Raw genomic sequence first — 40,483 nt, forward strand, 5'->3', positions numbered from 1 at the left:
TTCCCGTCGACTTTCGGTCCCCGGTCGGGGTCGGGTTCCTGCACAAAGTCTCGGTGTCTCAATCTCAAGAATCTGTGGCCAGGATTCTGCACCGTGTGCCAGGTGGTCGTCACGCCTCGTTCGTTCCTCGCCAGGCGGCTCAACCGACGCACGGCCGGGCTCAACCTACGACAAGGTGGCTCAATCGACCGGACCGCGGCCGAACACCATCGCCACAGCCCTCAAAGAGAGCATGAAGCCCGCGAACGCCAGCAGCGCGCCGAGGAACGAGAACCAACTGAGGCCCGGCATCAAGCTCGGTCCACCGGGGGCAACGAACAGCAAGATGCCGCCCAGCACGGCCGACCCCGACAGCACCGCCACCACCAACTGCTGCACCAGGCCGCTCAGGTAGGACCGATCGTCGGGGTGCGCCACGGCCCGCACGTTGACGCTGAAGCTGCCCCGCTCCAACTGCTCGGTGATCTTGCCGATCTGACGGGGCAACGCATCGACCAGCGGCAACAACCCGACCGCCCGGTTGACCAGTTCGTCCTTCAAACCGCTCACCCCACCATCGGCAAGCGACGACTTTCCCATCGTCCTGGCGGCTGCCACCAGATCCAGACCCGGGTCGATGAGTTTCAGGCTGCCTTCGAGCGCCCCTAGAGAACGCATGGCCGCCGCGAGCTGGGGTGGCACCGTGAAACCATGCCGGATGACGATGGCGAACAGGTCGGTGAACAGGTCCAGGCTGCCAGACCCGGAGCCGAAGCCGGAGCGGAAGCGGGTGATCAGGACCCCGATCTCACGCTGCAACGCACGGTCCTCGAGATTGTCCGGCCTGTCCAGCAGGGCGATCATACAGTCGGTGGCGAGGACGGGGTTGTCGGCGTCGACCGCCCACAGCAGCAGCCCGAGTGTCCGACGAGTGGGGGAATCGAGTCGGCCGACCGAGCCGAAATCCAGCAGGCCGACGCTGCCGTCGCGCCAGATCAGGATGTTGCCGGCGTGCAGGTCGGCGTGGAAGATGCCCTCGCCCACCATCTGTGCCAGCACCGCGTTCAACAGCCGGGATGACGAGGCCCTGCGCAACTCACCTGGCATCTCTGCGAGCAGTTCCGAGGCCTTTCCGACGGGGGTGCCGTCGAAGCGTTCCATGACGATCACCCGCCGTCCGGAGAGGTTCTCGTGGACCTCGGGGATCCGGATGCCGTGGCGCCCAAGCGACGCGCGCAGAGCCTCCATGTTGTCGATCTCCACGCGGTAGTCGAGTTCCTCTGCAAGGGATGCCCCGAAGCCCTCGACCAGTTCCCTCAGCCCGAGGGCCTTGGCCTGCGGGGAGTTGCGGTGCCACATGTCGGCCAGCCTGCCCAGGATCTCGACGTCCATCGTCATCTGTTCCTCGGCGCCCGGTCGCTGTACCTTGACCACGACCGATGACCCATCGGTCAGCGTCGCGGAGTGCACCTGCGCCACCGAGGCCGACGCCAGCGGCTCTTCGTCGATGTGAAGGAAGAGTTCGTCAAGGGGCTTGTCGAGATCGGCTTCCAGGGCGGTGCGCATGGTGCGCCAAGGCAGCGGGGAGGCGTGGTTCTGTAGCTTGCTGAGCTCTCGGATGTAGACCGGCGGCAACAGGTCCGCGCGGGTCGAGAGCATCTGGCCGAGCTTCACGAAGGTCACGCCAGCCTCTTCGAGGGCCAGCCTCAGGTTCTCCGCCATCGAGCGGTCATTCCTGCGCTTGTGGTCGAGCAGGCCACGCAACTGTGCCCCGAGGCCGTATTTCGTGGCGATCGCGAGGATGGCGGAGTAGCGCCTACCCCGGCGGTACCGATGCCCCCAACCGAACAGAAGTTGCCGCAACGGCGGCAGGCTGCCGGTCGGTACGACCATCTCGAGACCGACGAGGATGGCTGAAGCGATCGCGAAGGACCACAGCACCACGAGCCCGAGGTAGGCCCAGGCGCCGGGGGTCGTCACCTGTTGTTGGGTGATGACACCGTCGGTGACCATGCGCTGCAGCAACGCCATGAGGCCGAAGATGGTGAACATGCCGACCAAGAAGGTGCGGGGCCAGCCGACGCGCACGCCCAGCACCCGCCGCAAGGTTCCGGCGATGAGCCAGGTCTGGAGGAACAGGAACCCGACCGAAAGCAGGAAGCTCAGCAGGCCACCCAGCACATCCAATACGAACATGGCTCGACACTACTGGCCCGCGGGTCTGCCGGAGCCGTAGCCGTCAGCCCAATGCGACGATGGCGCGCTTCCCGTCGGCCCATTCGGCCACGATCGCGGGCCCCTGGGGGTCGACCGGGCCAGTTGCGAGACGCCGGATGATGACGAGGTCGGCTGGCTTCACCAGGCTCGGCTGCTCGGCCGTGACGACGACCGGGGGAGTGCGCACTTCGACGAGTTGCTCGGCCTCGTCGAAAATGTTGAGCACCGCTTGCTCCTGTTCTCCTGAAAGGGCACGCAGGAAGCAGTCGACGGCGACGGGGTCGTGGGTCGCGTCGTAGACCCAGCGCTGCCCCAGCACCGAGTGGTGGAGCGTCGCGATCAGATGCTCCTCGGCACCTTCGAGCGGGGCATCGCGGTAGGTCACCGGAATGTGGAATGCCTCCCCGCCCCTGATCGCGATCAGCCCCTCGACACCTACCTTGCCGTCGGGATCGTCGTAGCGGTACCCGCCGATGAGGTCGATCGGGCCGCTGCCCCACCCAAGGAGGTCGAGGTAGGACGTGACCAGTTGGAGCTTCGTGGGGTCGAGAGTCGCCCGGTGCAGGATCGCCATACCGCGATCCTAGGTCCCTACCGATAGCATGAGTTGTCCGTCCCAGCCTGAGGAGCAAGCAGTGACAGAGACAGTCAAGCCGATCGTCGCCGTCGTCGGCCGACCCAACGTCGGCAAGTCGACCCTGGTCAACCGCATCCTCGGACGTCGCGAAGCCGTCGTGCGGGACACCCCTGGGGTGACGCGCGACCGTGTCAGCTACGACGCCAACTGGAACGGACGCGAGTTCGTGCTGGTCGACACGGGCGGCTGGATCTCCGATGCGAAGGGCATGGCCGCGCAGATCGCCGAACAGGCTGAGATGGCGATCGCCACCGCAGACGCTGTCCTCTTCGTGGTCGACGCCACCGTGGGCACCCTTGACGAGGACGAGGCCGTCGTCCGGGTGTTGCGCCGCTCGAAGAAGCCGGTGGTGCTGGCCGCCAACAAGGTCGACGACCAACGCCACGAGGCGATGGCGGCCACCATGTGGAACCTCGGGCTCGGCGAACCGCACCCCGTCTCCGGGATGCACGGGCGTGGCTCCGGCGACCTGCTCGACGCGCTCTTGGACGCCCTGCCCGAAGCTCCACGGGAGTCCGAGGATGAGGACGAAGGCCCGCTGCGCGTCGCGATCGTCGGCAAGCCCAACGTCGGCAAGTCGTCGCTGCTGAACAAGCTCGCGGCCCAGCAGCGCGTCGTGGTCTCCGACATCTCCGGCACCACCGTCGACCCGGTCGACGAGATCGTCGAGGTCGGCGGACAGGTTTACCGGCTGATCGATACAGCGGGAATTCGCCGTCGAGTCAAGGAGGCCAGCGGGCACGAGTATTACGCCAGCCTGCGCACCCAGGCGGCGATCGAACGCTCTGAAGTGTGCATCATGGTGGTCGACGCCTCTGAGCCGATCACCGACCAGGATCTCCGCATCCTGGGCTCGATCGAAGAGTCGGGCCGGGCCCTGGTGATCGCGTTCAACAAGTGGGACCTCACGGACGAGGAGCGGCGCCGCTACCTCGACCGCGAGATCGAGCGTGACCTCATCGCGTGGAAGTGGGCCCCCACCGTCAACATTTCGGCGTTGACCGGCCGCAACGTCGACAAGCTGAGCAAGGCCATCGAGACGGCTCGCGTCGGCTGGGAGACGCGTGTGTCGACCGGCAAACTCAACGCCTTCCTCGGTCGCCTGGCCGCGGCGCACCCGCATCCCCTTCGGGGCGGCAAACAGCCTCGCATCCTGTTCGGGACGCAGGCCCACAACTGCCCGCCGACCTTCGCGCTGTTCACCAGTGGGCAGATGGACGATCCGTACAAGCGGTTCATCGAGCGACGTCTGCGTGAGGACTTCGGCTTCGAAGGATCCCCGGTGCGGGTCGAGATCCGGCCGAGGGCGAAGCGCTCGGAGCGTTCCTGACCCTTGGGTGTGGTGGCACCAGGTCTTGGAAGGCTGGACGTGAGCCCCGCTGGCGTCCGAAGACGTCAGCCCGGGGGGCTCTGTAGCACCGTCGGCCGGTAGTCCAGGATCTGGATCCGGCCGTCAAGGGTGCGTGACTCCAACAGTTCGAGGGCGACGTCGGGGAACCCGTCGTAGATCCGGTCGCTCCCTGTCGCCCCGGTGATCACCGGGAAGATGCCGACGCGGAAGCGGCCGACGAGGCCCTCTGCCAGCAGCGACCGGCACAGAGTGAGGCTTCCCAGGGTGCGCAGGTTGACGCCCGACTCCAGGAGGTCTTGGACCGCGATCATCGGTTCCTTGTCGATCAGGAGGGTGTTGGGCCAGTCGAAGGGCTCAAGCAGGGTGCTCGACACGACGTATTTCTGCATGCCCGCCAACGCTTCGGTGCCGGGCTCTCCCGCTGCTGCCAACTCGAACATCATCCGGTAGGTGTTGGCGCCCATCAGGAGGGGCCAGTGGTGTTCCGGCTGTGATTCGAGCCAAGCGAGGTATTCGGGCCCCTCCCGCCCCCAGAGCCCGGGCCAGCCGGTGGCGGCGCCATACCCGTCGAGGGAGGTGATGAAATCGACAAGCAGAGTTCCGTCCATCCCTCGACGTTACTCTGAGTAGTTCAGACAAACCAGACCTGTGTCGCTCCCATGACATGAGGCTGAACTGGCGATAGGTTGGCGGCTGAACCGGGCGAGGGAGGGTGGCGGTGCACGGACACGAGGAGACGCAGGCCCCGAAGGAGTACTGGGAAGGCCGCTACGGGGGCGAACAGGTCTGGTCGGGGGAGGTCAACGATGTCCTGGCAGACATCGCGGCGACCCTCACACCCGGCGACGCCCTCGACCTCGGCTGCGGCGAAGGAGCCGACGTGATCTGGCTGGCGGAGCGCGGGTGGCGCTGCGTCGGCGTCGACATCTCCGAGGCGGCGCTGGCCCGGGCTAGGCAGGCGGCCGCCGGTCGGGGCATCGGGGGATACCGCGTGGGATTCGTGGCACACGACCTGGCCGACTTCGAGCCGTCGGCCACGTTCGACCTGGTCACGGCCAGTTTCCTGCATTCCAGGGTCGAGTTGCCGAGGCGCGAAATCCTGCGGCGCGCAGTCGGCTGGGTGAACCCGGCTGGCTCGCTGCTGATGACGGCGCACGCGGCACCGCCGCCGTGGGCCGACGAGGCCCGAAAGCGGGCGTTCCTGCCCGTCGATCCGGAAGGGGAGATCGCCGGCCTGGACCTGCCGCATGGTGCGTGGGAGACGAGGCTCGCGGAGATCCGCCTGCGCAAGGCGGTCGGTCCCGATGGGGTGGAAGGCGAGTTGGAGGACTCGGTGGTGCTGCTGCGTCGACTTGTTTGAGCCAGGGGAGCCCACCGGTTGGACCGCGGGGTCGATCATCGGCTAGAGTTCCTTGGCGGGTCGGAAACGACCCGGGCGGGCTGTAGCGCAGCTTGGTAGCGCACTTGACTGGGGGTCAAGGGGTCGCAGGTTCAAATCCTGTCAGCCCGACAAGTGAAACACCTTGTCACAGAGGTTTTGCATCCTTCAGGGGGGCTAATGCATCCCCCATGCATCCTAAGGTCGGCATCTACGAGGTGCCCTCGATCTGCAAGCGAGCATGGGTGTCAACCCTCGCGCCTGCGCCGCTCCTCCGGGGCGATGATGAAACGGGATGGGCCTTCCACTTCAAGGCTCGGCATTGCAAGGTGTGCAGGGCGATGCTGGTTGCTTATCACCGGCGCATGGGCCGGGAAGTCGACTGATCCCGAAATTACAAAGTAACAATTATCACAGGGGTATAGGGCAGGCCGGGTTGTTACGTCGGGCTGCCCGGCGGGGGAGTCGCGTTACCGGCTGAGCACCTGGCGCACGGTCGAGGCGTGCCACGTCTTGCCCGTGGCGGTGGGCGTGCCGTCGTCGTTGAGAGCGCGCGCGATGCCTGCCAGCGTGCCGCCACTGGCCTTCATCGAGCGGATGCGCTCGACGGTCGAGGGGTCGAGCTTGGAGGGGCGGCCCATGTGCTTGCCCGTGGTGGCCTTGATCTTGGCCATGCCCTCGCGGGTGCGCTCGCCAATGCGCTTGCGCTCCATCTCGGCGAACGTGCACGTAACCTGCGCCATCGCTGCGCCGGTAATCGTGGTGGTGTCGACGCCTAGATCGAGGCAGACAAGCGCCCAGCCCTGCCGGGTCGAGGTTTCCAGCAGCCCGGCAAAGTCGACCACGGAGCGGCTCAGGCGGTCGAGCTTGGAGACGGCGAGCACCTGGGCGCGGCCGGCCTTGAGCTCGGCGAGAGCAGCCTGCAGCACGGGGCGGCTCATGTTCTTGGCGCTTGCGGCTTCCTCGCGGTAGATCGTGAGGTTCCATCCCTTGGCGCGGGCCTCGGCATTGAGTGCAGCAATCTGCACCTCGGGGCCAATGTCCTGCTTCGACGTCGAAACTCGGACGTACCCGATCACGTTCTTGGTGCTGCTCATGATCCCATCATACACAAAGGGTTCCCATTATATAAGCACTGGGCAAGGAAACGGCCCGCCGGGTGATCCAGCGGGCCGCTCCGAGTGTTCTTCGTCCATGGGGTCAGAGCGGGGCGCTTTCGTCCATGGGGTCAGATGAGCCCTTCCTCCATGAGAGCTCGGCGCATGGCCTCCGGGAACCGCGCCTCTTGCTGCGGAGTGAGCTCCAGCAGCGTCATGGCGTGCTCGACCACCTTGGCCAACGTCTCGGCCACCTCCTTGCTTGGCCGCTCGGCCTCAAGGCGTAACGCTTCAGAGTCAAGTCCGCGTGACCACATCTTGTCGGCGATGGCTGCAACGTCTCGCATGGCTTGGACGTAGACGGATACGACGGCCTTCACTGACTCGGTGCCGAGTTGGTTGAAGCTCTCCCAGTCGGAGAGTTCGTTGAGCTTGGCGCGGGCCAACTCCTTGAAGGCGCGAGCCTCCCCGGCGAGGTCGGCGAGCAGCAGTGCAGGGTTCGTTACCGGGTCCCATCCCATCTGCTGCAGGTCGCCCTGCAGGCGTGCTCTCAGCACGCGCTCAGCAGCCTTGGCGCGGGCAGCCTTGGACGCTCCGCCATGGTTGCGGCAGCGAGTGCCTCCCCGGATCGGGGGTTTCTTGCACTCGCCGCCGTTGCGCGTCTTTGCTCCGCAGCGCACGAAGTCGAGTTCACTAGCCATTGGGAAGCTCTGGGAACTCGCCCCGCAGACCGGCGACGTAGGCCAGCAGTCGAGCGCGCAGAGGATCGTCCTGGTCCTCGGGCAGCGCCGCGAGGATGCCCTCGATCATGCCAGCCATCTCCTGGCGCTGGCTCTCGGTCATCTTGCGCGGCTTGCTCGGCTGGCTCATGCCGTCAAGGCTACGGGTCACATTGTCAGCGAGCATGTCGAGCGAGCGCTCAAACTCTGGTCCCCACATCATGCGTCCCATCCAATCTGAGTGCCGCCCAACACGAACTCGGGCTTGCGCGGCAAATTGAATGCGCGGGCCACTTCCATGCCTTCCCAGCTCACGACGTCAGGGCTTTCCAGTGCGGCGAGCTGCTGATAAGCCTCGGCCTTGTCGGGATGATCGTCGAGCCAGCTCTTGGCGGCGAGCAAGTCCTCGGGCCGGCCGGCCTGCTCGGCGACGACGAACACCGCGTGCTGCTGCAGAATGTCGCCCGTGCGCTTGGCCGTTGCCATGAGCGCTGCCAGCCTCCCCGTATCCTCCTGGGCCGCTGCCCGCTCGGCGCGGTCGAGGGCGTCGCGGTAGGTGCCGAACAGGGAGCCGTTGACGGCCGGCGGCGAGTAGATGCTGCGGCTCAGTCGCTCCATCTCGCCCTGCGATGCGGCGCGGTGCTGCTGCTCAAGGTGGCGCAGCGTGGCCTCGGCCTCGCTCCATGCCTTGTCGACGGCCTCGCGCTTGCCGTCTGCCGAGAGCAGGGAGTCGTCTCTCACCGTGGCGGCGAGTTCCTCAAGGCTCTGCCGCGTGGCGAGTGCCTGCGTGATGTAGTTGTTGGTCATGGTGGAACCTCCGTTGTTGTGGGTGTTGGTGGTCATGGTTGTTGCCTCCTAGGGCGGTTGTTGGGTCGAGGTGTTCGGTCGACGCCTCCCCAGACGCCGTGGCGCTCGTGAGCACCGGCGGCGCGGCAGGCGTCAAGGACGGGGCAGGACGGGCACCAGGCGGCCGCCGTGGCGCGGTCGTCGGGGTCCTCGGAGATCGGCAGGGTCGAGCCGTGGCAGGGCACCGGGCGCCCGTCGGCGGTCAGCTCTCGGAGCTGCTCAGCGAGCAGGCGATGGGCGGCCAGAGCGGCCGGGCTGAGGCGGCTCACCGGGTCACCCCCGCCAACCACGGGCAGGTGGGATCGTGAGCCACGGTCACGACGTAGACTCCCGTCTCTGGGTCCCGGCCGTGAATGGTTGCCTCGGCGCGGCAGTCGTTGCACCCGCCCGGCACGGTGCGGCCTTCCAGCGCGTCGAGGCCGGGGTTCTGGCGGGCCTTGCGGCGGCTCACCGTCCGGCCTCGCATCCGGGGTGGGTGTGGAGTCCGTCGGCCGTGAGGGCGGGGTCTATGGGCTCAGAGCAGGTCTGGCACTTCTCGGTAGGTTCGTCTTCCAACGTCCCGAACCTGAACCTCCCCTCTATAGAGGGAGGTTCGGTAGGTTCGGAGGGTACCGGTTCGGCAGGTTTCGGTAGGTTCGGCACCTTCGAGGGATTCAACCGGTAGAGCTTGCCACCACCTCGGCCGGAACGGGTCTCTTGGAGCACGTCCCCGGCTTCAACGAGGGCCGTTCGGGCGGCAGTGAACGCGGCATCCTTCCGGCCGGCCAGCTCGCTGAGCTCCTTCCCGCTCAACCCCTCGGTGTGTTCGGTGAGGAGGTCGAGAATCTGGCGGCGTCCTTCGTCGCGCTGGCGCTGAACCGCTGCCTGTCGGCGTCCTCCTTCGAGGTAGGTCAGGTGTCGCGTGTCGGGGTCGAACGTCAACTCCCCTTCGTCGAGGTCGACGTCTCGGCCCTCGGCGCGGAAGTACCGGCGGCGGTTGCCGTCGTCTCCCTCGGGGTCGCGTGTCATGGTCCAAATGGCGTCGGGCCAGTCCTCCAGTGCCGACGAGCCGCGGGTGCGCTCCCCGTTCCAGCCGGCGTGAGCAGTCAGCAGCAGATCCCGGGCTCCCACCTCGGAGCGCACGAACAGGTCGAGATCCGTGAGCCATCGGGACACCTCCCCGGCGTTGTTCTGCTCGGCGCCGTTGAACGCCCGGCCAAACGGGTCGACAATCACCGACTCGACACCACGGGCGCGCAGCATGGCGGCCAGTCGCGCCCGGTCGTCTTCGTGGTGAAGGGGGTTGCGTCGGCCTCGGAGGTTCACCAGGTGGCACCGGTCGCGCGGCACCCCCACGTCGTCAAACCAGCGGGCGAGCTGGGCGCCTGACACCTCGTAGTTGAGCACGGCCACATCACCGTCGAGGGGTCGAACATCGAACCGGCCTAGGAACGGCTCACCGGTCAGCAGCGCCCGCCCGTAGTTGCCGCTCATCGTCGTCTTGCCCGTCTTGCGCTGGGCTACCAACAGGATGCTGGCATCCGATGGCGCGAGCTCTTCGATCCGCATGGGCGGCTGAGCCGGGCGCGCCAGAATCTCGGCCAGGGTCCCGGCGTCGAACGGGTCCTCCGGTCCCCGGTTCTCGGCCGCGAAGATCCGCCGGGCCTCGGCCGCGATCCGCAACCGGCGCACCTCCCGGTCAATGTCGAACGCGTCGACGGGCTCGTGGTCGTTGGTGTCGAGGTACTCACTCACCGGGGATCACCCCCGATGATGGCGACGACGAGCGCGGCCAGGTCCTCCCCGATCGCGTTGGGATAGCGGCGCAGCAGCTCGGCGTGTTCGCGGCAGGCGGCGGCCTGCTCGGTGAGCCGTGCATACCGCTCTGCCAGGTCCTCGCGGGTGGCCTGCCCGTGGAAGTCCCCGGGCTTTGGGCGCGCGTTCTCGAGGTCCTCGGCGCGCTTGTCCCAGATGCAGGGCAAGGCGTCGGCAATGGCGTCCTCGAACATGCGGACGGCGAACTGAGAGACGCTATCGACGACGGCAGGCGCCAAGCGAACGGCGCCGTTGTCGCGTAGACTGTGGGTGTCGCCAGCAAACGACTTGTGAGCCGCCTCGGGTCCCCACCCGGGGCGCTCTTGCGTTATGGCGGTCACCGCCGGCGGCCCGTGCCGGTGGTGCGGGCGTTGGGCATGGCCTTGGACTCGGCCCACGCGTCGAGCTCGGTGACCTTCACGCGGAGGGCCTTGCCGAATCGGTAGCCGGTCAGCTCTCCGTTGGCCATGGCGCGGCGCAATGTGCGCTCGCATAGGCTCACCCGTTCGGCGGCTGGTGCAAGGGGTACCCAAACGGGCGTCGGGGGATGGGTTGGCTCTGTTGCGGCCACTGTGAATCCCTTCGGAAAACACAGAACCGAGCGCACGACGAACTCATCTTGGGTTCGTGTGCTGCTCGGTTTCCCATGCGGGGCTGCCGGATTGCTCCGGCAGTCAGGCCGTTAACCCTGCTCTAGTGGGCTCGCTCTTTCGTAGATGTTGGGGCTGGCGCCGTGCGGCCCCTCGTCCCAACTCGTCCCATACCCTCAGGCTAGCTGCTGGTCCTTCAATTGTGCTTCGATTGAATCACAACCATGTCATTCAAGTCAAATCCAGACCGGATAGGTCTAGTGCGCGCCGTTCGCCAGGTCCGACAGCCTGCGGGCAATCTCGGCGTCACGGTCGTCTGAGGCGTGCTGATATCGGATGGCGGCGCCCACGGTCGAGTGGCCTAGGCGGTTCATCAGCTCGGCCAGGGTGGCACCGCTGCGGGCGGCCATCGTCGCGCCGGTGTGGCGCAGATCGTGGAAACGTAGATCCGGGCGGCCGGCGATGTTGCGGGCCCGCTTGAACACCTTGTACATGCTCCCGTGATGCAGGTGGGCGCCCTCGGTGTTGGGGAACAGCAGCCCGTCGGGGCCCGGCTGGGCGTAGGTGTCGAGGTGGTGGCGCAGCATCGGCAGCAGGTGCGGCGGTATCGCCACGTCACGCACCCCGGCTTCACTCTTGGGGGTGCCGACGACGGGGGTGCTCGCGTTCGGCCAGGTCACCGCGCGCCGTACCCGGACCACGCCGGCGGCGTCGGTCAGCTCAAGATCCTTGCGGCGCAGCTCGGTCAGCTCACCGAAGCGGAGCGCGCACCATGCCGCCATCATCACAAGGGCCCGGTACCGCTCGGGCAGGGCCAGCGTCAGCGCTTCCAACTCGGCCAGCGTCGCAGGGCGGATGGCCTTCTGGCGCTTCGAGGTCGACGCGCCCCGGATGCGGCAGGGGTTCATGCCTATCAGCTCGTCGTGCGCGGCCGTGGCGAACAACGTCCGGAGCATCGAATAGAGGTGCGCCCGGGCGGAGCGCTTGGAGGGGTCGAGGGTCTGGTACCACGTCTTGATATCGGCGCTGGTGATCTCGCGGAGCTGGGCATCCCCGAAGTACTCCACCAGGGTGGCCAGCAACTTGGCGTACTCGGCGCGCGTGCGGGGCTTCAGCTCACGCTCACGTAGCCATGTCGCGGAGTACTCCCGGAAGCTCAGCGGCTCAGGCTCGGCGGGCGCGGCGGGCTTCCAGCGGTATTCGAGCAGCTCGGCGTGCCGCATGTCGAGCCAGGCGCCGGCGTCGCCCTTGTTGTCGAACGTCACCGGGGCTAGGTGCCGGGCGCCGTCCTTGCCGACGTAGCTAGCTTGGTACCGGCCAGAGCGGAGCTTCATCACCTTCCCGAATGAGCGACGCTGGCGGGTCGTCTCGGCCGGGGCGGGGGAGGGGAGCGGGGCTGGGGCCCCAAGGTGGGACACCTCGCGGAGTGGAACGACGTTGCTTGCAGCTCTGGCCATGGGTGGGCTACCCAACTCTCTGTCAGTCCGGATCTTGCATCCTTATTGCATCCTAAGGAATGTGAGCTACAGTGTATATCAGTCCGGATGAGTCAAGGATGCGAGCGCCGACAGTGACGCGACACACCTAGTCAAACGGGCATCACACCTAGATAGCGGCGTAATGGCCAGGGGTGACGCTGGAAGATTCAAATCCTGTCAGCCCGACCAATAGAAGGCCTTGTCAGACCGATAACCGGTCTGACAAGGCCTTTTCCCACGCCAAATTCATTAGAATCGCCTCGTTGCGACGACATCGAGGTGACTGGAACGCCCTCGCGACAGCCGCGAACCGCTCGTGGAAGCCTGGTGCCCCCGCATCCGCGTCCCCAACAAGCGGAACGTACCTTAAGGACTTGAGATCCCGGTGTTGGTTCACCGGTGAACCAACACCGGGTACTTAAGCGGCTCTTCGCAACTGAGCTCGATATTTCGTTTCGCCCCCTACGACCGTCCGGCACTGGCGCTGGGCGGCGCGTCGGCGATCGCTGTCCTAGTCGTGAACGCCTTGGTGTGGGTCAAGCGGGTTTGTGGGATGCCGCGCGGAGGGTTTGGGCGCCTTCGCCGGCGAGCTGGTCGAGGGCGGCGGTGCGTCCGGTGAGCAGCAGCAGGAGGGCGCCGATGGGGCCCAAGACCTCCGGGCCGTCGCCGCGGTTCCAGTCGGTGTCGGTGGCGGTGAGGTGGTAGCCGTCCAGGGGCAGCCGGCGGAACACCATGGATAGCCGACTGCGGCGGGTGTCCCAGCGGCGGGTTGCGGCGGTCGCGCTCGCGGCGGGGGACATCTCGAGTTTGAGATGGAGGGGCAGGGCGATGTCCTGGCTGTGGACCAGGATGTCGGTCAGCGTCTCCAGCGGGGTGACGAACGCGTTGTGTCGCCGCGACCCGGTCGTGGCCTTGATCCGGGCGATGATCTCCTCGGTTGGGAGCCGCGACTGGATCAGCGCCGACTCGTGGATCACCCGGTTCAGGGTCGGGTGCCGCAGCATGCTCGGGTGGTGGGCGATGAAGGCCGCCACGTCACGGATTCTCTGCTGTTGCAGCGTCAGGTGGGCGGCAACGTGCCGAACCGTCCAGCCCTGACACAGCGACGGGTGGTCCCACTGTTGTTTGGTGAGCTTCCCCAGCAGGTCAACCGTCCGCGTTCGCTGGTCGTCGATGCCGGCCCAGAGGGCATCCATCTCGGTTGATGTAATGGTGATCATCTGATCCTCCTTCAGGTGAAGATTGGTGGGTGCACGCGGGTTCGCTTGAGCTCGAAGAATTCCGGATAGCCAGCGAGTAGCCACGCCCCGTCGAAGACACGGACGGCGTCGTCCCCGCGGGGTATGGCATTCAGGACGGGGCCGAAGAACGCGGCGCCGTTCATGTGGATGACCGGGGTTCCAACTTCACCCCCGACTGGGGCGACGCCTGCCTCGTGACTCAATCGGAGGGCCTCGTCGTGCTCGTCTGACTCCATGGCGTCCTCCAGGTCCACCGCAAGGCCTGCCTTGGGAAGCGCCGCGCGGATCGCCTCGCGGTATTCGGACGCGGTGGGGTGCCGCCACCGGTCGAAGACCAGTTCCCCGAACGCGGTATAGAAGCCGTCGAGGACCTCCTCCCCGAACCTCGTCGCCGCAGCGGTCGCCACCCTGGACGGCCCTCGGGAGGCATCCACGACCCGGCGGTACGCAGCGGTGATGTCAGTGCGGTGTCTGTTGAGTAGGTAGAGGCTCATCACATGCAGGCGAACATGCAGCGGTCTGCGCGCCTCGACCTCCCGGAGCCAGCGTGACGCAGTCCACGAGTAGGGGCACACGGGGTCGAACCACAAGTCGACGACCGTCGCGTCGCAAGTCGCGGTCATGGCATCTCCTCATCTCACTAGGATGGTCCTATCATCGAACCATTATAGTTCGATGTAGGGACTTTATGAAGGGGTGGTCTGATGAGTCGGGAACTGCCGACCAGCCTGCTGATGTTCATCGCCTCGCGTGCAGCCGCTGGCCGGATCTTCACGGTGGTCCGGGAGGCTGGCTTCGATGACGTCACGATGGCCCAAAGCCGGTTGATGATGGGCATCGATGCCGACGGCACCCGACTCAGCGTTCTTGCCGAACGTGCCCAGATCGCCAAGCAGACGGCCACCGCACTGATCGACAGGCTGGAACGGGCCGGCTACGTCGAGCGCGTGCCCGACCCCACCGATGGCAGGGCACGCCTGGTCCGCATGACGGCCCGCGCCGAGGCCGCCCTCCCGATCGCACGCGACGAAGAGGAGCGCATTGAGGCCGAGTGGCGGGCCCACCTCGGCCCGGATCTGATGGACCAACTCCGCACGGCCCTTACCTCACTACGAGAAATCACTGACCCGCACGGATAGCCAAGATGCTCGGCGAACGTCGCTTCACGAGCGACGTCGGCGTTGGCCGGGTGAGTGGTCGCCGCCCGAACTCGTGCTGACTGATCAAGCGTCTGCGGACCATCCTAGGAACCGGTTGTTGGTTCACCGGTGGGCCAACAACGGGTAGTTAAGCCACTTGTCAAGCCCACATCTTGGAGCCGCAGGGCCCGCAGCGACCAGCTCGCCGCATCCGCACCGGGCGTGTTCGCCATGGCAACCTTCTACCTGCGGGTCCGGTCTTTGGATCTCGCAGGAGCGGGTTTGGTCAGAGGCTCCCCAGGTGTTTGCCTGCCTCACGGATACTCAGCGGTGCCAGCCGCTCCCGGTGTCGCCCGACGAAGGCGCGCACCCACCCGGGGGTGTTGGTAACGCTGCTGTCACCAGCCCCAATGCGACTGCGATAGTGGCTGACTATAGAGCACTTGTCGGGGGATGTGGGGCGAGTTGGTCGAGTTCTGGCTCTATCTCACGGCGTCAAAGTCAGCGGCCGTCCCGGTTGCATGCAAAACCCCTCCTCCCCCGTCAAGCGGTGGTAATGGTACCGTCAGCTGCCGCAATGAAGGTGTTGACGCTGCAAGGCCCATCCCGGTCTCACACTTGACAGGGTGCTCGGCTTCATCTTCTCCGCTACGACGACCCCGGGTGGCGGATCTGCAGCAAACGATCCTCCAAACCGTGCGGACGGACACAGCACGGCGCTCCACCCAGTCACCAAGAGCCCTGAAAGTCAGTTTGTGGACGGCGCTTGAATTCTGGTCAGTTCACGACAGGTCGACAGCAAGCCCATCGGATCGGGACGAAACTTCGCGCCGCACGTTGAGCGCTTGAAGCTTCGCGTATTGCTGCGGACCGGGGAACGGTGTGGTAGACAGAGGCCAAGGGGGTGTTGTCAACCTACAGGAGGAATGGACCGATGGATGGATATAGACCCCGACATAGTTCTCATCGAGTGCTAGCGACGCTGCTTGCTGTGGGCGTTGTTGCGGCGGTCGCCGTCACAGGCGCGCGAACAGCAACTGCCGAGGTGTTGGACTTCGACGCGCTGGCCTTGGAAATTGAGCAAATTTGGGAAGGCCAGTCGAGTTCTCGGTTTGGCACCGCTCTGCCGTCCACTGTCGCGGAGAACGTATTGGCGTCTCGTGCGAACTACGTGTCGCAAGGGTTCAAGGTCCTTGATGCAGGGATCAAGGTAGAAGACTTAACAGACGGCGTATGGGAGGTCCACACTGAACTGTCGCTATCTGACGCGGGAAACGTCTCAACGGCTGCATGGAGCGAATACTTCAGCAATGAGGCGACCAACGCGAGATCCGGACCGCGTGACGTGTCGGTGGTCTCCGATGAAGAAGCCATGGCAGTAAGTGGAAAGGTCTCGTCCGAACCGAGCTTGGCTGAGATTGGGGAAAACTGGGAGCCTGCAACTGACCCCAGCTCTGATGTCCGCCCCAATAGGATCGTCGTTGAGGATTCGGCTAAGCAAGGCTAAGCAAGAGGTCCAACCTGGGACGAAGGCACGTACTCTCCCAGCGCTGAACTACATCGCCATGAGGGACTACGCTCTGACGTGGAGCAAGACAAGCACGATGAGCGCATGGTATGGAGATGCAGGGAACAATTGCGCCAACTTTGCTTCTCAAGTTTTGAATGCTGGCGGTTGGCCAGCGCACCGGGACTACGTTTGCAGTAGCGAGTCGATGGATAACTGGACTCATAAAAACAACGCTCTTCCATGCGTCTTCTTGTCCCGCTACTCATATACGTGGTCAAAGGCGCACAATCAGCAGTCTTGGATGATCGAGCGTGGACATAAATGGAGACTGCCAAATATCTGGGAAGCCCGTTTGTCCGACTACTTATACGTCGATTGGGACCCAAACAATGTGCCAGATGGAAAAATCGACCACGTCATGGTAGTTACGGGACACGCTACAACGACTGGCGAGCCCCGAATATCTCAGCAATCATCGCCACGCAATAATATACTGCTCAGCGAATCTATTCGAATCGCCAAGAGTCAAGGAAAGAACACAATCCATTGGTTCGGGCTCATAACGTAGGAGGAGGGTGTGACGGAGTATGCGGAGACAAATTGGGCGCTAGCGACCGTAGTAATGTTCGCTGCGCCGGTCATTGTCTCGATAGTGACTATCGCTGGCTTGGTTGCGCTTCGCCGAAGCGGTCTTCGAAGCTGGTATGTCATAGTGGGAAGCATTGCCGCACTGGTGGTGGTGCTTACGATCATGGCCTGGGCACCGACCATCTCTCAGCCGTCAGGGATCGAATTGTCCTGCGATGCGGCTTTTGAAGTAGCGGCGTTTCAAGCTACGACAGGAAATGTGTTTCCCGAGTGGGCAAGGGTATGCAAAACCGCTGGATTGCGACATCTCTTGGTTGCCGTCTTGATCTCGGTGATCTGGGGAGTAGTGATTGTCTTGATCGCTCGTGGTCGTAGACTGGCGAGCCGCTGATAGCCAAATCCAGCCGGGATCACTGGAAGAGCCAAGGCTAGACGGCGAGTTATTGTATTCCCTGGAGGCTATTTCTGGCTGAGTCTTTGCCCGTCGGCACGAAGTTCGCCGGTGGGTGATATGTGGCGGTAGAGGGTTTGGCGGCTGATGCCGAGTTCGGCACACAGCTCGCCGACATTGGTTTCAGGTTTACCCATGGAGGCGGCTGCCAGACGAAGTTTAGCCGGGGTCATTTTGTGGGGGCGGCCTCCTTTGCGTCCGCGTGCTCTGGCAGAGGCCAGGCCAGCGATGGTGCGCTCGGAGATGAGGGAGCGTTCGTATTCTGAGAGTGCGGCGAAGATGGCGAAGACGAGTTGCCCGGCTGGGGTGGTGGTGTCGATGGCTGCGCCTTGGCCGGTGAGGACTTTGAGTCCGGTACCGCGGTTGGTGAGGTCATGGACGGTGGTCACGAGGTGGTGGAGGTTTCGGCCGAGGCGGTCGAGTTTCCACACCACCAGGGTGTCCCCATCCCGCAGGGCTTTCAGGCATGCTGCGAGGCCGGGGCGATCGTCCTTGCTTCCGGAGGCGTGATCTTCGTACAGCTGCTCCTCGCCGACCCCGGCGGCCAGGAGCGCATCTTGTTGGAGGTCGACGCTTTGGGTGCCGTCGGCTTTGGACACCCGCATGTACCCGACCAGCATCCGCCGTCTCCTTGTCATTCATACGTTCGATTGTGTGACAGCACTCTTCGGCATTCAATACCGCCATGATCCTGTCACTTAACCCGTGTTGCAGACTACGTCACGTGAACGGTCTTTGCGCATTGTTGTGTGACAGTGTGTCGATGGGGATGCCGCGTTCGACGAAGTTGTCGAGGGCGCGTTCCACAGCTTGCGGTGATTTACAGCCGATCATGCTCATGCATCGCTACTCGGAACTGAAGCGGACATTGGCCACGGAACACACCACGGACCGTGAGGCGTACACCGCGGGGAAGGCGAGATTCGCCCGTAGTGTCCTCGATGAGCAGCCGAGCCCAGACCAGAGGTGAGAGCCGCCCCGTAGCCGGATCCCTTTACGGGCTCGGAATGGGGCTGGCTGGTGGGTCGTTCGGCGGGGTCGTTCGGATGTTCAGTCTGGCGGTCATGTCGAGTTTCACTTCGCCGTAGGGCAGCACGTGTTGCCAGAACAGCGGGGTGAGACCGCGGCGATCCTCGGCGGTGAGTACGTCGGCCCAGTCGTCTTCGGCGAGGATGTCTTGGAGCAGGAGGGTGTTTACGTAGACGAGTGCGGCTTGCAGGATCCGCAGGCACAGCACGGTCATCTCCTGCTCTTCCTTGCGGTTGGAGGCGATCTCACCGCCCTTGCCGTAGTAGATGACCGAGTTCGCGCCGTTGAAGGCCTCGACGACGTTGAGGCCCTCGGTGATCTCGCGTTGCAGCTCACGGCTGCGGAGATAGCGGGCAACGAAGATCGTGCGCTGCGCTCGGCCGACCTCGAGCATCGCCTGGTAAGTGGGATGGGACGCGGATCGGGTGAAGCGGCGCAGGATCGCTTCGGTCGAGGCGGTCCCTTGCCGGATAGCGGTGGCGTACTTGATCATCTGGTCGTAGTTCTCCTCGACCAGGTCCCAACGGATCGGGCGAGTCAGCGCCGGGGTCAGGTGCGGGTAGGCATCAGGTCGCCCGACAACCGGCCGGTACAGCCGGACCCGGTTGATCTGCTTGATCCGTGGCAGAAGGTCGAAGCCGAGCAGCCGGGTGATCCCGAACCCGATCTCGGACTGGCCGTGGGTGTCGACGTAGTTGCCCTCGACCTTCATCGTGGTGCCGTGCCGGATCGCACCCTCGACCATCGCGTGGACCTCGGACGCGGAGGCCCGCAGGGTCTGGGAGTGCACGACCATCGACCCGCGCTCGACGTGCCAGTAAATCAGGATGCCGCGGCCGCCATAGCGGGAGTGCCACTCGGTGAAGATGTTCTGGTCGTAGGAGCGGAAGTGGGTGGAGTCCGAGGCGACCGCCGTCGAGCCCTCCCCCCACACGGCCTGTTGCCGGGCCGCGAACGTGGCGTCGGCGATGCCGATCGCGACCGCCGCAGCAGTGTCGCGGGTCAGGTAGCGGCGCCGCACGTAGCGGATCTCGTCCTCGCTGTGTTCGTGGCCGCCGCCGGCGGCCACCGACCGGATACCGGTGTTGGTGCCGTATGCGTAGATGGCCAGCATCAGCCGCTCCGCCAGTACCTCGACCGGCAACGTGCCACCGCCTGCTACAGCGCTGATCTGGTTCAAGCAGCCGGTGCGCAGGACCGTCTCCTTGAGGATGTCGATCAGCGCGACTGTTCCCCAGCGCCGGCGTACCTCGCCCTTGATCCGTCGCAGGTTGCGCGGCTCAGGTGCCGCCTCGTACCTGGTCAGCGTGATCGCCCCGGAGGCGCGGTCGGTGATGTCCAACCAGTCCAGCGCCGGGATCGCGGCGTCGAGTTCGCCCAGCGCGGCCGTCATCTCATCGCGCAGGCTGTCGATGAATTCCGCGGGGTCCAACGGTTTGCGCAGCTCCTGGTAGTTCTCGGCTCTCCGGTCCTCGAAGTCGGCGGGCAGGTCCTCGTCGGGGTTGCGCCAGGAGTCGGCGCCAAGGACCCAGATTTCTTTGCACCGCAGCTGGTCTCGCAGCGCTTGGAACGTGACGACCTCGTACACCATCCGCGCGACACGCTGCCGGCCCTTCGTATCGATTCTGTAGACCAGCTCGGACCAGTCCCCTGTGGCGCCCCGATGCGCAGGCGCGTCCACCTCGAGTGGGTAGTAGGTCAGGTTGCCGGCCTTGGCGTAACGGCCGATCAGCGTCAACGCGTCGATCACCGGCCTGTGAGCGGTGTTGTTGCTTCGGAACTCCAACACCTCCAGCAACGCGATCAGTCCGCGCCGGTAGTGGCCGGTGTAGGAGGCCTTCAACGTGGTCTGCACGGTGCGCCGATAGACCGGGCCCTTGGTCTTGAACTCGTGAACCAGCTCCCGCAGCGTCTGCTCGCCGCCAGTCACCGCCGGGAAGACGACAGCCCGCACCGCATCGTCCGGCTTCTCCAGTGCTGCCTCGGCGATCGAGAAGAGGATGTTCTCCTTACCCGAGACCCGTTTGAACGCGTTGATCAGTTCATCGGTGACCCTGCGCTCGGCACGGGCGCCGATGCGGTGGACGGTGGCGATAAGCAACTCCACCAGCGTGTCGGTGATCTCCCGTTCCCGCTGATAGACCAGCGCGGCCAGCAACGTGAGAGTCAGCGGCTCGGGGTGCCGCCGCAGATGTGACGGCGCCTCGACGGCAGCCCTGGCCCGCCACCCGTCCAGCACCTTCGGCGCGGCGTCAGCGAACAGCCCGGCAGGTAGACCGATCGCGCGGACTGCCTCCAGCTTGCTGATCTCGGTCATCATCGACTCAAGGCTCACATTTCCCGGCATCGACTTGATCAACCCCAGCGCTGTCTCCGAACCTTGAGTTCCATCCGGGTCACCGCCGTCATCGACCTCAGCTTCGGCGTCGATGAGGCACAGGAGGCGAGCACTGACCAAGGGGTTCAGGCTGGCCGAGATCCGCAGAGTCCATTCCTGCTCGGCGGTGCGCAACGCCGAACGCACCATCCGCAGGACCCGTCCAGGCGTAGGCGGCTCGAGCTGTTCCACCCGGAACTGCGCGAGCAACTCTTCACGGACCCGATCAGGCCGGCGCTCGGCGTGGGCCACGTTGGCGGCCAGCCATGCCGTCAGCTTCTCCTGGTCGCGGATTGTGGCGACCCGGAATCCCAGATGAGCACGGATTTGGCTGCGGTGGTACTCGATCGTGCTGCCGGACCACTCATAGGAGCCAAAGTCCGCTGCGGACACGCCCACTTGGCGGGCCACGAATCCGACCACGGCATCCGACACCTCTGCGGAGCTGCGCGGAAACCGGCCGTGTCGGCTGAAGTGCTTAAGCAGCAGCGCGAACCCCAAGGCTGTGGCGCCTCGCCTGCCCTCCAGCAGGACACGATCCTCATCGAGCAAGGTCCAGAACTCGACCAACTCGCCTACATCGTCCGACAGATGCTCCATGACCAACAATCATGGCCGTCCCATTGGGGCTGGTGACAGCACCGTTACCAACACCCCCACCAGGCTGAGGTTGGACCTGAAGGACGACGCGAGGGCGGATGAGGCTGCGGTGAAGGCACTGCCCGGTGTGATCGCCGTGGTGAAGGCCGGGGGCCAGTTCCAGGTGGTCATCGGCAACGACGTGCCTCTGGTGCACGCCGAGGTTGTCTCGGCGATGGAGAAGGGCGGCGTGCAGCCAACGGAGGATACCGGGGAGAAGAGGAAGCGCAGCCCGCTGGACGCCTTCATCGAACTGGTCAGCGCCATCATCCATCCGATCCTGTGGCCGCTCGCCGGGGCGGGGCTCTTCAAGGCCTTCCTTCAGATGTTCGTCACCTTCGGCTGGTTGAGCACCGAAACCACCGAGTATGTCGTCCTGAACGCGGCCTCCGACTCGCTGCTCTACTTCCTGCCCGTCCTGCTCGCCATCCCGGCCGCGAAACGGTTCAAGGCCAACCAGTACACCGCCGTGGCCATCGCCGGGGCACTGGTCTATCCGTCGTTGGTGAACCTCGCCAACACCGACGGGCTCACCCTGTTCGGGATACCGCTGCTGCTGATGAACTACACCAGTTCACTGATCCCGATCATCGTGGCCGTCTGGTTGCAGGGCTACCTTGAACGCTTCCTCAACAAGTACCTCCCCAGCGCCATCCGCAACTTCACCACCCCGCTGCTCGTCCTTCTGATCATGGTCCCCGTGGTGCTGCTCTCCGTCGGCCCCATCACCATGATCATCGCAGGCGGCATCGGCGACGGCGTGACCTGGCTGTTCGCTGCCGCCCCCTGGGCCGCCGGTGCGATCATGGGTGGTCTGTGGCAGGTCTTCGTCATCTTCGGGCTCCACTGGGGCCTCGTCCCGATCATGCTTGAGCAGCTCGCCGACGGCTTCTCGATTCTCGCGGGCCCGGTGCTCGGTGCCGTGCTCGCCCAGTCTGCGGCGACCCTTGCGGTCTTCCTCCGGACGCGCGATGCCGCCATGAAGGAGCTCGCCGGGCCAGCCGCCCTCTCCGCCTTCCTCGCCGGCATCACCGAGCCCGCGATGTACGGTGTGAACCTGCCTCGTCGTCTGCCGCTGTACTTCGGCATCGTGGGCGGCGCGATCGGTGGCATCTTCGCAGGCATCGCCGGCGCCGGTACCACGGCGTTCGTGTTCCCCTCCCTCATCGGTATCCCGGCCTACCTGAGCACCCCCAGCCTGCCGCTGCTCTTCATCGGCGTTGGAATCGCCGTGGCCGTATCGTTCCTGCTCACCTTCTTCTGGGGCGTACGAGACCCGAAGACGCCAGATTCGGCCGAGACGCAACCGGCCCCGGAGGAGCCTGAGGTTGCTGAGCCTGTCCCGCCGATCGTTGCCGAGGACGTCACCGAAGTCATGGTCGGAGCCCCGGTCGCGGGCCACCTCGTGCCGATGGCAGAGATCGCCGACGCGGTGTTCGCCTCCGGTGCCATGGGCACCGCGGTGGGCATCGTGCCCTCCAACGGGACGATCGTCGCCCCAGTCGCAGGCAAGGTGGTCGCCGCCATGCCCTCCGGACATGCCTACGGCATCAAGGGAGCCAACGGCGTCGAGGTCCTCGTCCACATCGGCATCGACACCGTGAACATGAAGGGCGAGGGCTTCACCCCGATGGTTGCCAAGGGTGACGTGGTTGAGGCCGGTCAGGTGCTCGCCGAGGTCGACCTGGACGCCATCCGGGCCGCCGGATACGACACCACGACCATCATCGTGGTCACCAACACACCGAAGCAGAAGTCGGTAGAGGCCGCCACCGGAGACGTGGCAGCCAACGAACCCGCGCTGCTCGTACGACGCTGACAAACGGAAGGAATACCCATAATGACAACGACTTTCGCCGAGGGATTCCTCTGGGGCGGCGCGACGGCCGCCAACCAGATCGAAGGCTCCTACCTGACCGACGGCAAACTCCCGTCCATCCAGGACGTGATGCCCCAGGGGATCAAGGCCCCTCCGACCGACGAACCCACCCCCGACAACCTAAAGCTCGACGGGATCGACTTCTACCATCGCTACGAGAGCGACCTCGACCTGTTCGCCGAGATGGGCTTCAGCGTCTTCCGCTTTTCGATCGCCTGGAGCCGGATCTTTCCCAACGGGGACGAGGAGACCCCGAACGAGGCCGGCCTAGCGTTCTACGACCGGCTGATCGACGCGACGCTGGCCAGGGGCATGCAGCCGCTGGTGACGCTCAGCCACTACGAGACCCCGCTGCATCTGGCCAAGACCTACGACGGTTGGGTCGACCGGCGGATGATCGGTTTCTACGAGCGCTACGCCCGCACCTGTTTCGAGCGCTTCGGCGACCGGGTCCGGTACTGGCTGACGTTCAACGAGATCAACTCGGTGCTACACGAACCGCTGCTCTCAGGAGGCATCTGGACCCCGAAGGATCAGCTGAGCAAGAGGGATCTTTACCAGGCGATCCACCACGAACTGGTCGCATCGGCGTCCGCTACCCGGATCGCACACGAGATCGATCCGGGGCTGAAGGTCGGCTGCATGATCATCGCGATGCCCACCTACCCACTGACGCCCGACCCGGCCGACGTGTGGGAGGCCAAGTGCATCGAGCGCGAGAACTATGCCTTCGCAGATGTTCACTGCCGGGGGGTCTACCCGGGCTACCTCCAGCGCACCCTGCGTGACCTTGGCGTCGAACTCGACATCACGGAAGAGGACCGGGAGACGCTGAAGCACACCGTCGACTTCGTGTCGTTCAGCTACTACATGAGCATCTGCGCCTCGGCCGATCCTGACAGGCAGATAAAGGGCGAGGGCAACCTGATGGGCGGCATCGCCAACCCAACCCTCAAGTCGTCCGAGTGGGGCTGGCAGATCGACCCCGCGGGGCTGCGCACCGTCCTAAACGACTACTGGGACCGGTGGAACAAGCCGCTGTTCATCGTCGAGAACGGGCTGGGAGCGAAGGATCAACTGGTCGAGGTCGACGGTGAGCTGACGGTCGTCGACGACTACCGTATCGACTACCTGCAGGCCCACCTGCGCGCCGCCCGTGACGCCGTCGAGGACGGGGTCGAGCTGTGGGGCTACACCTGGTGGGGCCCGATCGATGTGGTCAGTGCATCAACGGCACAGATGTCGAAGCGCTACGGTTTCATTTATGTCGACCGTAACGATGACGGCTCTGGCACCCTGGAGCGCCACCGCAAGAAGTCCTTCGCCGCCTACCGAGACATCATCGCCTCAAACGGAGCGTCGCTCGGCTGACGCACCGTCGTCGACGGCGAGGGTGACGACATGAGGGTCACCACGGTCTTCAACAACAACGTCGTCCTCGCCGTCGACGAGCTCGGCCGCGACGTCGTGCTGACCGTCCGCGGCGTCGGCTTCCAGCAGCGACGCGGTGGAGCGGTCGACCCCGAGCTGGTCCAGCGCGTCTTCGTGCCGGCCGACAACCCCGCCTCGGTCGGGCAGATGATCGCAGCCGTTCCCCCTGAGCGGTTCGCCCTCATCAACGAGCTGTTCGCCCAGGCCGTCGCCTCCCTCGGGGCGCGGCTGCCACCGTTGGCTCTGATCGCGGCCGTGGACCACATCCACCAGGCCATCGAGCGGGTCGGGCGGGGCGAGATCATGGAATATCCGCTGCGCGCCGAGGTCGCCTACCTACACCCCGAGGAGTTGCGGGTCGCCGAAGAACTGGTACGTCGCCTCAACGACGAGCTTGGCCCGAAACTCCCGGAGGGAGAGGCCTTCGCGCTGGCGATGCACCTCTTCCACGCCGTCACCGGGACGGCGAACATGGAGGAGACCTTCGTCCATTCGGGCCTGATCCGGCAGGTCTTCGACCTGGTCGCGCAGGTTTACGGGCCGGAGTTCGACTCGAACTCCATCGATGCGGCCCGCTTTGCCACACACCTCAGGTACTTCTTCGTGCGGGCTCGAGGGGACCGGCAGTTGGAGGCGGAGACCGGTGGGATCGGGGCCGAGTTGGCGGCCCAGAACCCAGGGGCGTACCGACTGGCCGAGCGGATCCAGGCGCTGCTCGAGTTGCGCCTCGGCAGCCCCGTTTCGGCCGACGAGGTGGGCTACCTCACGCTGCACGTCGCACGGCTCGAAATGGGAATGCGTAGGGCCGCCCGCTGAGCGGGCATCGGGGGAGCGCTCGAACCCGGTAGCCTCGACGACGTGAGGATCGCCACCTGGAACGTCAACTCAGCCAAGCAACGGATGCCGCGGCTGCTGCCCTGGCTTCAGCAGCGCCGCCCGGACATCGTGTGTCTACAGGAGACGAAGCTCACGGACGCGGCGTTTCACGACCTGTTCGACTCCCCGCTTGCCGAGCTTGGCTACGAGGTGGCCCACCACGGGCAGGGCGGGTACAACGGGGTGGCGCTGCTTTCCCGCGTCGGCCTTGACGATGTTGAGGCGGGTTTCACCGGCCAGCCCGACTACGACGGTAGGGCCGAGGCGAGGGCAGTCAGCGCCACCTGCGGCGGCGTCCGCGTGCATTCCCTGTACGTGCCGAACGGGCGGGAGGTCGGATCACCTCACTACCAGTACAAGCTGGCGTGGCTGGACGCACTGGCCGTGGCCGTCGCTGCGGGGCCCGCCGAAGTCGCGCTCTGCGGCGACATCAACGTCGCCCCTGCCGACATCGATCTGTTCGACCCGGCTGCCTTCGAGGGCCACACACACGTGACCGAAGCGGAGCGTCAACGCTTGGGGGCATTCGGTCTCATCGATGTCGTGCGCGCCCGCTGGCCGGAGCATGACAGCGTCTACTCCTACTGGGACTACCGGGCAGGCATGTTCCACCAGGACTACGGCATGCGGATCGACCTGGTCCTCGCCTCCGGAAGCGTCGCCGACCGGGTCGCCGCGGCCTGGGTGGACCGTGCCGCTCGGAAGGGGCGGCTGCCCAGCGACCACGCGCCCGTCATCGTCGACCTAGACGTCGCTTTGGACGGCGACATCGGCCCGATCGTGCCCCCACCTTCCAAACCTGGACGACGCGCCGGCAGTGGCAAGGTGAAGCTTCCGCACGCGGTCGATTGACGCTCCATGCTCAGCGGGCTACGACGATGACACCTGGTCCGTCCGGGCCGGAAAGGACCAACAGGTCGTGACCCTCGTGGCCCTCGATGGCCGTGAGTACCGAATCCTGATCCCAGCCGCCCGCGCCGTCGAGGCGGGTCCAGGATTCGACCCGTGCCCCGGTGGCACGGGCGATGTCCTGGGCCAACTCGTCGGCGGGAGCACCGACCAGGACGACCGAGCGTGGGCCGCGGGGCGCCTCGGGCTTGGCAACCGATCGGTCCTGCCTGAACACCGACCAGTGGTACGCGGACACGGCGGCGGCAGCCACCAGGGTGCCCAGCCCGTAGCGCATGGACCTGAGCGTGGCGAGCCCGACCTGCCCGTTGACGGCGTCCTGGAGGAACGTGTAGGCCACAAGCACCAGAGCACCGACGGCCACCACGCCGACCACCCCGAACAACACCACAAGGTAGATGCGACGGGTCAACGACGAGACTTCTGTCGGAGCATCACCCTCGACGGCGCGTCGGATGCGTTTCCAGAACACCCACCACACGGGTACACCGACGAGAAGTAACGTGACTGCGGCAAGCAGGGTGTTCATCGTCGTCAGGCCGATGTCGATGCCTGGGGTGATCGATTCGATGAAGGCCACGAGGACGGTGCCGACCCCGGTAGCTGCCGCCGTCAGCGCGATGCCCGACACGAGATACTCATAGATGCGAGGCACCTCACTGCGGGCCATGTCGTCTTCGAGCAGGGCGCGGTGGTACCACCACAGCAACGCGCCAACCACCAGCATCCCGACGTCGTAGGTCGTGTCGCCGAAGAACTGAGGGGCGTATCGGCTTGCCGGGTCCCCGATGAACCACACGAGCACGGTCCACAGGATCCGGCTGGCCGCCACCAGCCACAGAACCAGCCCACCGCCGACGCCGAACACCAGCACATACACCAGCCGGAGGTTGCCGGTTCGCAGCGGATTGGCGGCTGTCAGCCAGTAGCGCACCCACACCAGAACCCCCGCGACAAGGGTGCCTACCGCGGCGGCCAGCGGATACGTCGTCGTGATGAAGGCGTCCTGCCTGACGATGACGTCCAGCGATGCCCCGATCGTCCTGTACAGGCCGACCGAGGCAACCACGAGGCCCACGAAGGAACCCAGGAACAGGTGTGGGGCGTTGCGTTCCCCCAGGCTGCGGCGGGCCACGATCCAGTGCGTCAGCCACACGGCGCCCCAGACCACGAAACCGACCGCGTCCCCGGCATCGAAATCGCGTCCGGGTCCCAGCAACCGTGCGAGCAGCCCCGAAAGCGACCAAGTGGCCAGCAGCATTGCCGTGAGCGGGGTGATCGTCAGGTAGATGGCATACAGGTGAGAGTCGTTCTCGGCGGGGTCGCGGCGGCGCCCACGCCTGGTGACAAGGGCGATGGTTGCCGCAGCGGGCGCCCCGACCAGGACGAAGGCCAGCGACCGGGCAACCCCACCGCCGGTGACGTACCAGTCGTCGGGTCGTCCCTGGAACAGCCAGGTGAGCACCTCTGTCGTCCCCACCGCGGCCAGGATCAGCACCGCGTACAGCAACCCGTACTGGAAGAACCGGCGGAAGGTGCCCGCGTCGACCGCCGGCCTGCCAGAGGAGAGACGGCGCATCCCCGCGATGGCCATCACCCACATACCGATGACCAGGACTGGGATCAGGAAGCCGAAGATCGTGGCGAGACTCATGCTGAAGTCCTCACTTGCAGGCGAAGACGGGCCAGGGTTCGCCGGTGATCAACCAGCCGGAACCGTTCCGGATCAACTCGAACGTCTCCTCATGCTCGTAGAGGTCGAAAGGTCCTCCACTGCCCTCGGTGATGTCCACGACGACGGTCGCCGCGTCGCCAGTCGTCTTTATCGAAGCCACGGACAGCGAGGCTGGAGGGGTTTGGTAGAAGTCCGGCAGGGGAGCCGAGCACTCCAGGCTGGGGTCCAGCAGCTTGATCATGGTGGCGTCATCGTCCTCGGCCACCGCCAGCAGATACAGCAGCACCGTGCCTTCTGGGGTCGCCGGGTCAGGAGCAGGGGAGCGTCGGTTCGTCGCCAACACCCAGGCGGTGATGGTCAGCACCGCGACCAGCCCTGCCACCACCGCCAACACCACCGAGGGACGCGTCCGCATGCGGCGATTGTGCCAGCAACGCCCGCGTCAGGCAGGCGAAGCCTCCGACCCGTCAGTTTGAGGTGTTGGACTGCCTGGCCTTGACGCGCCGCTTGGCCCACCACGCCATCACCAACCAGCCACCGATCGCGGTGATGATCCAGACGAGAAGGGTTGCCAGCACCCAGTCCATGAATCCCGAGATGGCCAACCCGCCGCTGATGAGCGTGGCGATGAACAGCGCAAGAACGGTTGAGAGGAGCCCGACGCCCCCGATTGCGGCCGGGGCGTATCTGTGAGCCATTTTGAACACGAAAGGCGCAAGGATCGCATTGGCGACGACGAAGACCGCCACCGCCGTGATCAGGCCGGCCGCCCGGATGGTGACGCCCTCGATCAGCAACCCGATCAGTAAGAGGGCCAGGGTGGCGGTGATCAGGTTGACGATGATCTGCACGAAGAATCGGATCATTGCTCGCACCTTTCAGATCGGACGGCGCCGCAACCGGGACGATTGCTGCGCCGACCTGCGACGATACCGGCGAGTCTAGGACACGTTGGTTGCCCGCCGGAAGGCGACGAACGGGCCGACCGGCTGAACGAGCCCAGCGGGAGAGGCGGATGTCCCGGCCAGCAGGGGATGAACACGATCACGAGGATCCACGCGATCGCGGTGCTCGGCTTCCGACGCAACGAGATCACGATGGCCGCCGCCAAACCAACAACGATGTGCAGGACAAGTGGTAGGAAACCAACGAGCTCCGTCATTGGGGCCCTCTTCCGGTCGGGACTCGCTGCAAACAGTAGACGGAGGCGCGTCGACGGCGACATCCTCCCGATACGGAGACGATAGGTTTGGTCCGGCTTGGCGGACGCGTTCGGAGGAGAACCAGTGGAGATTTCGCGGGTGCATCCGCAGCTGCGGGCGATGGCGCGCTGGGTGCCGCGGGTCAATCCGGGGGGCTGGGCGGTACGCAACCTGGCCCGCGCGGGCAGCCGGCATCTCGTCCCCCGTGCGAGGGTGGCAGGCGTCACGATCCGCAACGTCTCCTCTGGTGCGGCCCGCGTGCGGCTCTACACGCCTGAGGTGACGGGCGGGGCGGCGCTGCTCTGGATCCACGGTGGTGGGATGGTGATCGGCGCGCCCCGTCAGGACGACCGGTTCTGCGCCGAGACGGCCTCACAGCTGGGCGTGGTCGTGGCGTCTGTCGACTACCGGCTGGCGCCCGAGAATCCCCACCCGACCCCTTCGGAGGACTGCCTGGCTGTCTGGTCCTGGTTGCAGGCCGGCGCCGCCAGCCAGGGCATCGACCCGGACCGGATCGCCGTCGGCGGTGCGAGCGCCGGGGGAGGGCTCGCGGCCAGCGTCGTCAACACCCTGCACGATGACGGAGGCGCGCAACCGGCGGCGCAGTGGCTGGTGTATCCGATGCTTGACGACCGCACCGCGGCCAGAACCGAACTCGACGCCGTCTCCCACTTCGTCTGGGACAACTCCGCCAACCGTGCCGGATGGGCGGCGCTGCTTCGCGGCATCTCCTCGCCGGGGGCCGATGGCGTCCCCGTGGATGCCGCCCCGGCACGGCGTGCAGACCTCGCCGGTTTGCCGCAGACCTGGATCGGGGTCGGCGACATCGACCTGTTCCACGACGAGGCCAGGTGCTATGCGCAACGCCTGGTCGCAGCCGGAGTCCCCACCCTGCTCGATGTCGTGCCGGGAGCGCCCCACGGGTTCGAGAGTCTGGCTCCCCACGTGCCGGTGGCGCGCGCGTTCCTGGGCCGCGCCCGGGAATGGCTGGCGCGAGCCATCGCGCCCCGCTGACTCGTCACCCGCACAGGCTCCCCACAGGCACGGCCGCTACGGTGGAGGGTGTGGAGCCCCCCGAACCTTGGTCTGGGGCCCGCCAAAGCAATCCCCAAGCGGTGCTTCGCCGCAGAGAGTCTCTTTCCTGATGAAGTTGAAAGCCCTGGCCATCGGCACTCTGGCCCTCATCCTTCCGCTGACCGCCTGCTCCGGCAACGGCGACGATGCCGCCACCGGATCGTCCGCCTCGGCGAGCGCGTCCGCATCGGCGAGCGGCGAGGCAACCGCCGCGCCGACCGTCGACCGCGATCCCGCAGGCGACCTGCCCACGATCACGTTCGGAGACGACGGCCTCCCGACGATGGCGACCATCGAGGCCGACCCGCCGACCGAGATCAGCGTCAAGACGCTCACGGAGGGAGACGGCGAGACCGTCGGGGACGGGGCCCACGTCACCGTCAACTACGCGGGCTTCCTGTGGTCGGACGGCTCACAATTCGACTCTTCATACGGGGGTGAGGAGGCCAGCTTCACCCTCGCGCAGGTCGTCCCAGGCTGGCGCTACGGCCTCGTCGGCACCAAGGTGGGCGACCGCGTCCAGGTCGTGGTACCGCCCGAGTACGGCTACGGGGACAACGAGACCGAGGCCATCCCCGCGGGGTCGACGCTGGTGTTCGTCATCGACATCATCGACGTGCTCAACATCAACACCGATGCGCTGAACGACGCCACCGCCACCGACGCCGCCATTCCCGAGGGCCTCACCATCGAAGGGGAGATCGGTGCCGAGCCGACCATGACCTTCGCCGACGGCGCTGCGGCCCCCACGGAAGTTGAGACCATCGTCCTGGCCGAAGGGACCGGCGCCGCGGTCACCGACACCGACACCCTCGTCTATCACGTCACCGGCTCCGACTGGGGCGGCGAGTCCTCCACGACCTGGCCCGACCAGTTCCAGCAGGTCTCCTCCGGTGGCGGCGAGCAGACCGTCGGCACGAAGGTCGGCAGCCGTATCCTGTTGGTGTACCCGGCAGACGAGGCGAGTGGTACGGGCGCGCAGGTGCTCGTCCTCGACCTGCTGGCCGTCATCCCCGCAGAGTAGGACCCGTTCGCCGGGCACCGGCCGGATCAATCCGGTCGGTGCCCGGCGATCCCTATCGAAGTGATTCCTTGAACGGGGCCGTGCTGGGCTCAGGCGATGCGGTCGGTGTCCACATCCGTCACGCCGTCCAGGTTCATGTCGTCCGAACGCGGCCTGCGGGCGGCCCAACGCAGCGCGACCCCGCCAAGCACCGCGGACCCGACCGAACCCGCCAACACCGCGACCTTTGCGGCGGCGGCCATGTCCCCGGCAGGGAAGGACAACTCGGCGATCAGCAGCGAGACCGTGAACCCGATTCCGGTGAGCAGGCCGACAGGAAACAGATCCCGTAGGCCGATAGCGTCGGGCAGACGCAACGGCGTCAGGCGCGTGACCAGGGCGGTCGTGCCGAGAACGCCGACCACCTTGCCCACCATCAGGCCGGCGATGATCGCCAGGAACACCGGCTGACGCAGCACCGCCAGCGGCCCCGCTCCGTCGACCAGCGACACCCCTGCTGAAAAGAATGCGAAGATGGGCACCACGATCGCCGCGGAGACCGGTTGCACGGCTGCGGTGAACCGGTGGACGCGCGACCCCTTCTCGCCATGGACGGGTCGGGCAGGCACGGCGAGCCCTAGCAGGACGCCCGCGATTGTGGCATGCACACCCGATGCGTGCATGAAGCCCCAGGCCAGCAGCCCGAGCGGGATCAACAGCCACCACCGCAACCGTGGCAGCCGCACCAGCAGCGCAAATCCGGCCACGCAGCCGAGCGCCACGAGCAGCCACGCCGGCGTCAACGACTCGGTGTAGAACGCGGCAATCACGATGATGGCCAGCAGGTCGTCCACCACGGCGAGCGTCAGCAGGAACACGCGCAGGGCCCGTGGCAGACCCCGTCCGAAGATCGCCAGGACCGCCAGCGCGAAGGCGATGTCCGTCGCGGTCGGGATCGCCCACCCGCGCAGCGCCTCCGTGGCGCCGGTTGCCGCGATGACGCCGACGAACACCAAGGCAGGCGTGACCATGCCACCGACGGCGGCCAGGACCGGAACGGCAGCCTGCCTCGGGTTCCGCAGGCTGCCGAGAACGATCTCATACTTCAACTCGAGGCCGACCACGAGGAAAAAGACCGCCAACAGCCCGTCCGCGGCCCAACTCGAGAGACTCAGGTCGAGGTGCAGGGCCGCCGGGCCGACAGTGAGCTCGGACAGGTTCACATAGACGTGTCGCCAGGGAGAGTTGGCCCAGAGGAGCCCGATGACGGCGGCGCCCATCAGGAGGAGCCCTGCGACGCTGTCGCTTGCGACGAGTGCGCGTAGGCGTGTCGTTCTGGTGGTCATGGTTCGCCTTTCGGAGCCGAACCCGCCGATCCGGCGGGTGCCGACCAGACTTCCCGGCACGCCTCCCACAGTGTAGCCGCGCCCCGGCCGCCGGGACTCACTCTTCCGCGTCGTGGGTTGCGCAGAGATCGCGGATCAGCGCTAGCCCCCGTTCGAGTTCGGCTTCGGTTACCGCGCCGAACCCGAACACGATGCCGGCGTTGCCCGCGCCCGACCAGTATCGGGACAGGGGACTGACTCGGACCCCAGCTGAAGCCAGTTGTTCTACGATCCGAGACTCGTCGTGGGACGTCTCCACCACCGCGTGGAGTCCTCCGTCCATCGGGTGCACCCGGATGCCAGGGACGCCTGAAAGGGCACCCACCACCTTTGCCCGGCGCCGCCGGTAGAGCTGGCGCATCCGCTGGGTGTGGAGCCGGAGGGCACCGCTCGTGAGGTAGCCGGCGACCGCCCGTTGGGCGACCAGCCCGACGGGCTGGCCCAGGTCGGCGCGCGTCTCGGCCACGACCGGCACCAGTCGTGCCGGCAGCGTCAGGAACCCGATGGCGAGGGCCGGGGTCAGCGTCTTGGACAAGGTGCCCAGCAACACCACCCTGCCCGCGTCCGGGTCGTCCAGCGAGGTGAGGGTCGGAAGCGGATGGGACGTGTAACGCAACTCCGAGTCGTAGTCGTCTTCCACCACCACGACGTCATGCCCCGCGGCCCATTCCAGCAGCGCCTGGCGCCGGTCCATCGGGAGCGAGCCGCCCAGCGGGTACTGGTGGCTGGGTGTGACCAGCAGAAGATCCGGGGCGTCGTGCCCCGTCGGTAGGTCGGCGACCCTCAGACCGTGTTCGTCGACAGGCAACGGCACGACCGTGGCGCCGTGGCGCGCCGGGACGCGGCGCAGCGACGGGTAGCCAGGCTCCTCAACCCCAACCGTCAGCGGTTTCGATCTCCCACCGCTGAGGGCCAGCAGCAGCAGCGCGAGGCCTTCGCGGCCACCCGCGGTCACGGCGATCTGTGCCGGGTCGCGCACGAGGCCCCGCATGCGTCGCAGGTGCTCGGCCCAGGCGGCCCGCACCGTTGCCAGGCCCAGGTGAGGGATCGGAGCGTCCACCGCGCCGACCGAGGCCTGCCGCCAGGCCGACTTCCAGGCGGGGCCGACGACGCCGGTGGTCGAGGGTCTGCCGGGCCTCAGGTCGATGCCTTCGGATGGGCCTGCCTGGGCAGGGGACGGCAGTTGCCTGCTCGGCGGATGGACCTGCAGCAGTAGGGGATTCACCACGGTCGACTTGCCGGCCGCCGAGCTCAGGTATCCCTCGGCGAGCAGCTGGTCATAGCAGGCCACCACGGATCCCCGCGAGATCCCGAGGTGCTCGGCGAGCGCGCGGCTGGATGGGAGACGGTCGCCGGGGGCGAGTACCCTCTCGCCGATCAACCGACGCAGTTCGGCCGCGATCTGGACCGGCAGGGCGCCGTCGCCGTCCAGCTTCAGAGGCAGGGTCACTTCGGGAGAGGTGCGCACCCGCCCAGGATACTGGTTCAGAGATAGTCGGATAGTTCTGGATCTGGCAGCAGACCAGTAAAGGGTTGCAGGATGGGGCCCATGACAAATCTGACCGGATCCCCACTGGTGAAACGCGGCCTGGCCGACATGCTGAAGGGGGGCGTGATCATGGACGTGGTCACCCCCGAACAGGCCCGAATCGCCGAGGATGCGGGCGCCGTCGCGGTGATGGCGCTGGAACGCGTGCCGGCCGACATCCGGGCCCAGGGCGGCGTCGCGAGGATGAGCGACCCCGACCTGATCTCCGGGATCATCGAGACTGTGTCGATCCCCGTCATGGCAAAGGCCAGGATCGGGCATTTCGTCGAGGCGCAGGTGCTTCAGCACCTGGAGGTGGACTACATCGACGAGTCCGAGGTGCTTTCGCCAGCCGACTACTCGCACCACATCGACAAGCACGCCTTCACCGTGCCGTTCGTGTGTGGGGCGACCAACCTCGGTGAGGCGCTGCGCCGGATCGCCGAAGGGGCCGCGATGATCCGGTCGAAGGGCGAGGCGGGCACCGGAGACGTGTCCGAGGCCACGAAGCACATCCGGACGATCCGGCACGAGATCGCGGTGTTGAAGGCCACCTTCGAGTCCAACCCGGATGAGTTGTTCGTCGCCGCGAAGGAGCTGCAGGCGCCATACGAGATCGTCCGTGAGGTCGCGGAGACCGGGGAACTGCCCGTCGTGCTGTTCACGGCCGGGGGCGTCGCGACCCCTGCCGACGCGGCACTGATGATGCAGCTCGGTTCGCAGGGCGTGTTCGTCGGCTCGGGCATCTTCCGCTCCGGCAACCCCGCGGCCAGGGCGGCCGCCATCGTCAAGGCGACTGCGCTCTTCTCGGATGCCGGGGCGATCTGCGACGCCTCCCGGGGCATCGGCGAGGCGATGGTGGGCATCAACGTCTCAGACGTGCCGACGCCCCATCGGCTGGCCGAGCGCGGCTGGTGAGCACGCCCACCGTCGGGGTGCTGGCGCTGCAGGGCGGGGTGCGCGAGCACGTCCGGCTGCTTGAGGGGTTGGGTGCCCGGGTGGTGCAGTTGAGGACGCCGTCCGATCTGGTCGGCCCCGACGGGCCGCGGGTCGACGGCGTGGTGCTGCCCGGGGGTGAGTCGTCGACCATCGACCGCCTGCTCAGGATGGTCGGTCTGGCGGAACCGCTCGGAGCCGTGGTCCGTGAAGGGCTGCCGTGTCTCGGCACCTGCGCTGGCCTGGTGTTGCTGGCCCGACGGATCGTCGACCCGGCCCCTGGGCAGCAGAGCCTCGGGTTGCTCGACGTCACGGTGCGGCGCAACGCCTTCGGCCCCCAGGTCGCCTCGGCGGAGGTCACGTTGGAAACCAGCCTCGGCCCGGCGCGGGTCGCGTTCATCAGGGCGCCCAGGGTCGAGGTGGTCGGGCCTGGGGTGGACGTGATCGCACGCCACGGCGGGGTGGCCGGCGTGCGACGGGGACGGATCACCGGCATCGCGTTCCATCCCGAACTGACCGGTGAGCCGCTGTTCCACCGCCGGTTGCTTGCCGACATCGCAGACAGAGTCCGAGAAAGTGCGGCCAGAGAGGCCTGATCGTCCTTTGTAGTGGTTTGCAGCCCGTCTCGACGCACATTTGCGTCGGGTTGCCCTATAAAAGGCCCGTCTCGCGGGCGAGGTGGACGGCGCGGGAGCGGCTGTCGACGTCGAGCTTGGTGAAGATGTGCGCAAGGTGGCTCTTCACCGTCGCCTCGGTGACGAACAACGAACGCGCGATCTCCCGGTTGCTCTGGCCCTCGGCCAACAGCCGCAGCACCTCGACTTCCCGCTCGGTGAGCCGCGGACGGGGGCTGCGCATCCCCGCGAGGACCCGGGCGGTCAGTTCCGGGGTGAGGAAGGTCTCGCCGGCGGCCGCCTGCAGGATGGCCCGGACGATGACTTCGGGCGCGACGTCTTTGAGCAGATAGCCCGATGCGCCGGCCTCGATCGCTCCGAGCACCTCTGCGTCGCGGTCGAAGGTCGTGAGGATCAACACCGCCGGGGGAGGGACCAGCGAGCGCAGCGCCCTGGTCGCCTCGATGCCGTCGATCCCAGCACCCAGCCGCAGGTCACACAGCACGACGGCCGGGCGCAGCCTCGCTGCGAGGTCGATCGCTTCTTCACCTGTGGCTGCATCCCCGACCACCTGTACGTCCGGATGGCCCTCCAGGACGGCCCGCAAGCCGCTGCGCACGACGGGATGATCGTCGACGATGAGCACGGTGGCGGTCATCGGTTCTCCTCTCTGCGATGGACCGGTAGGTGGGCGGAGATCGCGGTGCCGTCGCCCGGCGCGCTCTCCACATCCAGCCCGCCGCCGAGCTCGCGTAGCCGGTCGCGCATGAACCGTAGCCCGAAGCTCGACGTCGTGGCCTGGGCCGGGGAATCCCAGTCGGAGAGGTCGAAGCCGACCCCGTCGTCGATGATGTCGAGCCGCACCTGGTCGTCTGCGTCGATGAGGCTCATCACCACCCGGGTGGCCCCGGAATGACGTCGAACGTTGCCGAGGGCCGATTGGGCGATCCGGAGGAGGGCGACCTCGACGTCCGTCGGCAGGATCGGCAGCGTCGGGTCGACCTGCAGCGAGACCTCGACCCCGCTTTCGTCATGGAGCCGCCCCAGCTGGCGCCGGAGCGCGGCGGTGAGCGCGTCGTCCTCCAACTCCGCAGGGGCCAGGGCGGCGACGATCCTGCGCACGTCGGCGATCCCATCACCGCTGAGGGACTCGATCTGGCTGAGCGTCCTTGCCGTGGACAGTTCCCCGGTCTCACTGGCCTGGGCGTGGGCCAGGAGCCGGATGGACGAAAGCGACTGGGCGACGGTGTCGTGGAGGTCGCGGGAGATGCGGGTCCGTTCGGCGATCGCCCCGGAGTGCCGCTGGGCCTCGGCCAGTTCATCCTGCAGTTCGGCGGTCTCGGCCTGCGCGCGGGTGAGCGACTCGACGAGCCGTTCCCGCTCGGCTGCCTCCCGGAGCAGCTGGAGGTAGCCCCTCGAGATGCCGTAGGCGAAGACGCCGCCGACCAGCGGCCCGAACACGTTTGCATACGTGGTGGTGCCGTGCTGCACGATCGGCGCGACGATCACCACGGCCAGCACCACCGCAAAGAGAACCAGGCCCTTGCCGAGCGGTAGAAGATGTCCGGCCAGCAGCCAGAGCAGGAACGCCACCCAGACGAACTCGGCCGAGACGGCGGTCGCGATGACCCACAACAGCAGGAACCCGAGGAGCCACCACACCACGAACCGATGCTGGCCCTTTCGCGCCAGCAGGATGGACCCACCCGTGTGCCAGGCAAGGACGGCGACCCCGACGCCGATCGCGAGCGGGGCCGGCGTCGAGTCGCCGATGGCGCGGATGACGCCGATCCAGATCAGGACCACCGCCATGACGTGCTGGCCCACCTCCATGGCGCGCACCGCAGCCGGGACAGGCCCAGGCTGGTCGGTGCGCGTCAGGGGTGCGTTCACGAGGCTCACACGGTCAATTCTGCCCGCTGGGGCTCCCGGGCCGCAGAATCCTGCTCGACGACGGGCGTGGCGCTTCCCAGCTTGCCCGGCAGCCAGATCCGATCTCCCAGCAGGGCGAAGATCGCGGGGATGATCACCGTGCGCACGATCAGGGTGTCGACAAGGACCCCGATGCCCACGATGATTCCGAGTTGCCCGAGCGTGACGAGCGGGAGCACCCCGAGCGCCGCGAACACCCCGGCAAGAACGATGCCTGCGCTGGTGATCACACCGCCGGTGTGGGCGACCGCTTCCACCATGCCCTGCCTGGTGCCGAGCGTGGCGGCCTCCGCCTTTGCCCGATGCACCAGGAAGATGGTGTAGTCGATCCCGAGGGCCACCAGGAAGAGGAAGGCCAGCAGCGGCACCTGAAGGTCCAGGGCAGGCTGGCCGAACAGCACCCGGCTCAGCCAGGAACCCGCCCCGATCGCGGCGACCGCACTGGTGAGATTGACGAGCAACAACAACACCGGCGCGACCAGCGAGCGCAGCAGCACGACCAGCACCAGGAACGTCACTGCCAACACCAGGGGTGCGATCAGTGCGAGGTCGCGTGCGTTGCCGTCGCGGGCATCCAGGTCCGTGGCGACGACCCCGCCCACCAGCGCGTCCGCGCCGTCGACGGCGTGAACCGCCTCGCGGAGTTGACCGATCTGGGCGAGGCTCTCCTCGGTGCTGGGAGCGAACTCGCTTGTCACCATGATCTTGGTGAGGTCGCCGTCAACGCTCTCACCGACCGGGTGGGCACGCACGACGCCGTCGACGCCGTCGACCGCGGTGAGCACCTCTCCGACCGCGGCACTATCGGCCACGATGAAGATGGGCTGCGCCTCACCCGCGGGGAAGTGGGCGGAGAGCACCTCGAACCCTGCGGCCGACTCGGACTGCACCCGGAACTTCTCGATCTGGTCGAGGCCGACGGAGGCGCCGAACAGGCCGGTCGCCATCACACCGAGCAGCGCGAGCCCACCGAGCAGACTCGCGGCCGGACGCCGCACGACGCGGGAGGCGATCCCGCGCCAGACCCGGCCCTGTGCGGTGGGGGAAGCGGGGTGCGGGATGAACGGCCAGAACACCTTGCGTCCGCACACCGCAAGGGCGGGAGGCAGCACGAGCGCGACGGCCGCGAGGGCGATGACAAGCCCGATCGCAGATGAGACCCCCAATCCGTGCGTGCCGGGGATGACGGCCAGCACGAGGGTCAGCAGGGCGAGCACGACCGTCACGTTGGACGCGACGATCGCGGGCATCGACTTGCGACAGGCCGTGCTGAGGGCCGCCCGATGATCGAAGTTGACGGCGAGTTCCTCGCGGTAGCGGGAGATGAACAGGAGCGCGTAGTTGGTGCCTGCACCGAAGACGAGCACGCTGATGATGCCGCCGTCGAACTGGAGGTCCCAGGCGCTGGCTGCGGCCGCGGTCACCCGCCCGGCGAGCCCGTCTGCGATGGCCACGACCGCGAGGGGCACGAGCCACAGCACAGGGGAGCGGTACGTGGCGATCAGGAGGACCGCGACGATCAGGATGGTCACCAGCAGCAGGGTGAAGTCGGCCCCCTCGAACGACGAGGCGACGTCGGCGCCGAAGGCGGGGCCGCCGGTCACCTGAACCACGAGCCCGACCGGCTGATTGGCGTTGATCTCTGAGCGCAACTCCTCGATCAGCACCGAGGTGTCGGTGTTGCTTTCCCCGACCTTGATGGGGGTGACGATCACCGCGGCCTCACCGTCCTCGCTGACCATGGGCTCCGACGGGTCTCCGTCGGCCAGTGGAGCGAGCACCGGCAGCAGGCCGTTGAGGGCCCCGAGGTCGCCCGTCGAGAGTCGAGCGCCGTCCTCGCGGGAGGCCACGACCTGCACCGACTGTCGGTCCGCATTCGGGAAACCCTGCATGGCCTCGGTGACCTGCACCGATTCGGATGACGGGGGCGCCGACTCGTTGCGCGGTGGTGCGGCGGTGCCGCTGAGGGCTCCGAAGAGCAGGGTGACGACGACCAGGGCGATCCCGATCGCCACCCAGGCGCCTCGGCGTGAGGTCAGGACATCCGACAGGTGGCGTCGGTTCAGGGAGTTCTGCATACCCCCAAGCACACCAATCAGAGGCCACATGGGGCATCGTGAAGGCGGTTGAATCCGGCATCATCCGAAAGGTTGACGCCGGTGGTGAGGACATGACGGCGATCCATGCACACATCCTCCAGGACGTGTATGAGTGGGCCGGTCTGGAGCGGACCGCGCCGGTGGGGCAGTTCATGACCAAGGGCGGACACGCCTATTGCGGGGCGGGGCCGGCACTCTGCGCCCGTGGCTGTCTCAGGCACAGGAAAGCGGCGGAGCCCGAGGGCGCCGCCGCTTTCTCTGCGCGGTGATTCAGAGCGTCAGATCAGCGGTCCCTGAACATGACGACGTTGTTGAAGACCCACTTGTTCTCCTGAGAGAAGGTGTAGCCTCCACCCGGCTTCGCCGTGGCGGCGAACACCGTCGTCCATGTGAACGAGCGGCAGGCGCCACGCCCGGTGGCCGCCGTGTCGCACTCGGTGTACCACCTGCGGCCATCGGCAGCCGTCCAGGACGTCTGCTTGCCGAGGTTGTTGTTGGCCCACTGCGCCCTGGTCATGTAGGGCAGGTAGGTCATGTTGTTGAACGCCCAACCCTGACGCACCTGGAAGCCGTTAGCCGTCTGGATGACGACGGTGGCCCAGATGTCCGTGCGGCACCGGAAGGTCTGCGAGTACGGCTGGCAGGTGGTGGTCCACTGCCTCCCGTTGATGGAATGCAGGCCGGGGAGCGTGTACGGAGCCGAGGGCGTGAACCCAGGCGTCGGTGTGGGGGTCGGCGTGGGGGTCGGCGTCGGTGTGGGGGTCGGCGTCGGTGTGGGGGTCGGCGTCGGTGTGGGGGTCGGCGTCGGTGTGGGAGTCGGCGTCGGTGTGGGAGTCGGCGTCGGTGTGGGAGTCGGCGTCGGTGTGGGAGTCGGCGTCGG

The 40,483-nt window shown here is 66.5% G+C and carries 40 protein-coding genes and 1 tRNA gene; 16 read left to right on the plus strand and 25 right to left on the minus strand.

Annotated elements, in window-relative coordinates; translation table 11 throughout:
• Window positions 1-180: 180 nt before the first annotated feature.
• Both BUC15_RS10350 and BUC15_RS10355 read right to left on the minus strand, forming a co-directional pair.
• Complete coding sequence (locus tag BUC15_RS10350; RefSeq protein WP_073187909.1) at window positions 181-2,175, minus strand: ABC1 kinase family protein; 1,995 nt, start codon at window positions 2,173-2,175, stop codon at window positions 181-183.
• 43 nt (window positions 2,176-2,218) lie between these two features.
• Entirely contained in the window at window positions 2,219-2,770 is a 552-nt protein-coding gene (locus BUC15_RS10355) for a maltokinase N-terminal cap-like domain-containing protein (RefSeq protein WP_073187912.1), read from the minus strand.
• A gap of 61 nt (window positions 2,771-2,831) precedes the next feature.
• Here BUC15_RS10355 and der point away from each other — a divergent pair, with 61 nt between their 5' ends.
• Window positions 2,832-4,163, plus strand: coding sequence for a ribosome biogenesis GTPase Der (gene der / locus BUC15_RS10360; protein ID WP_425443351.1), 1,332 nt, complete (start codon window positions 2,832-2,834; stop codon window positions 4,161-4,163).
• Window positions 4,164-4,228: 65 nt separating this feature from the next.
• Here the strand turns inward: der and BUC15_RS10365 are convergent, their stop codons facing one another.
• Window positions 4,229-4,792 (minus strand): dihydrofolate reductase family protein, encoded by a 564-nt coding sequence (locus tag BUC15_RS10365; protein ID WP_073187918.1) that lies wholly within the window; start codon window positions 4,790-4,792, stop codon window positions 4,229-4,231.
• 110 nt (window positions 4,793-4,902) lie between these two features.
• On the opposite strand from BUC15_RS10365, the gene BUC15_RS10370 reads away from it, so the two are divergent.
• Both BUC15_RS10370 and BUC15_RS10375 read left to right on the plus strand, forming a co-directional pair.
• Window positions 4,903-5,544, plus strand: a complete 642-nt coding sequence (locus BUC15_RS10370) for a class I SAM-dependent methyltransferase (protein WP_073187991.1) — start codon at window positions 4,903-4,905, stop codon at window positions 5,542-5,544.
• A 76-nt stretch (window positions 5,545-5,620) separates the two neighbouring features.
• Window positions 5,621-5,694 (plus strand) — tRNA-Pro (locus BUC15_RS10375).
• Window positions 5,695-6,032: 338 nt separating this feature from the next.
• Here the strand turns inward: BUC15_RS10375 and BUC15_RS10380 are convergent.
• The 11 genes from BUC15_RS10380 to BUC15_RS10435 all read right to left on the minus strand — a co-directional run bounded on the left by BUC15_RS10380 (window position 6,033) and on the right by BUC15_RS10435 (window position 13,950).
• Window positions 6,033-6,659 carry a recombinase family protein gene (locus BUC15_RS10380; RefSeq protein WP_073187920.1) on the minus strand — a complete coding sequence of 209 codons (627 nt, stop codon included), beginning with the start codon at window positions 6,657-6,659 and terminating at the stop codon, window positions 6,033-6,035.
• 131 nt (window positions 6,660-6,790) lie between these two features.
• Window positions 6,791-7,360 (minus strand): HGGxSTG domain-containing protein, encoded by a 570-nt coding sequence (locus BUC15_RS10385; protein ID WP_139280209.1) that lies wholly within the window; start codon window positions 7,358-7,360, stop codon window positions 6,791-6,793.
• Window positions 7,353-7,601 (minus strand): hypothetical protein, encoded by a 249-nt coding sequence (locus BUC15_RS10390; RefSeq protein WP_073187924.1) that lies wholly within the window; start codon window positions 7,599-7,601, stop codon window positions 7,353-7,355. The genes BUC15_RS10385 and BUC15_RS10390 overlap by 8 nt, the downstream gene beginning before the upstream one ends.
• Window positions 7,598-8,221, minus strand: a complete 624-nt coding sequence (locus BUC15_RS10395) for a hypothetical protein (protein WP_073187926.1) — start codon at window positions 8,219-8,221, stop codon at window positions 7,598-7,600. The genes BUC15_RS10390 and BUC15_RS10395 overlap by 4 nt, the downstream gene beginning before the upstream one ends.
• Complete coding sequence (locus tag BUC15_RS21250; protein WP_084189505.1) at window positions 8,218-8,607, minus strand: WhiB family transcriptional regulator; 390 nt, start codon at window positions 8,605-8,607, stop codon at window positions 8,218-8,220. The genes BUC15_RS10395 and BUC15_RS21250 overlap by 4 nt, the downstream gene beginning before the upstream one ends.
• A 64-nt stretch (window positions 8,608-8,671) precedes the next feature.
• Window positions 8,672-9,958, minus strand: a complete 1,287-nt coding sequence (locus tag BUC15_RS10410) for an AAA family ATPase (protein ID WP_073187934.1) — start codon at window positions 9,956-9,958, stop codon at window positions 8,672-8,674.
• Window positions 9,955-10,257 carry a hypothetical protein gene (locus tag BUC15_RS10415; RefSeq protein ID WP_139280210.1) on the minus strand — a complete coding sequence of 101 codons (303 nt, stop codon included), beginning with the start codon at window positions 10,255-10,257 and terminating at the stop codon, window positions 9,955-9,957. The genes BUC15_RS10410 and BUC15_RS10415 overlap by 4 nt, the downstream gene beginning before the upstream one ends.
• Before the next feature lie 98 nt (window positions 10,258-10,355).
• Window positions 10,356-10,625, minus strand: a complete 270-nt coding sequence (locus BUC15_RS21085; protein WP_342741726.1) for a helix-turn-helix domain-containing protein — start codon at window positions 10,623-10,625, stop codon at window positions 10,356-10,358.
• A 240-nt stretch (window positions 10,626-10,865) separates the two neighbouring features.
• The gene (locus tag BUC15_RS10425) at window positions 10,866-12,026 is read right to left on the minus strand and encodes a tyrosine-type recombinase/integrase (RefSeq protein ID WP_217652200.1); all 1,161 of its coding nucleotides are present in this window, start codon (window positions 12,024-12,026) and stop codon (window positions 10,866-10,868) included.
• A 596-nt stretch (window positions 12,027-12,622) separates the two neighbouring features.
• The gene (locus BUC15_RS10430; protein WP_084189508.1) at window positions 12,623-13,306 is read right to left on the minus strand and encodes a maleylpyruvate isomerase family mycothiol-dependent enzyme; all 684 of its coding nucleotides are present in this window, start codon (window positions 13,304-13,306) and stop codon (window positions 12,623-12,625) included.
• Window positions 13,307-13,317: 11 nt separating this feature from the next.
• Window positions 13,318-13,950: a mycothiol-dependent nitroreductase Rv2466c family protein gene (locus tag BUC15_RS10435; protein ID WP_073187941.1), complete on the minus strand. Its 633-nt coding sequence runs from the start codon at window positions 13,948-13,950 to the stop codon at window positions 13,318-13,320.
• Between the two features lie 81 nt (window positions 13,951-14,031).
• Here BUC15_RS10435 and BUC15_RS10440 point away from each other — a divergent pair, with 81 nt between their 5' ends.
• The 4 genes from BUC15_RS10440 (at window position 14,032) to BUC15_RS19505 (ending at window position 16,955) form a co-directional block, all read left to right on the plus strand.
• On the plus strand, window positions 14,032-14,466 hold the full coding sequence (locus BUC15_RS10440) for a MarR family winged helix-turn-helix transcriptional regulator (protein WP_073187944.1): 435 nt from the start codon (window positions 14,032-14,034) through the stop codon (window positions 14,464-14,466).
• 970 nt (window positions 14,467-15,436) lie between these two features.
• A complete protein-coding gene (locus BUC15_RS19500) occupies window positions 15,437-15,973 on the plus strand; it encodes a hypothetical protein (protein WP_073187946.1) in 537 nt (178 codons plus the stop codon).
• Between the two features lie 58 nt (window positions 15,974-16,031).
• Entirely contained in the window at window positions 16,032-16,544 is a 513-nt protein-coding gene (locus BUC15_RS21255) for an amidase domain-containing protein (RefSeq protein ID WP_073187949.1), read from the plus strand.
• A gap of 9 nt (window positions 16,545-16,553) precedes the next feature.
• Window positions 16,554-16,955 (plus strand): hypothetical protein, encoded by a 402-nt coding sequence (locus BUC15_RS19505; RefSeq protein WP_139280212.1) that lies wholly within the window; start codon window positions 16,554-16,556, stop codon window positions 16,953-16,955.
• A gap of 68 nt (window positions 16,956-17,023) precedes the next feature.
• Here BUC15_RS19505 and BUC15_RS10455 read toward each other — a convergent pair whose 3' ends face one another.
• Both BUC15_RS10455 and BUC15_RS10465 read right to left on the minus strand, forming a co-directional pair.
• On the minus strand, window positions 17,024-17,635 hold the full coding sequence (locus tag BUC15_RS10455; RefSeq protein ID WP_073187953.1) for a recombinase family protein: 612 nt from the start codon (window positions 17,633-17,635) through the stop codon (window positions 17,024-17,026).
• Window positions 17,636-18,009: 374 nt separating this feature from the next.
• Window positions 18,010-21,021: a Tn3 family transposase gene (locus BUC15_RS10465; RefSeq protein WP_073187957.1), complete on the minus strand. Its 3,012-nt coding sequence runs from the start codon at window positions 21,019-21,021 to the stop codon at window positions 18,010-18,012.
• Here BUC15_RS10465 and BUC15_RS10470 point away from each other — a divergent pair.
• Genes BUC15_RS10470 through BUC15_RS10485 form a run of 4 tightly spaced genes read left to right on the plus strand, consistent with a single transcriptional unit; the run spans window position 21,020 to window position 26,098 of the window.
• Window positions 21,020-22,879 (plus strand): beta-glucoside-specific PTS transporter subunit IIABC, encoded by a 1,860-nt coding sequence (locus tag BUC15_RS10470; protein WP_073187959.1) that lies wholly within the window; start codon window positions 21,020-21,022, stop codon window positions 22,877-22,879. The genes BUC15_RS10465 and BUC15_RS10470 overlap by 2 nt on opposite strands.
• Window positions 22,880-22,900: 21 nt before the next feature.
• Window positions 22,901-24,310, plus strand: coding sequence for a glycoside hydrolase family 1 protein (locus tag BUC15_RS10475; protein WP_073187961.1), 1,410 nt, complete (start codon window positions 22,901-22,903; stop codon window positions 24,308-24,310).
• Between the two features lie 30 nt (window positions 24,311-24,340).
• Complete coding sequence (locus tag BUC15_RS10480; protein ID WP_073187964.1) at window positions 24,341-25,186, plus strand: PRD domain-containing protein; 846 nt, start codon at window positions 24,341-24,343, stop codon at window positions 25,184-25,186.
• 42 nt (window positions 25,187-25,228) lie between these two features.
• Window positions 25,229-26,098, plus strand: a complete 870-nt coding sequence (locus BUC15_RS10485) for an exodeoxyribonuclease III (protein ID WP_073187967.1) — start codon at window positions 25,229-25,231, stop codon at window positions 26,096-26,098.
• Between the two features lie 10 nt (window positions 26,099-26,108).
• On the opposite strand, the gene BUC15_RS10490 is transcribed toward BUC15_RS10485, so the two are convergent.
• From BUC15_RS10490 to BUC15_RS10500, 3 genes are read right to left on the minus strand one after another with little or no spacing between them, the layout of a single operon-like run.
• Entirely contained in the window at window positions 26,109-27,809 is a 1,701-nt protein-coding gene (locus BUC15_RS10490; protein WP_073187969.1) for a DUF5671 domain-containing protein, read from the minus strand.
• 10 nt (window positions 27,810-27,819) lie between these two features.
• A complete protein-coding gene (locus BUC15_RS10495) occupies window positions 27,820-28,245 on the minus strand; it encodes a hypothetical protein (RefSeq protein ID WP_073187971.1) in 426 nt (141 codons plus the stop codon).
• Window positions 28,246-28,297: 52 nt separating this feature from the next.
• Window positions 28,298-28,696, minus strand: a complete 399-nt coding sequence (locus tag BUC15_RS10500) for a phage holin family protein (RefSeq protein ID WP_073187973.1) — start codon at window positions 28,694-28,696, stop codon at window positions 28,298-28,300.
• Between the two features lie 420 nt (window positions 28,697-29,116).
• Between BUC15_RS10500 and BUC15_RS10505 the strand changes: the two genes are divergently transcribed.
• Window positions 29,117-30,046 carry an alpha/beta hydrolase gene (locus BUC15_RS10505; protein ID WP_073187976.1) on the plus strand — a complete coding sequence of 310 codons (930 nt, stop codon included), beginning with the start codon at window positions 29,117-29,119 and terminating at the stop codon, window positions 30,044-30,046.
• Between the two features lie 130 nt (window positions 30,047-30,176).
• The gene (locus tag BUC15_RS10510; RefSeq protein ID WP_084189510.1) at window positions 30,177-31,130 is read left to right on the plus strand and encodes an FKBP-type peptidyl-prolyl cis-trans isomerase; all 954 of its coding nucleotides are present in this window, start codon (window positions 30,177-30,179) and stop codon (window positions 31,128-31,130) included.
• Between the two features lie 89 nt (window positions 31,131-31,219).
• Here BUC15_RS10510 and nhaA read toward each other — a convergent pair whose 3' ends face one another.
• Together nhaA and pdxR are read right to left on the minus strand one after the other, a co-directional pair.
• Window positions 31,220-32,455 carry a Na+/H+ antiporter NhaA gene (gene nhaA / locus BUC15_RS10515; protein WP_073187997.1) on the minus strand — a complete coding sequence of 412 codons (1,236 nt, stop codon included), beginning with the start codon at window positions 32,453-32,455 and terminating at the stop codon, window positions 31,220-31,222.
• Window positions 32,456-32,552: 97 nt separating this feature from the next.
• Complete coding sequence (gene pdxR, locus BUC15_RS10520) at window positions 32,553-33,962, minus strand: MocR-like pyridoxine biosynthesis transcription factor PdxR (protein WP_073187979.1); 1,410 nt, start codon at window positions 33,960-33,962, stop codon at window positions 32,553-32,555.
• A 72-nt stretch (window positions 33,963-34,034) separates the two neighbouring features.
• Between pdxR and pdxS the strand changes: the two genes are divergently transcribed.
• Together pdxS and pdxT are read left to right on the plus strand one after the other, a co-directional pair.
• Complete coding sequence (gene pdxS, locus BUC15_RS10525) at window positions 34,035-34,940, plus strand: pyridoxal 5'-phosphate synthase lyase subunit PdxS (RefSeq protein WP_073187981.1); 906 nt, start codon at window positions 34,035-34,037, stop codon at window positions 34,938-34,940.
• Window positions 34,937-35,554 carry a pyridoxal 5'-phosphate synthase glutaminase subunit PdxT gene (gene pdxT, locus BUC15_RS10530; protein WP_084189511.1) on the plus strand — a complete coding sequence of 206 codons (618 nt, stop codon included), beginning with the start codon at window positions 34,937-34,939 and terminating at the stop codon, window positions 35,552-35,554. The genes pdxS and pdxT overlap by 4 nt, the downstream gene beginning before the upstream one ends.
• 55 nt (window positions 35,555-35,609) lie before the next feature.
• Here pdxT and BUC15_RS10535 read toward each other — a convergent pair whose 3' ends face one another.
• The 3 genes from BUC15_RS10535 to BUC15_RS10545 are packed head-to-tail and all read right to left on the minus strand — an operon-like array spanning window position 35,610 to window position 39,582.
• Entirely contained in the window at window positions 35,610-36,230 is a 621-nt protein-coding gene (locus BUC15_RS10535) for a response regulator (RefSeq protein ID WP_073187985.1), read from the minus strand.
• Entirely contained in the window at window positions 36,227-37,474 is a 1,248-nt protein-coding gene (locus BUC15_RS10540) for a sensor histidine kinase (protein ID WP_245787947.1), read from the minus strand. The genes BUC15_RS10535 and BUC15_RS10540 overlap by 4 nt, the downstream gene beginning before the upstream one ends.
• A complete protein-coding gene (locus BUC15_RS10545) occupies window positions 37,471-39,582 on the minus strand; it encodes an MMPL family transporter (protein WP_084189512.1) in 2,112 nt (703 codons plus the stop codon). Before BUC15_RS10545 ends, BUC15_RS10540 begins: the two co-directional genes overlap by 4 nt.
• 38 nt (window positions 39,583-39,620) lie before the next feature.
• Here BUC15_RS10545 and BUC15_RS19930 point away from each other — a divergent pair, with 38 nt between their 5' ends.
• Entirely contained in the window at window positions 39,621-39,872 is a 252-nt protein-coding gene (locus BUC15_RS19930) for a Fic family protein (RefSeq protein ID WP_073187987.1), read from the plus strand.
• 14 nt (window positions 39,873-39,886) lie between these two features.
• Here BUC15_RS19930 and BUC15_RS19515 read toward each other — a convergent pair.
• Window positions 39,887-40,483 (minus strand): hypothetical protein (locus BUC15_RS19515; protein ID WP_217652203.1); only part of this gene is annotated, 597 nt, incomplete at its 5' end.

The organism is Tessaracoccus bendigoensis DSM 12906, from assembly GCF_900141915.1.
GTDB classification, from domain to species: Bacteria; Actinomycetota; Actinomycetes; order Propionibacteriales; family Propionibacteriaceae; genus Arachnia; species Arachnia bendigoensis.

Coding starts and splice junctions, on each gene's coding strand:
- BUC15_RS10350 (WP_073187909.1), bottom strand. CDS start 2,175: ATGTTCGTATTGGATGTGCTGGGTGGCCTGCTGAGCTTCCTGCTTTCG.
- BUC15_RS10355 (WP_073187912.1), bottom strand. CDS start 2,770: ATGGCGATCCTGCACCGGGCGACTCTCGACCCCACGAAGCTCCAACTG.
- BUC15_RS10365 (WP_073187918.1), bottom strand. CDS start 4,792: ATGGACGGAACTCTGCTTGTCGATTTCATCACCTCCCTCGACGGGTAT.
- BUC15_RS10380 (WP_073187920.1), bottom strand. CDS start 6,659: ATGAGCAGCACCAAGAACGTGATCGGGTACGTCCGAGTTTCGACGTCG.
- BUC15_RS10385 (WP_139280209.1), bottom strand. CDS start 7,360: ATGGCTAGTGAACTCGACTTCGTGCGCTGCGGAGCAAAGACGCGCAAC.
- BUC15_RS10390 (WP_073187924.1), bottom strand. CDS start 7,601: ATGATGTGGGGACCAGAGTTTGAGCGCTCGCTCGACATGCTCGCTGAC.
- BUC15_RS10395 (WP_073187926.1), bottom strand. CDS start 8,221: ATGACCACCAACACCCACAACAACGGAGGTTCCACCATGACCAACAAC.
- BUC15_RS10430 (WP_084189508.1), bottom strand. CDS start 13,306: ATGATCACCATTACATCAACCGAGATGGATGCCCTCTGGGCCGGCATC.
- BUC15_RS10435 (WP_073187941.1), bottom strand. CDS start 13,950: ATGACCGCGACTTGCGACGCGACGGTCGTCGACTTGTGGTTCGACCCC.
- BUC15_RS10440 (WP_073187944.1), top strand. CDS start 14,032: ATGAGTCGGGAACTGCCGACCAGCCTGCTGATGTTCATCGCCTCGCGT.
- BUC15_RS21255 (WP_073187949.1), top strand. CDS start 16,032: ATGAGGGACTACGCTCTGACGTGGAGCAAGACAAGCACGATGAGCGCA.
- BUC15_RS10455 (WP_073187953.1), bottom strand. CDS start 17,635: ATGCTGGTCGGGTACATGCGGGTGTCCAAAGCCGACGGCACCCAAAGC.
- BUC15_RS10470 (WP_073187959.1), top strand. CDS start 21,020: ATGACCAACAATCATGGCCGTCCCATTGGGGCTGGTGACAGCACCGTT.
- BUC15_RS10465 (WP_073187957.1), bottom strand. CDS start 21,021: ATGGAGCATCTGTCGGACGATGTAGGCGAGTTGGTCGAGTTCTGGACC.
- BUC15_RS10475 (WP_073187961.1), top strand. CDS start 22,901: ATGACAACGACTTTCGCCGAGGGATTCCTCTGGGGCGGCGCGACGGCC.
- BUC15_RS10480 (WP_073187964.1), top strand. CDS start 24,341: ATGAGGGTCACCACGGTCTTCAACAACAACGTCGTCCTCGCCGTCGAC.
- BUC15_RS10490 (WP_073187969.1), bottom strand. CDS start 27,809: ATGAGTCTCGCCACGATCTTCGGCTTCCTGATCCCAGTCCTGGTCATC.
- BUC15_RS10495 (WP_073187971.1), bottom strand. CDS start 28,245: ATGCGGACGCGTCCCTCGGTGGTGTTGGCGGTGGTGGCAGGGCTGGTC.
- BUC15_RS10500 (WP_073187973.1), bottom strand. CDS start 28,696: ATGATCCGATTCTTCGTGCAGATCATCGTCAACCTGATCACCGCCACC.
- BUC15_RS10510 (WP_084189510.1), top strand. CDS start 30,177: ATGAAGTTGAAAGCCCTGGCCATCGGCACTCTGGCCCTCATCCTTCCG.
- nhaA (WP_073187997.1), bottom strand. CDS start 32,455: ATGACCACCAGAACGACACGCCTACGCGCACTCGTCGCAAGCGACAGC.
- pdxS (WP_073187981.1), top strand. CDS start 34,035: ATGGGGCCCATGACAAATCTGACCGGATCCCCACTGGTGAAACGCGGC.
- BUC15_RS10535 (WP_073187985.1), bottom strand. CDS start 36,230: ATGACCGCCACCGTGCTCATCGTCGACGATCATCCCGTCGTGCGCAGC.
- BUC15_RS10545 (WP_084189512.1), bottom strand. CDS start 39,582: ATGCAGAACTCCCTGAACCGACGCCACCTGTCGGATGTCCTGACCTCA.